At 71.8% G+C, this 57,172-nt stretch carries 50 protein-coding genes, 3 tRNA genes and 1 pseudogene (2 of these 54 cut by a window edge); 30 read left to right on the top strand and 24 right to left on the bottom strand.

Annotation, left to right across the window (positions count from 1 at the left end; genetic code table 11):
* Positions 1-29 (top strand): annotated as a pseudogene (locus tag ACGF3C_RS24780) (winged helix-turn-helix domain-containing protein); its annotated part reaches 253 nt to the left of the window's first position; the annotation flags it as partial.
* A 62-nt stretch (positions 30-91) separates the two neighbouring features.
* Here ACGF3C_RS24780 and ACGF3C_RS24775 read toward each other — a convergent pair.
* The 3 genes from ACGF3C_RS24775 to ACGF3C_RS24765 all read right to left on the bottom strand — a co-directional run bounded on the left by ACGF3C_RS24775 (position 92) and on the right by ACGF3C_RS24765 (position 357).
* A tRNA-Val gene (locus tag ACGF3C_RS24775) sits at positions 92-166 on the bottom strand.
* Positions 167-179: 13 nt separating this feature from the next.
* Positions 180-250 (bottom strand) — tRNA-Cys (locus ACGF3C_RS24770).
* Positions 251-284: 34 nt separating this feature from the next.
* Positions 285-357 (bottom strand) — tRNA-Gly (locus tag ACGF3C_RS24765).
* Between the two features lie 387 nt (positions 358-744).
* Between ACGF3C_RS24765 and ACGF3C_RS24760 the strand changes: the two genes are divergently transcribed.
* The 3 genes from ACGF3C_RS24760 to ACGF3C_RS24750 all read left to right on the top strand — a co-directional run bounded on the left by ACGF3C_RS24760 (position 745) and on the right by ACGF3C_RS24750 (position 5,070).
* On the top strand, positions 745-1,347 hold the full coding sequence (locus ACGF3C_RS24760) for a TetR/AcrR family transcriptional regulator (RefSeq protein WP_355007060.1): 603 nt from the start codon (positions 745-747) through the stop codon (positions 1,345-1,347).
* 70 nt (positions 1,348-1,417) lie between these two features.
* Entirely contained in the window at positions 1,418-1,999 is a 582-nt protein-coding gene (locus ACGF3C_RS24755) for a TIGR03086 family metal-binding protein (RefSeq protein WP_393225555.1), read from the top strand.
* A gap of 140 nt (positions 2,000-2,139) precedes the next feature.
* Positions 2,140-5,070 carry a M36 family metallopeptidase gene (locus tag ACGF3C_RS24750; RefSeq protein WP_393225552.1) on the top strand — a complete coding sequence of 977 codons (2,931 nt, stop codon included), beginning with the start codon at positions 2,140-2,142 and terminating at the stop codon, positions 5,068-5,070.
* 94 nt (positions 5,071-5,164) lie between these two features.
* Here ACGF3C_RS24750 and ACGF3C_RS24745 read toward each other — a convergent pair whose 3' ends face one another.
* Positions 5,165-6,058, bottom strand: a complete 894-nt coding sequence (locus tag ACGF3C_RS24745) for a hypothetical protein (RefSeq protein WP_393225550.1) — start codon at positions 6,056-6,058, stop codon at positions 5,165-5,167.
* Between the two features lie 150 nt (positions 6,059-6,208).
* Between ACGF3C_RS24745 and ACGF3C_RS24740 the strand changes: the two genes are divergently transcribed.
* The 5 genes from ACGF3C_RS24740 (at position 6,209) to ACGF3C_RS24720 (ending at position 10,751) form a co-directional block, all read left to right on the top strand.
* Positions 6,209-6,877 (top strand): 50S ribosomal protein L11 methyltransferase, encoded by a 669-nt coding sequence (locus ACGF3C_RS24740; RefSeq protein WP_357202210.1) that lies wholly within the window; start codon positions 6,209-6,211, stop codon positions 6,875-6,877.
* Positions 6,878-6,886: 9 nt separating this feature from the next.
* Positions 6,887-8,077, top strand: a complete 1,191-nt coding sequence (locus tag ACGF3C_RS24735; RefSeq protein WP_393225547.1) for a cytochrome P450 — start codon at positions 6,887-6,889, stop codon at positions 8,075-8,077.
* Between the two features lie 24 nt (positions 8,078-8,101).
* A complete protein-coding gene (locus ACGF3C_RS24730; RefSeq protein WP_393225544.1) occupies positions 8,102-8,950 on the top strand; it encodes a polysaccharide deacetylase family protein in 849 nt (282 codons plus the stop codon).
* Positions 8,951-9,039: 89 nt separating this feature from the next.
* Entirely contained in the window at positions 9,040-9,972 is a 933-nt protein-coding gene (locus ACGF3C_RS24725; RefSeq protein WP_357226513.1) for an ATP-binding cassette domain-containing protein, read from the top strand.
* A complete protein-coding gene (locus tag ACGF3C_RS24720) occupies positions 9,969-10,751 on the top strand; it encodes an ABC transporter permease subunit (RefSeq protein ID WP_393225541.1) in 783 nt (260 codons plus the stop codon). Before ACGF3C_RS24725 ends, ACGF3C_RS24720 begins: the two co-directional genes overlap by 4 nt.
* Before the next feature lie 37 nt (positions 10,752-10,788).
* Here ACGF3C_RS24720 and ACGF3C_RS24715 read toward each other — a convergent pair whose 3' ends face one another.
* From ACGF3C_RS24715 to ACGF3C_RS24700, 4 genes are all read right to left on the bottom strand, one after another.
* Positions 10,789-11,406: a response regulator gene (locus tag ACGF3C_RS24715; protein ID WP_393225773.1), complete on the bottom strand. Its 618-nt coding sequence runs from the start codon at positions 11,404-11,406 to the stop codon at positions 10,789-10,791.
* 59 nt (positions 11,407-11,465) lie between these two features.
* Positions 11,466-13,037, bottom strand: a complete 1,572-nt coding sequence (locus ACGF3C_RS24710; RefSeq protein ID WP_393225538.1) for a sensor histidine kinase — start codon at positions 13,035-13,037, stop codon at positions 11,466-11,468.
* Between the two features lie 54 nt (positions 13,038-13,091).
* Positions 13,092-13,796 carry a dethiobiotin synthase gene (bioD, locus tag ACGF3C_RS24705; protein WP_238678930.1) on the bottom strand — a complete coding sequence of 235 codons (705 nt, stop codon included), beginning with the start codon at positions 13,794-13,796 and terminating at the stop codon, positions 13,092-13,094.
* 135 nt (positions 13,797-13,931) lie between these two features.
* Positions 13,932-15,068, bottom strand: a complete 1,137-nt coding sequence (locus ACGF3C_RS24700) for an 8-amino-7-oxononanoate synthase (RefSeq protein ID WP_357261825.1) — start codon at positions 15,066-15,068, stop codon at positions 13,932-13,934.
* A gap of 155 nt (positions 15,069-15,223) precedes the next feature.
* Here ACGF3C_RS24700 and bioB point away from each other — a divergent pair, with 155 nt between their 5' ends.
* The 3 genes from bioB to ACGF3C_RS24685 are packed head-to-tail and all read left to right on the top strand — an operon-like array spanning position 15,224 to position 16,928.
* The gene (gene bioB / locus ACGF3C_RS24695) at positions 15,224-16,219 is read left to right on the top strand and encodes a biotin synthase BioB (protein ID WP_269680392.1); all 996 of its coding nucleotides are present in this window, start codon (positions 15,224-15,226) and stop codon (positions 16,217-16,219) included.
* A gap of 5 nt (positions 16,220-16,224) precedes the next feature.
* Complete coding sequence (locus tag ACGF3C_RS24690; RefSeq protein ID WP_393225535.1) at positions 16,225-16,416, top strand: hypothetical protein; 192 nt, start codon at positions 16,225-16,227, stop codon at positions 16,414-16,416.
* A gap of 5 nt (positions 16,417-16,421) precedes the next feature.
* Positions 16,422-16,928, top strand: coding sequence for a GNAT family protein (locus tag ACGF3C_RS24685; RefSeq protein WP_357228242.1), 507 nt, complete (start codon positions 16,422-16,424; stop codon positions 16,926-16,928).
* A gap of 151 nt (positions 16,929-17,079) precedes the next feature.
* Here ACGF3C_RS24685 and ACGF3C_RS24680 read toward each other — a convergent pair whose 3' ends face one another.
* Entirely contained in the window at positions 17,080-17,457 is a 378-nt protein-coding gene (locus tag ACGF3C_RS24680) for a DUF488 family protein (RefSeq protein WP_393225532.1), read from the bottom strand.
* A gap of 278 nt (positions 17,458-17,735) precedes the next feature.
* On the opposite strand from ACGF3C_RS24680, the gene ACGF3C_RS24675 reads away from it, so the two are divergent.
* Complete coding sequence (locus ACGF3C_RS24675) at positions 17,736-18,083, top strand: hypothetical protein (RefSeq protein WP_357205279.1); 348 nt, start codon at positions 17,736-17,738, stop codon at positions 18,081-18,083.
* 71 nt (positions 18,084-18,154) lie between these two features.
* Here the strand turns inward: ACGF3C_RS24675 and ACGF3C_RS24670 are convergent, their stop codons facing one another.
* Entirely contained in the window at positions 18,155-21,058 is a 2,904-nt protein-coding gene (locus tag ACGF3C_RS24670; protein WP_393225529.1) for a glycoside hydrolase family 9 protein, read from the bottom strand.
* Positions 21,059-21,491: 433 nt separating this feature from the next.
* Between ACGF3C_RS24670 and ACGF3C_RS24665 the strand changes: the two genes are divergently transcribed.
* Complete coding sequence (locus ACGF3C_RS24665) at positions 21,492-23,057, top strand: aldehyde dehydrogenase family protein (protein WP_393225526.1); 1,566 nt, start codon at positions 21,492-21,494, stop codon at positions 23,055-23,057.
* A gap of 65 nt (positions 23,058-23,122) precedes the next feature.
* Complete coding sequence (locus ACGF3C_RS24660) at positions 23,123-23,521, top strand: VOC family protein (protein ID WP_357232649.1); 399 nt, start codon at positions 23,123-23,125, stop codon at positions 23,519-23,521.
* An 8-nt stretch (positions 23,522-23,529) separates the two neighbouring features.
* On the opposite strand, the gene ACGF3C_RS24655 is transcribed toward ACGF3C_RS24660, so the two are convergent.
* Positions 23,530-24,594 (bottom strand): GNAT family N-acetyltransferase, encoded by a 1,065-nt coding sequence (locus ACGF3C_RS24655; protein WP_357232647.1) that lies wholly within the window; start codon positions 24,592-24,594, stop codon positions 23,530-23,532.
* A gap of 88 nt (positions 24,595-24,682) precedes the next feature.
* Complete coding sequence (locus ACGF3C_RS24650; protein ID WP_357232645.1) at positions 24,683-25,384, bottom strand: amino acid-binding protein; 702 nt, start codon at positions 25,382-25,384, stop codon at positions 24,683-24,685.
* 150 nt (positions 25,385-25,534) lie between these two features.
* Between ACGF3C_RS24650 and ACGF3C_RS24645 the strand changes: the two genes are divergently transcribed.
* Both ACGF3C_RS24645 and ACGF3C_RS24640 read left to right on the top strand, forming a co-directional pair.
* Complete coding sequence (locus ACGF3C_RS24645; protein ID WP_357232643.1) at positions 25,535-26,614, top strand: phosphotransferase family protein; 1,080 nt, start codon at positions 25,535-25,537, stop codon at positions 26,612-26,614.
* A complete protein-coding gene (locus ACGF3C_RS24640) occupies positions 26,614-27,825 on the top strand; it encodes an acyl-CoA dehydrogenase family protein (protein ID WP_393225521.1) in 1,212 nt (403 codons plus the stop codon). Before ACGF3C_RS24645 ends, ACGF3C_RS24640 begins: the two co-directional genes overlap by 1 nt.
* A 187-nt stretch (positions 27,826-28,012) precedes the next feature.
* On the opposite strand, the gene ACGF3C_RS24635 is transcribed toward ACGF3C_RS24640, so the two are convergent.
* From ACGF3C_RS24635 to ACGF3C_RS24610, 6 genes are all read right to left on the bottom strand, one after another.
* Positions 28,013-29,059: a LacI family DNA-binding transcriptional regulator gene (locus ACGF3C_RS24635; RefSeq protein ID WP_355009408.1), complete on the bottom strand. Its 1,047-nt coding sequence runs from the start codon at positions 29,057-29,059 to the stop codon at positions 28,013-28,015.
* An 82-nt stretch (positions 29,060-29,141) separates the two neighbouring features.
* Entirely contained in the window at positions 29,142-30,563 is a 1,422-nt protein-coding gene (locus ACGF3C_RS24630; protein ID WP_393225517.1) for a GH1 family beta-glucosidase, read from the bottom strand.
* Positions 30,560-31,402, bottom strand: a complete 843-nt coding sequence (locus ACGF3C_RS24625) for a carbohydrate ABC transporter permease (protein ID WP_357206990.1) — start codon at positions 31,400-31,402, stop codon at positions 30,560-30,562. Before ACGF3C_RS24625 ends, ACGF3C_RS24630 begins: the two co-directional genes overlap by 4 nt.
* A 10-nt stretch (positions 31,403-31,412) precedes the next feature.
* Entirely contained in the window at positions 31,413-32,384 is a 972-nt protein-coding gene (locus ACGF3C_RS24620; protein ID WP_357206988.1) for a sugar ABC transporter permease, read from the bottom strand.
* Positions 32,385-32,493: 109 nt separating this feature from the next.
* Entirely contained in the window at positions 32,494-33,783 is a 1,290-nt protein-coding gene (locus ACGF3C_RS24615) for an extracellular solute-binding protein (RefSeq protein ID WP_357225955.1), read from the bottom strand.
* Positions 33,784-34,108: 325 nt separating this feature from the next.
* A complete protein-coding gene (locus tag ACGF3C_RS24610; RefSeq protein ID WP_357225951.1) occupies positions 34,109-34,672 on the bottom strand; it encodes a plasmid pRiA4b ORF-3 family protein in 564 nt (187 codons plus the stop codon).
* A 150-nt stretch (positions 34,673-34,822) separates the two neighbouring features.
* On the opposite strand from ACGF3C_RS24610, the gene ACGF3C_RS24605 reads away from it, so the two are divergent.
* The 9 genes from ACGF3C_RS24605 to ACGF3C_RS24565 all read left to right on the top strand — a co-directional run bounded on the left by ACGF3C_RS24605 (position 34,823) and on the right by ACGF3C_RS24565 (position 45,449).
* A complete protein-coding gene (locus ACGF3C_RS24605; RefSeq protein ID WP_357225946.1) occupies positions 34,823-35,569 on the top strand; it encodes a pyrimidine reductase family protein in 747 nt (248 codons plus the stop codon).
* 148 nt (positions 35,570-35,717) lie between these two features.
* Positions 35,718-37,469, top strand: coding sequence for an ATP-binding protein (locus tag ACGF3C_RS24600; RefSeq protein WP_357225940.1), 1,752 nt, complete (start codon positions 35,718-35,720; stop codon positions 37,467-37,469).
* Between the two features lie 18 nt (positions 37,470-37,487).
* Positions 37,488-38,636, top strand: coding sequence for an exonuclease SbcCD subunit D (locus ACGF3C_RS24595; protein ID WP_357225935.1), 1,149 nt, complete (start codon positions 37,488-37,490; stop codon positions 38,634-38,636).
* Positions 38,636-41,110: an AAA family ATPase gene (locus ACGF3C_RS24590; protein WP_393225510.1), complete on the top strand. Its 2,475-nt coding sequence runs from the start codon at positions 38,636-38,638 to the stop codon at positions 41,108-41,110. The genes ACGF3C_RS24595 and ACGF3C_RS24590 overlap by 1 nt, the downstream gene beginning before the upstream one ends.
* A gap of 55 nt (positions 41,111-41,165) precedes the next feature.
* The gene (locus ACGF3C_RS24585; RefSeq protein ID WP_355009397.1) at positions 41,166-42,125 is read left to right on the top strand and encodes a hypothetical protein; all 960 of its coding nucleotides are present in this window, start codon (positions 41,166-41,168) and stop codon (positions 42,123-42,125) included.
* 18 nt (positions 42,126-42,143) lie between these two features.
* Positions 42,144-43,001 carry a spermidine synthase gene (locus tag ACGF3C_RS24580; RefSeq protein ID WP_393225507.1) on the top strand — a complete coding sequence of 286 codons (858 nt, stop codon included), beginning with the start codon at positions 42,144-42,146 and terminating at the stop codon, positions 42,999-43,001.
* Between the two features lie 125 nt (positions 43,002-43,126).
* Positions 43,127-43,819: a sigma-70 family RNA polymerase sigma factor gene (locus ACGF3C_RS24575; RefSeq protein ID WP_030488630.1), complete on the top strand. Its 693-nt coding sequence runs from the start codon at positions 43,127-43,129 to the stop codon at positions 43,817-43,819.
* Positions 43,816-44,598 carry an anti-sigma factor family protein gene (locus ACGF3C_RS24570; RefSeq protein WP_393225504.1) on the top strand — a complete coding sequence of 261 codons (783 nt, stop codon included), beginning with the start codon at positions 43,816-43,818 and terminating at the stop codon, positions 44,596-44,598. The genes ACGF3C_RS24575 and ACGF3C_RS24570 overlap by 4 nt, the downstream gene beginning before the upstream one ends.
* 203 nt (positions 44,599-44,801) lie before the next feature.
* Entirely contained in the window at positions 44,802-45,449 is a 648-nt protein-coding gene (locus tag ACGF3C_RS24565; RefSeq protein ID WP_355009394.1) for a hypothetical protein, read from the top strand.
* Positions 45,450-45,527: 78 nt separating this feature from the next.
* Here the strand turns inward: ACGF3C_RS24565 and ACGF3C_RS24560 are convergent, their stop codons facing one another.
* The 3 genes from ACGF3C_RS24560 to ACGF3C_RS24550 form a co-directional block, all read right to left on the bottom strand.
* Positions 45,528-47,285 carry a stealth family protein gene (locus ACGF3C_RS24560; protein ID WP_393225501.1) on the bottom strand — a complete coding sequence of 586 codons (1,758 nt, stop codon included), beginning with the start codon at positions 47,283-47,285 and terminating at the stop codon, positions 45,528-45,530.
* Positions 47,282-50,011 carry a CDP-glycerol glycerophosphotransferase family protein gene (locus tag ACGF3C_RS24555; protein ID WP_393225498.1) on the bottom strand — a complete coding sequence of 910 codons (2,730 nt, stop codon included), beginning with the start codon at positions 50,009-50,011 and terminating at the stop codon, positions 47,282-47,284. The genes ACGF3C_RS24560 and ACGF3C_RS24555 overlap by 4 nt, the downstream gene beginning before the upstream one ends.
* Positions 50,012-50,078: 67 nt before the next feature.
* On the bottom strand, positions 50,079-51,896 hold the full coding sequence (locus tag ACGF3C_RS24550; protein ID WP_393225495.1) for a stealth family protein: 1,818 nt from the start codon (positions 51,894-51,896) through the stop codon (positions 50,079-50,081).
* Between the two features lie 399 nt (positions 51,897-52,295).
* Between ACGF3C_RS24550 and ACGF3C_RS24545 the strand changes: the two genes are divergently transcribed.
* Complete coding sequence (locus ACGF3C_RS24545; protein WP_393225493.1) at positions 52,296-53,216, top strand: DNA-3-methyladenine glycosylase family protein; 921 nt, start codon at positions 52,296-52,298, stop codon at positions 53,214-53,216.
* Between the two features lie 21 nt (positions 53,217-53,237).
* On the opposite strand, the gene ACGF3C_RS24540 is transcribed toward ACGF3C_RS24545, so the two are convergent.
* On the bottom strand, positions 53,238-53,741 hold the full coding sequence (locus ACGF3C_RS24540; RefSeq protein WP_393225490.1) for a DUF1990 family protein: 504 nt from the start codon (positions 53,739-53,741) through the stop codon (positions 53,238-53,240).
* A gap of 109 nt (positions 53,742-53,850) precedes the next feature.
* Here ACGF3C_RS24540 and ACGF3C_RS24535 point away from each other — a divergent pair, with 109 nt between their 5' ends.
* Positions 53,851-54,345, top strand: coding sequence for a GNAT family N-acetyltransferase (locus ACGF3C_RS24535; RefSeq protein ID WP_393225487.1), 495 nt, complete (start codon positions 53,851-53,853; stop codon positions 54,343-54,345).
* Here ACGF3C_RS24535 and ACGF3C_RS24530 read toward each other — a convergent pair.
* Together ACGF3C_RS24530 and ACGF3C_RS24525 are read right to left on the bottom strand one after the other, a co-directional pair.
* Positions 54,320-54,742, bottom strand: a complete 423-nt coding sequence (locus tag ACGF3C_RS24530) for an SRPBCC family protein (protein WP_357201443.1) — start codon at positions 54,740-54,742, stop codon at positions 54,320-54,322. The genes ACGF3C_RS24535 and ACGF3C_RS24530 overlap by 26 nt on opposite strands.
* A gap of 157 nt (positions 54,743-54,899) precedes the next feature.
* Positions 54,900-55,112, bottom strand: coding sequence for a hypothetical protein (locus ACGF3C_RS24525; protein ID WP_393225483.1), 213 nt, complete (start codon positions 55,110-55,112; stop codon positions 54,900-54,902).
* A 135-nt stretch (positions 55,113-55,247) separates the two neighbouring features.
* Here ACGF3C_RS24525 and ACGF3C_RS24520 point away from each other — a divergent pair, with 135 nt between their 5' ends.
* Both ACGF3C_RS24520 and ACGF3C_RS24515 read left to right on the top strand, forming a co-directional pair.
* The gene (locus ACGF3C_RS24520) at positions 55,248-56,363 is read left to right on the top strand and encodes an ATP-dependent DNA ligase (RefSeq protein ID WP_393225480.1); all 1,116 of its coding nucleotides are present in this window, start codon (positions 55,248-55,250) and stop codon (positions 56,361-56,363) included.
* Positions 56,364-56,451: 88 nt separating this feature from the next.
* On the top strand, positions 56,452-57,172 hold the 5' end (the start) of the coding sequence (locus ACGF3C_RS24515) for an alpha/beta hydrolase (protein WP_393225769.1). Its footprint extends 821 nt past the window's final position; only the first 721 of its 1,542 coding nucleotides appear in the window; it begins with the start codon at positions 56,452-56,454; its stop codon lies off the right edge, out of view.

Below are 57,172 nucleotides of genomic sequence, written 5' to 3'. Positions count from 1 at the left end.
GCGTCGGCTACCGGCTCAGCGTCGACTGATGACGTGGCACCACAAGCGAAACGGCTCGTCACCGGTCTTCCGGTGACGAGCCGTTTCCCTCTGGTGGGCGATACTGGGTTTGAACCAGTGACCTCTTCCGTGTCAAGGAAGCGCGCTCCCACTGCGCCAATCGCCCGTGCTTGTTGCCGAGGTGGGGACGGGATTTGAACCCGCGTACACGGCTTTGCAGGCCGTTGCCTCGCCTCTCGGCCACCCCACCGAGGTTGCCCCCGTCATACGTGGCGGCAGCTCCGAGCGGACGACGGGATTCGAACCCGCGACCCTCACCTTGGCAAGGTGATGCGCTACCAGCTGCGCTACGTCCGCACGCCCCCGGACGTTCCCGGGTGACGGATGAGAACTTTAGCCGAGTAGGTGTTTGACTGCCAACTCGGGGTCGCCTCGGCGCGTCCGGGGTGGCCGGGGCTGGAGCGGAGTCACCCCCGGCCGGCTTCCTAGGTGGCTGCCCTGGTGTCTGAATCCGGCACTGACCGTCACACTCCGACATTCCTCGGCAATGATCGTCATCATCGCGTCGCATACCTGACCATCGACGTCTCGACGACCCGGCACCGGGCAGCGGACCTCGGTGAACACTCTCCGTGGAACGACCGACGACACCCGAAAGAAGTGTCCGGCTTCCGACTGCCACGGCGTGGATCGGCGCGTGGTGGTAACTGTTCGTGTTCAGTCGGATGGGCTACGGTAACGGTCGTGACGAGACGTGCGGCCGAGATCCGCCTGGATGCCCTGCTGCGCACCGCCTGCGACGTGATCGTGGAGCGCGGGCTGGCCAACACCCGGACAGCGGACGTGGCGAATGCCGCGGGCGTGAGTCAGGCGTTGGTCTTCTACCACTTCGCCACCAAGGAACGGCTGCTCGCGCAGGCCTTCGCGTACGCGGTCGAGCAGGATCTGGCCCGGCTCGACGCGGTGACCCGTTCCTCGGCCGCACCGCTGACCAAGCTCCGCCGAATCCTCAAGCTCTACACCCCGGCCGGGCGGGCGACCTCCTGGTCCATGTGGATCGACGGCTGGTCCGAGTCGCTGCGTACCCCGGAGTTGGAGAAGGTCTCCCGGCGGCTGGACCTGCGCTGGCGACAGGACCTGGCCGCGGTGATCACCGCCGGGGTGGCCGACGGCACCTTCCAGTGCGCCGACGCCGACGGGGCCGCGTGGCGGATCAGCGCGGTGATGGACGGCCTCGCCGTCCAACTCGCCGTGCACGACCGGGTGATCTCCCGCCGCCAGTTCGGCGAGTGGGTCCGGCTGGTCACCGCCCGAGAGCTCGGCCTGGACCCGGCCGACCTCGACTGAGCTGGGGTAGCCAGCACCGAGCCGGGCAAAACGGACTCAGTCCGCCCCGTCGACCGGAACAATCGGCGGCATGGACCTCTTGGAGGCGTACCGCCGGAGCCTGGCCGAATTCATCGACCGGGTGGATCAGATCGAGCCCGGCCAGTGGTCCGATCCGACACCCTGCTCGGACTGGGACCTCCGCACCCTTGTCAACCACGTGGTGACCGAGGACCGGTGGAGCGTTCCGCTGCTCGCCGGCCGGACCATCGACGAGGTCGGCGACCGGCTCGACGGTGACCAACTCGGCGCCGACCCGATCGCGACGGCTCGGGAGGCCGCCGCGCAGGCCGAGATCGCCGCCACCCACCCCGGCGCGATCGATCGCATCGTGCACCTCTCCGGCGGCGAAACCCCGGCCACCGAGTACCTCCGGCAACTCCTCGCCGAGCACCTCGTGCACGGCTGGGACGTGGCGGTGGCGATCGGCGCGCAGCCACGGCTCGACCCGGACGCGGTGCACGCCGCCGCCCAGTGGTTCGCCGGCCAGATCGACGCCTACCGGCGCAACAACCTGGTCCACACCGGCGTACAGGTGCCCGACGACGCCGACGAGCAGGACCACCTGCTGGCCGCTTTCGGCCGCGACCCCGACTGGGCGCCAAGCGCCTGAACGAATCTCGATCTGTTGGTGTGACAGCGGCTCCGGACCTTGCCGTGACCTCGGGAGACTGATATCCACAGATGCGCATGCGTCACCGCGCATCTGTGGTCGGCGACTCGCCGGCCATCCCGCTCCCACGAGGAGGTCCCGTGCCACAACCGGAGTGGTCACCCCCGATGAGCCGGCGTCGACGCCGGCTCATCGCCATCCTGGCGACGACGGCGACGGTCGCCGCGCTGCTCCCCACCGGCGTGAGCACCGCAGCCCCCACCGGCGGCGCGACATCCACCGAGCGCCGGTCCGGGCCGTTCGCCGAGGGGCACACCCCCGCCGACGCCGACAACCGCGCCGGTACGGCGGCACCCGACGCCCGCCAACGCGGCCTGGCCCGCGCCGTCGACCCCGACGTCCGGTGGAACCGGCTCGGCACCCCACAGGCGCTCGGCCCCGGCCGCAGCCCGCTGGCCAGCGGGCTGCCCGCCGACCCGGAGGCCGCCGCCCGCGCCTACCTGGCCGCCAACCAGGACCTGTTCGGCATGGACGCCGCCACGGTGGCCAGCATGGAACGGGTGCTGGTCCGACCGATCGGCAACGGCACCGTCGTCACCCTCCGCCAACGCTTCGGCGACCTGCCCGCGGGGCCGGACGGCCTCGTCACCCTCGCGGTCGCCGACGGCGCGGTGCTCTCGGTCAGCTCCTCGCTGGCTCGCGACACCAGCGCGCCGGCGCCGGCCACCCGCACCGCGGAGCAGGCGTACGCCGCCGCGCTCGCCGACGCCAAGCTGACCGCCGACGCGGTCGCCAGCCACACCATCCGGTCGGTGGCCGTGCCCACCCCGCTGGACGGGCCACGGGCCGCCTACGAGGTGACCATGATCGGCGCGGACACCGAGCACCCGGCCGCGTTCACCAGCTACGTGGACGGCAGCACCGGGCAGGTGCTGGTCCGCGAGGACCTCGTCGACTTCGACTCCGACAACCCGAGCTGGGCGGTCTTCCCGGCCACCCCGCCTCGCGACCTCGGCCCCGGGCAGGACCCCCGGGTGCGCTGGTGCGGCGACCCGGCCCCCGGCTGCCAGGCCGCCTTCCGCGACCCGGCCACCGGCCAACCGTGGGACGTCGACGCGGCCACCGGTACGCCGACCTTCACCTCGCGCGGCAACTCGGCCAACACCGTGCTGTCCTGGGGTGCGAGCACCCCGGTCGTGCCGGCCCCCACCAGCCCGGAGCGCCGCTACGAGTACCAGTTCACCGACCAGTGGCACCAGGCGCGGTGCAACCCGGGCGTGTTCACCTCCGCGCAGCGCAACGACGCGGACGCGTCGATCGCCAACCTCTTCGCCATGCACAACCGGATGCACGACTGGTCGTACCAGTTGGGCTTCACCGAGTCGGCGTGGAACCTCCAGGCGGTCAACCTCACCCCGTCCGGCCTGGGCGGTGACGCCGAGCAGGGCCGCGCCCAACAGGGCGCGCTGACCGGCAACCGGAACAACGCCAACCAGGGCACCCCGCGCGACGGGTTGCCGCCGACCACCAACATGTACCTCTGGCAGCCGCAGGCCGGTGGGCCGTACCCGCCGTGCGTGGACGGCGACTACGACATGACGGTGATCGGCCACGAGTACACCCACGCGATCACCAACCGGATGATCGCCGGCCCGGACAGCGGGATCAGCGGCCACCAGGGCGGGTCGATGGGTGAGTCCTGGGGCGACCTGCTCGCCGCCGAGTACCTCTTCCAGCACGGGCTGCGCGCGCCCGGCGAGACGCCCTTCATCACGGGCGGCTACGTCACCGGCAACCTGGTCAGCGGCATCCGCAACTACGACCTGAGCCGAAGCCCGCTCAACTACTCCGACATCGGCTACAACACCGCCGGCCCGGCCGTGCACGCCGACGGGGAGATCTGGGGCGCCACCAACTTCCGGGTCCGCTCCGCCCTGGTCAAGCGGTACGGCCTCGGCACCCCGCAACGGCAGCTCGACTGCGCGCTGGGCAAGGTCGCGGCAGATCAGTGCCCGGGCAACCGGCGCTGGTCACAGCTGGTCTTCGACTCGTTCCTGCTCCAGGCCGCCAGCCAGGTCAGCATGCTCGACATGCGCGACAACATGCTCACCGCCGACCTGCTCCGCTTCGGCGGCGCGAACCAGGACCTCATCTGGGCCGAGTTCGCCCGCTCCGGAATGGGCCGGGACGCCGCCACGAACGGTGCCGGCGACACCGACCCGACGCCGAGTTTCGCCTCGCCGCGCGGTGGCAACGCGACGCTCACCCTGCGCCCGCGCGGAGACAGCGCCGAAGCGCCGATCCGGGTGTACGTGGGGGCGTACGAGGCCCGGGCCGTGCCGGTGGCCGACACCGACCCGGCGACGCCGATCCCGGACACCGTGGAGATGGTGGCCGGCACGTACGACCTGCTCGCCGTGGCCCCCGGGTTCGGGCACCAGCGGCTCAGCGTGGTCGCCCGAGCCGGCCAGGACGGGTACGTCGACCTGCGGATGAGCCGCAACCTCGCCTCCACCGCGTCCGGCGCCACCGTCACCGGCGACGGGGTCAACCTGGACCGGGTCGTCGACGACACCGAGGCGACGAACTGGGCGTCCCTGGACGGGGTCGCCGGCCGGCAGCTCACAGTGGCGCTGGCGGGCGACGCCCCGCAAACGGTCAAGCGGGTGAACGTCAGCGCGATGCTGCGCCCGGCGATCACCGGCGACGCCGACACCGGCGCGCAGAACGCACTCAGTGCCCTGCGCTCGTTCGCGGTGTCCGCCTGCAACGCGACGACCACCGACTGCGCGGATCCGGCGCGTTGGCAGCGCATCTACACCAGCGCGGGGGACGCGTTCCCCGGCGGGGCGTACCGGGCGTACAGCCGCGACATCAACCTCCGGACGTTCGCGGTACCCACCACCCTCGCCACCCACCTGCGTCTCGAGGTGCTGGCGAGCCAGTGCACCGGCGGCCCGAACTACGCGGGCGAGCAGGACGACGACCCGGCCACGACGACGGACTGCGCGACCGCCAGCCCGGCCCGGAGCCAGGTCCGGATCGCCGAGTTCCAGGCGTTCTCGAAGTGACACGGTGGGGCCGGCGGATCTCCGCCGGCCCCACCAACCCCCGATCAGCGCGGGTCCGCGCTACCGCCGCACGGCTCCCCTCGCGGACTTTCGATCAACGGTGCGCTCGACTCCACGGGTCGGCGACGGCCGGGCGCTCCCAGCGCCGGTCCACCGGGGGATCGTCGCCCCCGTCGGCGTCCCCGGGCGCGGCCCGGGTCAGGTGCCGCAGCCGCAGCAGCAGCCCCACCCCGAGGAAGAGCAGCAGCCCGCCGAGGAGAAACGCGGCCTGCACCACGCCGAACGCGCCAGACTGCGAGACCGGGCGGTTGGCCGCCGGTGGCGCGGCGTCGGCCGGGTACTCCGCGACCGCCTCCTCCGTCGCCGTGCTCTCGTCCTCGGTCGGCGCGCTGGCGGATTCGGTGGGCTCCGGCGGGGTCTTCGTCGGCTTCGGGGTGCTGGTCGGTACGCCGCCCACCCCCACCACCGAGCGGGTGGCGGTCTGCCGCGCAAGCAGGCGCAGGTTGGCGTCGTACGCCTCGGCGGCGAGGGTGACCCGCCCCTGGGTGACGTCCTCGGCGAAGGCCACCCGGTAGCGGGCCGTGACAGTACGGCCCGGGCAGAGCGTGCCCGGGTCGAGTTGCCGGTCGGTCAGCCGGGCGGTGTCACCCTCGGTGCGGATCTGCAGCGGAAAGTCGCCGGTCTCCTCCACCCGGTCCATCTTCACCTGGTCGAGCCGCAGGCCGCCCTGCACGCTGAGCACCATCGACCAGCGCACCTTCGCGCACCTGGCGCGCCGGTCCGTCTGGGAGACCACCGCGGAGATCGTCCGCACCTGCTCACCGGCGGTGAACCGTCCCGGCAGGCCGCTCATCTCGGTGGTGAAGGCCGCCTGTGCCGGGGCAGCCGCCGCCAGCTCCACCCCGCTCAGACAGGCCAGCACCACCCCTGCCCTCAGCGCATACCGCCACACCGTCACCACCGCCGTCCTCCGTTCGGTCGCCTCCACCCCGCAACGCTAGAAGCGGGGGACGGCACCGACCAGACGGGTGTGTTCGCACCGGACGGCAAGGACGGGGTGGGTTTTCACCGACCGTGGTGAACCGGTCACCACTCCCCCGCGACACGCCGGGAGTCGGGCCGCTGGGACAATCACGCCGTGTCCGAGCTCTCCAGCACGTTCGTCCGGCTGCACGCCCGGCTGGCCCCGGTCCCCTTCGTACCTGAGGTGCGGCTGCACCAGGCGGACGAGCCGATCGGCCTGTGGGAGCTGACCGAGGGCGAGTTCTCCAGCGACCGGCCACCGCCGTTCTGGGCGTTCGCGTGGGCCGGCGGGCAGGCCCTGGCCCGTTACGTCACCGACCACCCGGAGCTGGTCGCCGGCCGGCGGGTGCTCGACCTCGCCTCCGGCTCCGGCCTGGTGGCCATCGCCGCGGCCCGCGCCGGCGCGGCGTCCGTGCGGGCCGTCGAGGTGGACGAGTTGGCGGTCGCGGCGGTCGCCCTCAATGCGGAGGCCAACGGGGTACGCGTCGACGCCGAGTTCGGCGACATCCTCGACGGCGACGCCGGGGACGCCGAGGTGGTGCTCGCCGGAGACGTCTTCTACAGCGAGGCGATGGCCCGCCGGGTCCTGCGGTTCCTGCTGCGTGCCGCCCGGGCCGGCGCGCCGGCGCTCGTCGGTGACCCCGGCCGGGCGTTCCTGCCCCGGGACCGCTTCGACGAGGTGGCCGGGTACGACGTGCCGGTGCCGGAGGCGTTGGAGAGTGTACGGGTGAAGCGCACCACCGTCTGGCGGCTACGCGCCGGGCTGCCGGGGGCCTCCGGCTAGCGTGTCCGGGTGCTGTTCCGCAGCTGGGCGCAGGTGGCCGACCCCGCATGGCCGGACGTGGCCCGGGTGCCGGACCACGTCGGCGGCACCCACCTGGTCGTGACCCGGCACGCGCTGGTCCGCGAGGTCCTCGCCGACCCGGTCACCTACCGACCGGACAACGCGCTGGACGCGGTGACTCCGATGCCGGTGACCGCGCTGCGGGTGCTCGCCGGGCACCGGTTCCGGCTACCGCCGACCCTGGCGAACAACTCGGGCGCCAGCCATCCGCAGATCCGGGCCATCGTCGCGGAGGCGTTGCACCCGGCCCGGGTGGCCGCGCAACGGCCCTGGCTCACCGCGCTGGTGCGCGACCGGGTCGCCCGGATCGGCGCCGCGCTCGACGCCGGCTCGCCTGTCGACCTGTACGCGGACCTCGCCGCCGACCTGCCGCTGCTGGTGCTGGCCCGGCTGGTCGAGTTGCCGGACGCGCCGGTCGGCGCGGTCAAGGAGTTCGCCCGCGCCGCGCTGGAGTTGTTCTGGGCACCACTGGATCCCGACCGGCAGCTGGCGCTCGCCACCGAGGTGGGCCGGTTCCACAGCGTGCTGCGTGACTTCGCGGCGGGCGGTGGCGGTCTGGCCGCCCAGCTGCGGGCGGCCGGGCACCCGCCCGACGTGGTGGTCGGCGCGCTCTTCTTCCTCTTGGTCGCCGGGCAGGAGACCACCTCGCAGTTCCTCACCCTGCTCCTGCACCGGCTGGCCGACGAGCCGGTCGTCCGGGCCGGCCTGCGCAGCGGCGAGGTCGCGGTGGCCGACGTGGTGGAGGAGGGGTTGCGGCTGGAACCACCGATCGTCACCTGGCGGCGGGTGGCGGCGACGGAGAGCACGCTGGGCGGCACGCGGGTGCCGGCGGGCAGCAGCCTCGTGCTGTGGCTGGGCCGCGCCGGTCGGGACCCGGCGGTCGTGGAGTCGCCCGACGAGTTCCGTCCGGGCCAGCGTGGATCACGCCGGCACCTGGCGTTCGGGTCGGGCGCGCACCGCTGCGTCGGGGACGTGCTGGCCCGGATGGAGGCGGCCGTGGTGGTGGCCGAGGCCGCGCCGCTGCTGGACGGGGTGACAGTGCTCCGTCCGCCCTGGTGCCCGGACAATCTCACCTTCCGGATGCCTGACGCGTTCGTGGTCCGCCGCCGCACCGCGGACACCGGGCTGACCGGATCCTGACATCCGCTCGGTATGTTTCCGGGCGTGTCAGCCACCCCCACCCGTCGGATTCCTGCCGTCGTAACGCTTCTGGCCCTGCTGGCGTTGACTGCCTGCACAGTCGGCCCGAGCCACCCGGCGCACGCTCGGCAGGTCGCCGCGGCCACGCCGACTCCGTCCGTCCCGGCGGCGACCCCCTCGGCCTCGCCGTCCCCGACCGCGAAGCCCGCGTTCAAGAGCCTGGCCTGGTACGTGTCCCAGGTGCCGACGTTCCCCGAGGCACCACTGCCGCAACCGGTACCGCTGCCCACCACCGGTTCGGCCGCGTTCTGGCATCGCCTGCCGACCGACCAGAAGGTCGCCTTCATCACCATCGACGACGGTGGGCTGGCCCGCCCGCCGGGAGTGATCGACTTCATCTGGGAGGCGCGTATCCCGGTGACGATGTTCCTCAACTCGCCAGCGGCGGCGGAGCACACCGACTACTTCCGGCAGATCGAGGCGGTGGGCGGGGTCGTGGAGAACCACACCATCCACCACAACTCGCTGGCCGGCCGGTCGTACGACTACCAGAAGCAGGAGATCTGCGGTGCCGCCGACAGGCTGGAGGAGCTGTTCGGCAAGCGGCCCACCCTGTTCCGGCCACCGTTCGGTGAGCACGACAGCAGCACGCTGAAGGCCGCACACGACTGCGGTGCGAAGGCGGTCTTCCACTGGACCGAGACCGTCCACGAGGGGAAGGTGCGCTACCAGACCCCGGAAAAGGTGGTCCAACCCGGCGACGTGCTGCTGATGCACTTCCGACCGGCGCTGATGGACGACCTGCTCGCGGCATTGAAGGCGATCCACCGGGCCGGGCTCACCCCGGCGCTGCTGGAGCAGTACGTACGGTGATCAGCCCGCCACCCACCTGACGAAAGTCAGGGATGGGTGGTGCCGTTCGGGCGCGGCGGCGTGGCAGCTCGCTCGCCTAGCGTCAGCGCATGATCACATTACGTGGGTTGACGAAACGATTCGGGTCGACCGTCGCGGTCGACGCGTTGACAGTCGACATCGCGCCCGGCCGGGTCACCGGCTTCCTCGGCCCCAACGGTGCCGGCAAGTCCACCACCATGCGGATGATCCTCGGGCTGGACCGTCCCACCGCCGGGCAGGCCCTGGTGGGCGGGCGCGCGTACCGGGAGTTGCGCCGGCCGCTGCACGAGGTGGGCGCGCTGCTCGACGCCCGGGCCATCCACCCGGCCCGGTCCGGCCGGGCGCACCTGCGGGCCATGGCGCACAGCAACGGCATCCCGACCCGCCGGGTCGACGAGGTGCTGGACACCGTCGGGCTGGACGGGCGGGCCGCCGCCAAGCCGGGGCGGACGCTCTCGCTCGGCATGGGCCAACGGCTCGGCATCGCCGGCGCGCTGCTCGGCGACCCGCCGGTGCTGATGTTCGACGAGCCGGTGAACGGCCTCGACCCGGACGGGGTGCGCTGGGTGCGGCAGTTGATGCGCTCACTGGCCGACGAGGGGCGGACGATCTTCGTGTCCAGCCACCTGATGAGCGAGATGCAGCTCACCGCCGACCAGCTCGTGGTGATCGGCCGGGGGCGACTGCTCGCCGACGAGCCGATCGGCGAGGTGATCGCCCGCAGCACTGTCGCGGTCCGAGTCCGCAGCCCGCACCCGGATGGTCTGGCCGCGCTCGCCGCGCGCCTCACGGCCACCGGGGCGAGCGTCGAGGCGGCCGCCCGGAACGAGCTGACCGTCACCGGCGCCACCGCCGACCAGGTCGGCGACCTGGCCCACGAACTGGGGGTACGACTGCACGAGCTGAGCGCACACGCCGCGTCGCTGGAGCAGGCGTTCATGGAACTGACCGCCGACAGCGTCGAGTACGCCGGTGGCCCGACCGGAGGTGGGGCGCGATGAGCACCAGCACCAGCACCAGCACCCGCCACGGCGCGGTGGCCGCCGAGTGGACCAAGCTCTCCTCGGTCCGGAGCACCTGGTGGACGGCGCTGGCCGGGCTGCTGGTGATGGCCGCCAGCGCCGGTCAACTGGCCATCTACGCCGCCAACGACAACACCAACGACGACCCGACCGACGACCGGGGAATCGTCACCGTCGGCAGCGTGCTCATCAGCTCGGTCGAGTTGACCCAGTACGTGGTGCTGGCGCTGGGCCTGCTCGCGATCACCGCCGAGTTCACCAGTGGCACCATCCGTACGACGCTGCAGTGCACCCCGTCCCGCGGTCGCGTACTGCTGGCCAAGGCCGCCGTCGCCGGGACGGTCACCTTCGCGCTCGGGCTGCTGCTCGGCGGCGTCGGCGCCCTGGTCGCCCGGCCGGTGCTCGGTGAGTGGGGCAGCGCCCCCGCCGCCGACACGGTCGGCGACATCGTGGCGGTGGCGACCTACCTGGCGCTGGTCGGTGTGCTCGCCCTGGGCCTCGGCGCCGCGCTACGCAGTGCGGTGCTCACGCTCACCGTCCTCCTCGCCACCCTGATGATCGTGCCGCTGTCGCTCCAACAGCCGGACATCGACGTGCTGAACCGGATCGCCGACGTGTTCCCCGGCGTGGCCGGCGGGCACTTCCTGGCCGGCGACACCGAGCCGTACCCGCCAGTGGTCGGGCTGCTCCTGCTCGCCGGATGGGCCGCCGCCGCACTGCTGCTGGGCCGGGCGGCGTTGCGCCGACGCGATGCGTAAGGCAGGCCGCGCTGAGCGGGGGCCGATCGGCCCCCGCTCAGCCGTCGACCAACCCCGCCTCGTACGCCAGGATCGCCGCCTGCACCCGGTTGCGGACGTCCAGCCGGGTGAAGATGCTGGTCAGGTAGCTCTTCACGGTGCCCTCCACAAGGTGCAGCCGGCGGGCGATCTCGGCATTGGAAAGACCCGCCCCGACCAGGGCCAGCACCTCCCGTTCCCGCTCGGTCAGCCCGGCCGCACGGTCCCGGGCGGCGGGTCGACGGGCCAACCGGTCGGCCCCCAGCTCGATCACCCGGCGGGCCACCCTCGGCGACAGGTACGCCCCACCGTCGGCGACCGCGTGCACACCGGCGATCAGCTCACGCGGGTCGCCGGCCTTGAGCAGGAACCCGCTGGCACCGTGCCCGAGCGCCCGGGCCACGTGGTCGTCCTCGCCGAACGTGGTCAGCATGATCGTCGCGGTGTCCGGCACGACCCGGCGGATCTCGGCGGCGGCGGCCAACCCGTCCAACCGCGGCATCCGGATGTCCAGCAGCGCCACCCGGGGACGGTGGGCACGAACCAGTTCCACCGCCGCGTGCCCGTCGCCGGCCTCGGCGACCACCTCGATGCCCGGGTCGCTGGCGAGGATGGCCCGGACGCCGGCCCGGATCATCGCCTCGTCGTCGGCCAGCACCACCCGGATCGGCGGTGTCCCCGTCGTGTGGGTGTCCACTACGCGATCCACTCCTTGCTGACCAGCCGGCCATCGGTGAAACAGAGCCGCCAGGTCGGCGCGGCCAGGGGAAAGTTACCGTCGGTGTAGTACTCGCAGCCGGCCCGGTCGACAGCCGCCGACCGTTCCAACTGCCGCCGGGGCAGCCCGACCAGCTCCGAGCGGGCCGCGCCGACACGCATCTGGTCGAATGTGGCCCGGTCCAGCACCGTCCCGGCGGTCGCCACCGGGTAGTAGACGAACGAGAGCACCAGGGCGAAACAGACCGGGGCGACGAGCGCCACCAGCAGGCTGCGCCGAACCCGCCGACGGGCGTCGTGCAGTCGCCGCTCGGCGTCCACCGGCCGCTCGGCCGGGCCGGGTCGCTCGTCGGACCATGACGTCGGCGCGACCTCGGCCACCGACCCGATCGCTTCGGTCGGCGCCGCGGTGGCGGGCAACAGCGCCCGTACCGTGAATCCGCCCTCGGCCCGACGGCCGGCGTCGAGCGTCCCACCGGCGAGGCGGACCCGCTCGGCGAGGGCGAGCAGCCCGCTGCCCTGCGACGGCGGGGCGGGCAGCGGCCCGGCCGGCGGAGCGTCGTTGACGACTGTCACCTCGACCCGGTCACCGTCGTGGGTGAGGCGCACGTCGACCGGAGCGCCCGGCGCGTACCGGGCCGCGTTGGTGAGCGCCTCCCGGACGATCCGGTGCGCCGCGTGACAGGTCATCGCCGGTAGGTCAGCGACCGCCGGGGCGGCGTCCAGCCGTACCACCATGCCGGCCTCGCGGGCACCGTCGACCAGGTCGGCCACCGTCTCCCCGCTCGGGCGCAGCGACGCGCCAGCCTCCTCGCGGAGCACCCCGATGATCTCGTGCAGTCGCTCGGTGGCGGCGGAGACGCTGGCCCGCAACTCCCCGGCCGCGGCCCGGTGCCGGTCGTCGAGGTCGGCGGCGACCTCCAGGGCGGCGGCGCGCAACGCGATCAGGCTGAGGTCGTGACCGAGGGAGTCGTGCATCTCCCCGGCGATCCGGGCCCGCTCACGCAGCCGGATCCGCTCGGCGGCACCCCGCTGTTCCCGGGTCAACGCGTCGACGTGCCGGCGACCGGCGTCGGTCAACTCCTGCTGCTGGCGACGGTACCGGCCGACCAACCAGGGGAACACGGCGGCGAAGAGCAGCACCGACGCGAGCAGGAACCAGGTGGCCGCCCCGGCGCCGAGGAACCCCAGGTTGAGCGCCGTACCACCCGCCGTGATCAGCACGAAGACCATGACCGCCGGACCGACTGTGGCGCTGCGCCGCCCGGCGAGATAGCTGAAGACCGGAATGGCGAACACGAAGTTGCCATCGACCAGCGACCCGAGCACCGCCAGCACCAGGGCGACCAACGGCTGACGTCGAGTCGCCACCACCGCCACACCGAGCAGCAGGAGCTTGCCGACCAACAACGGCACCGTGTACCGCGAATAGGGCGGGCTGGCCTCGGCGTAGCCGACCGGAGCGGCCACCACCGCCCAGAGCAGCACGTCCAGCAGCAGGCGACGCCGCCGGTGCAGCCAACCCGGCGGCGGGTAGTCGAGGATCCGCACGGCGGTCAGGCTACCCACGCCCGACCTGCGCGGACACCGACGAAAGTCAGGTGTTCAGCCGCTCTCCTCGGCCCAGACCCGCCAGTCGTCCAGCACCCCGTGCAGAGCCGGGGTGAGCCAACCCGGCGCGGACCGCCGGAACACACCCGGGTCCATCGCGCCCGCGCCGTCGGGCAGCGCGCCGAGCAGGTTCGGCACCAGGTCGGTGAGGTTCGTCCAGTGCACCAGCTCCGGCCGGGCCGGCCAGGCGCCGATCACCACACCGGCCGGCACCGCCCTACGGTCCAGCGCCTCCAGGGTCAACGCGGTGTGGTTGAGCGTGCCCAACCCGGCGCGGGCGACCACCACCGCCGGTGCGCCGAGCGACACCGCCAGGTCGGCCATCGTCCACGGCTCCCCCGACGGCCGCAGCCCCATCGGAACCAGCAACCCACCCGCGCCCTCGATCAACACGAGGTCGTGCTTGTCGGCCTCCGCGCGGACGGCGTCCACCGCCGCGTACAACTCCAACGGCGGCAGGTCGGCGACCCGCGCCGCAGCCAACGGGGCGAGGGGATCCGGGTAGCTGGCCAAGGTCCGACCGGTCAGCGGCGCAGCCAACCGGTTCACCGCGTCCACGTCGCCGGGCTCACCGCCGGCCGTACCGGTCTGGCCCGGCTTGACCACCGCCACCCGCAGCCCGGCGGCCTGCGCAGCGGCCGCGATCGCCGCCGTCACCACCGTCTTGCCGACCTCGGTGTCCGTTCCAGTGACCAGCACCGACCCCGCCCAGCCCGTCACGGCGCCACCTCGGTTCGCGACTGCGGGGCTCGCAAACCCGGCTCACTCCTCGCGCTCACGGCGCCCCCTCGGTTCGCGACTGCGGGGCTCGCAAACCCGGCTCACTCCTCGCGCTCACGGCGCCGTCTCCACGATGACGTCCAGCGCCCGCTCGAACGCCGTCCGGGGCACCCCCGCGCTCACCGTGAGGCGCAGGCGGGAGCGGCTGTCCGGAGTGGATGGTGGCCGGAAACAGCCCACCGCGACACCCCGGTCCCGGCAGTCCGCGGCCCACGCGGTCGCCGCCTCCGGACCCGGGGCGGTCACCGAGATCACCGCCGCGTCCGGGGCGGAGACGGTCAGCCCGGCCGCTCTCAGTCGACCGACCGCCAGTCCCACCCGGTCGGAGAGTTCGGCGCGCAGGTCGTCGCCGGCCTGGGCGAGCCGCAGCGCCGCGTGCACGCCGGCGGCGACCGCTGGCGGCAGTGCCGTGTCGAAGATGAACGTGCGCCCGGTCTCGACCAGATGCCGGACGAACTCGGCCGGGCCGGCGACAACGCCGCCCGCGCCACCGAGCGCCTTGGACAGGGTGGCGGTGATCACCACGTCCGGCTCGCCGGCCAGCCCGGTGGCCGCCACCGCGCCCGCGCCGGCCGGACCGGTCAGGCCCAGCGCGTGCGCGTCGTCGACCAGCAGCAGCGCGCCGTGACGGCGGGCCACCGCGTGCAGCCGAGCCAGCGGGGCGAGATCACCGTCGACCGAGAACACCGACTCCGTCACCACCACCGCCGGGCGGCCGGGAGCGGCCGCGAGCGCGGCGGCCACCGCGTCGACGTCGGCGTGCGGGGTGACCACCGTCTCCGCACCGGAGATGCGGCAGCCGTCGATCAGCGACGCGTGGTTGTGCGCGTCGGAGACGAGCAGCGTCCGAGGTTGGACGAGCGCCCGCAGCGCGCCGAGGTTGGCGAGGTAGCCGGAGGAGAAGACCAGGGCGCCGTCGGTGCCCAACCAGCGGGCCAGGTCCTCCTCCAGCGCCCGGTGCGCGTCGGTGGAGCCCCGGACCAGGCGCGACCCGGTAGCCCCCAGCCCGTACGCCGAGAGGGCCGCCGTGGCCGCGGCGACGACGTCCGGGTGGGTGGCCAGGCCGAGGTAGTCGTTGCCGGCCAGATCGGTCATCTGATCGTCGGCCGGACGCGGATGCAGTCGCCTGGTGAGCCCGGCCTTCGCCCGCAGCTCGGCGCGGCGGTCGAGCGCCGCCAGCCAGTCCGCCACCGTCACCCTCCCCCGCTGTGTGTGCCGGTCAGCCCGACACCCGCCGGGCGAAATTACCACCCGCCGCCATCGGCCCGACGATTCCACTCGGTGCGAGGCACCGACGGGCCGCCAGGTCATTCAGGCTGATCGGAGAGCCTTGTAGGGTACGAGCCATGCCAGAGATCCTCGACCAGGCCCGGACCCAGGTCCTGGGTGACGGTGTCGGCCTCGATCAGGCCGGCATCCTCGCCGTGCTGAACCTGCCCGACGAGCACCTGCCCGCCGCCCTCCAGCTCGCTCACGACGTGCGGATGCGCTGGTGCGGCCCGGAGGTCGAGGTCGAGGGCATCGTCTCGCTCAAGACCGGCGGCTGCCCGGAAGACTGCCACTTCTGCTCGCAGTCGGGCCTGTTCACCTCGCCGGTGCGCTCGGTCTGGCTGGACATCCCGTCGCTGGTCGAGGCGGCGAAGCAGACCGCCGCGACCGGGGCGACCGAGTTCTGCATCGTCGCCGCGGTCCGCGGTCCAGACGCCCGGCTGATGAAGCAGATGCGCGAGGGCGTAGCCGCCATCAAAGCGGCTGTCGACATCCAGGTCGCCGCGTCGCTGGGCATGCTCACCAAGGAGCAGGTTGACGACCTCGTCGACATGGGCGTGCACCGCTACAACCACAACCTGGAGACCTGCAGGTCGTACTTCCCCAACGTGGTCACCACGCACTCCTGGGAGGAGCGCTGGGAGACGCTGCGGATGGTCCGCGACTCCGGCATGGAGGTGTGCTGCGGTGGCATCCTCGGCCTCGGTGAGACCGTCGAGCAGCGGGCCGAGTTCGCCGCGCAGCTCGCCGAGCTCAACCCGCACGAGGTGCCGCTCAACTTCCTCAACCCGCGTCCCGGTACGCCGCTCGGTGATCGCCCGGTGGTGGAGGGCAAGGACGCGCTGCGGGCCATCGCCGCGTTCCGGCTGGCCATGCCACGGACCATTCTCCGGTACGCGGGCGGCCGAGAGATCACCCTCGGCGACCTGGGCACCCGCGACGGTCTGCTCGGTGGCATCAACGCGGTGATCGTCGGCAACTACCTGACCACGCTGGGTCGACCGGCGACGGCCGACCTGGAGCTGTTGGACGAGTTGAAGATGCCGGTCAAGGCGCTCTCCGCCACGCTGTGACGACAATGACGACGACGGAGCTGTGGTGCGACAGGTGCGGTGAGCCGGCGACGGCCACCGTCCACCCGGCCTGCGCGTCGGCCCGCCAGTTGGAGCCGCCCCGGTTCTGCCCCCGCTGCCGTCGCCGGATGAAGGTTCAGGTGCTGCCGGTGGGCTGGTCGGCGATCTGCATCGAGCACGGCGAGATGCGGGGCTGAGCCGGATGCTGCGAGGGCGGGCGGTGACACTACGACCGGCGACGGTCGCTGACGTGCCGGCCCTCGCCGCGATCCGGGCCGACCCGGAGGTACGCCGGTGGTGGCGGGGCGGCGACGACCTGGCCGACTCCGTGCGTGCCGACCTCGCCGACGCCGACCTGCACGTGTACGCCATCGAGCACAACGGCCGGGTCGTCGGCGCGATCCAGTGGCACGCCGAGGCGGACCCGGACTACCGGCACGCCAGCCTGGACGTCTTCCTCGACCCGGCGGAGCGCGGCGCCGGCCTCGGTGGTGACGCGATCCGCACCCTGGCCCGACACCTGATCGACGAGTACGGCCACCACCGTTTCACCATCGACCCGGCCGCGGCGAACAGCGCCGCCATCCGGGCGTACGCGAAGGTTGGTTTTCGACCGGTGGGGGTGCTGCGCCGCTACGAGCGCGGTGCGGACGGCCGCTGGCACGACGGTCTGTTGATGGACCTGCTCGCCGACGACCTCGTGGAGTGACTCAGTCGTCCCACAGCAGGTGGCCGTCGGGCAGTCGGCGGGCACCCTCGGCCGGCCGGTGCGGGCTGAGGCGGCCGTCCGGCATCAGGTGCGCCACGGAGACTCCGCTGCTCAGCGTCGCGACGTCGGCGATCAACCGCCGGTGGCAGCGCTACCACACGCTCTCACTGCACATGATCGCGGTGGTCCGACTATCCGCCCCGGCGAGCACCTCGGCGAGCGCGTCGTCGAACTCGGCCGTCCGGGTGTGGGCGGCGTACGCCCGGAACGCCGCGACCGTCCACCAGGTGTCCGGCTCCGGCTCCCCGGCCGGGACGTGCCGTCGTCCGCCGAGCCGCGGCTCCCAGCGGTAGTCGATGCCGCACTCGGGCAGCCACCGTTCGAGTTCCTCCCGGCGGACGTCCGGGTTGGTGCGGCTGGCTGGGTATCGCCGCACGTCCACCACCTGGGCGATCCCCGCCCCGGTCAGCAACTCTCCCAGCCGGCCCCGATCGGCCGCGCCGTGCCCGACGGTCAGCAACTCCCGCACGACCGCAGCTTGCCCGGAATCCCCCCGACCTATCCACCCGAGTTCGCCCGCGAGGGTCGGCCATCCAGTTTCCGTCCGCGCGGAACGGTAACTGTCCAAGATCTCGTCGCGGTGCCCCCAGGCGACCAACTTCCAGCCACCTCTGCTTTCGGGCCGCTCAGCGACAGCGATCAGCAGCGGGTTGGTTGACATGAGGAATATAATCGACGCAAATCAATCTGCCTCTGGGCTGAAAGAGCTCCGGCCCCGTCCCTGAACACCGTTAGGAAGGGAAGCTCATGCGCAGATTCACCAGCCGAATCGCTGCGGGTCTCGCCGCCGCTTTGATCACCACACTGACCGTGACGATACCGGCGTCGCCCGCAGCCGCTGTCGAGACGCTCAAGGTTCCCGACACCGGCCTCGTCTTCTACCAGGCCTACACGCAGATCATCGTAGGCAGGCAGGCCACGCGCGACGGCATCTGCCGCCCGGTCCCGGCCGAGGCGATCTGGGCGATCGGCTGGAACGGCTTCGGTTCCGTCTCTGGCTACCGGACCTCCGACTGCACCGGCGCTGCGTCCGAGCTCAACAACTTCCACAGCTGGCCGCACGAGGGCTACTACCTTTCCTACCGGGCCGGCTGACAAGCGTTCCCGGTGGTCGTTCGCGGCCGGCCACCGGGGACGGTGACCGGCCGCGACTGCCCGGGATGGGCTCAGGACACGGTGCAGGTGGTGTTGTTGACGGTGAAGGCGGTCGGTTTCGGGTTGGCGCCGCTGTACGTGCCGTTGAAGCCGAAGCTCACCGACGCGCCGGCCGCGATCGTGCCGTTGTAGGACAGGTTCGTGGCGGTGACCGCCGCGCCGCTCTGGCTGATCGCCGCCGACCAGCCCTGGCTGACGCTCTGCCCGCCGGGGAAGCTGAACCGCAGGGTCCAGCCGTTGATAGCGGTGGTGCCGGTGTTGGTGATCGACACGTTGGCGGTGAAGCCGCCGCCCCAGTCGGTGGTGGCGTACCCCACCGTGCAGGTGCCACCGACCGGCGGGGCCGCGGTGGTCACCGAGACCGGCGTGGACGCCGCGGAGGTGTTGCCCGCCGCGTCCACCGCTACCACGTAGAACTGGTACGCCGTGGAGGCCGTCAACCCGGACACCGCCTGGGTGCTGCCGGTCGGCGAGCCGACAAGCACGTCGGTGGCGCCGGCCTCGCGGTAGACCCGGTAACCGGTGACGCCCACGTTGTCGGTCGATGGGGTCCAGGCCAGGGTGAGCCCGGTGGCGGTGACGGCCGAGGCGACCGGCGTGCCGGGGGTGCTCGGCGCTGTGGTGTCGGCGGTGCCGGCCGGCGGCGTGGTCACCGTGAGCTTCGGTGAGGCGGCCGACGTGTTGCCGACGCCGTCGCGCGCCACGACGGTGAACTCGTACGACGTCGCTGGCAGCAGCGTTGTGATGGTCAACGTCGTGCCGGTGACCGGCCGGACCAGGACCGTGTCGCTGTTGACCTGGACCTCGCGGACGTCGTAGCCGGCCAGGCCGCTGCCGCCGCTGTCGGTGGACGGCGCCCAGGTCAGGGTGACAGTGCGGGGGCCGAGGTTGGACGCCACCGGGGTACCCGGGACGGTCGGCTTGGTGGTGTCCGGGACGACCGGGCCCGGCTCCTCGCCCCAGACCCGGGTGGCGCCGGAGTAGAGCGGCACCTTCCGGTTCGGCCCGGCGGTGGCCTGGTACGACGGGTCGTTGGTCGGGTCCCAGGTGCCGCCCTCCGGCACGCCGATCTTGAACTGGACCTCCATCCGGTGCTGCGACTGACCCGCCGGAGCGATGGTGTACCCGGCGCAGTCCACCTCGACGTACCAGATGTCCCCGCTGAACTGCTTGGCGGTGGTCGGGGACGGGCAGCCCTGGGTGTAGCCGGCGGTGACCTGCACCGGGCCGGTGCCGTCGGGCCGGAAGTAGTACCGGAACCGGCCGTCGGCCAGCGCGCGGGCCGGGAACGCGGACTTGTTGTAGACCATCACCTTGAGCCCGGTGGCCCGAGGTTCGGCCTGCGTCACTGTGGTCTCCACGGTCAGCTCGTCGATGTCCGGCGTCTCGGCGACCGGGAAGTTCGCCAGCGGCGTGCCGCCGTACTCGGAGGTCAGCCGGACCAGCGCGGACGTGAAGCCGGCGTTGTAGTCGGTGGCCACCTCGTTCATCACGTAGTCCGACCGGCTGTCGCTGTACGCGTCGTTGGCCGAGGACGGGCCACCGACCAGCGCACCGTAAAGGGTGTGCCGGGTCTCCACCGGCACGGTCTGGCTGTCCCACCAGGAGCCGTGCGCGGTGCGGTGGTGCGGGTTCTTCGGTGCGTTGGCGCCGAACCCGATGACGTAGCTGGAGTTGCGCGGGTTGTCGCCGAGCGCGTAGTTGATCTGCCGGACGGCGAAGTCGTGGTAGCGCGCCTTGCGGGTGGTGTCGGTGGTCTTGTCGCTGTATACCAGCGCGGCGAAGGAGGTGTTCGCGGCGTAGCGCAGCGCGCCCCAGGAGTCGAGCACCGCCATCCCGCCGGGCGAGTACGGCACCCGCTGCCCGTTCACCCCGACGGTCCAGTAGTCAAGCCACCGGTTGGCGTCGTCGACGTACTTCTGCTTGCCGGTCAGGTTGGCCAGCAGCACGTACGCGCCGAACTGCTTGTTGTCCCAGGCGATTGTCCACTTGTAGGAGCGGGTGGTGGTCTGGTTCTCGGTGCCGAGCTTGTCGTACTCACTCTCGGCCTTGGCCAGGTAGCTGGCCTCGCCGGTGGCCCGGTGCAGCCAGATCGCGGCCCAGACCAGCTCGTCCTGCCAGCCGCTCCACGAGCGGTAGAAGCTCGTGGCGTCGGTGATGCACTCGTGGTAGGCCTTCCGCACCGTGTCGGCGAAGGTGTAGAGCTGCCGGGCGTGCCCGAGCAGCTTGTCGGCGTAGGCCGCATCGGTGGGTCGGAACACCATCGAGGAGGCGGCCATGGCGGCCGCCGTCTCCCCCGCCAGGTCCGCGCCGCCACAGCTCGCATCGATCTTGTAAGCGGGCCGCGCCATCTGCATCACCTCGGCCGGACCCCACCATTTGTGGTCGTCGTCGCCCTTGCCGACCTGTCCGTAGAGGACGTTGGCCGACGGGTGCGCCTTGATGAAGTAGTCGTTGACGAAGCGCAGATTGTTGAGCAGGTGCGGCAGTTGCCCGGACGAGGTGTAACCACTGCGGTATTCGACAGCGCCCCAGGCGAGCATCGTGGCGCTGAACGCCATCGGGAAACCGAACTTCACGTGGTCGCCGGCGTCGTACCAGCCGCCGGTGAGGTCCACGCCCGCGCTGGCGCCGTCGGTGAGCGCGCTGTCTCCGCGCCAGGAGACCCGGTTCCAGTCGGGCAGTGGACCGGACTGCTGCGCCTCGTAGAAGAGCAGTGACTTCTGCAACGCCTCGGCGTAGTTGTAGGTCGCAGCCGGCGCGGCGGACGCGGGCCTGGACGGTGGCGCGGTCACCGCGAGGGACGCGCCGGTGAGCAGCGCGACGCCGAGGGCCAGCAGCCGCCGCGGCCAGGGCTGGTCGGCGGCCGGCGACCGGCCGGGCTGGCCGCTGAACGGCCGGGTCAGGTGGCGCATGGCGGACTCCTGTCGGAGGCGCCGCCGGCGGTCGCACCGACGCGGGACGGCGTACGGGCGGCACGGCCACCGGCGACAGCGGGGTGGCGGTGTGACCATGGGTCATGGAAGCGCTCCCATGGATAACCGACAATGTAATGGGCGGGTCGCTGGTTGGGAAGCCTGCCGATCGGGGCCGACGCGCGCCGCGCCACTTCCGTACTCGCGAGTAACCACTGCGGACGATTTCACACCATCGATGTATCTCGATTTGTGAAAGACGTTTGCGCAGCTCACGGTGGGAGCGTCCGCGATACATTTCGCACCGATCGAGCGCTCCGGCGACCAGCCAGACAAACGTACTGTTGCTGACCCGCTACGAAGCGCGAGACAGTACCGCTCACCAGCGGTGCCGTCGACGCCGCCGCTCCCTGGTCAACCCTGAGGAGAAGCGATGGCACTACGACTCGCCGACGACACCGCCTGGGCCGACATCCTGGCCCGCGCGGTGACCGTCGCCCCGGAGGCGTTCGGCGCCGAGGTCGACGGCGTCACCACCCTGCACAACCTGGTCGAGGGCGAATGGCGGGCGGTCGGCCAGCCCGCCCCGGTCCGCACCCCGGTGGACAACACCGTCCTCATCAACCTGCCCCGGGTCGACGCGACCACCGCGCGCGCCGCGGTCGCCCACGCCGCCGCCGCGCACCGGGCCTGGGCCCGGACCCCGCTGGCCGACCGCAGGGCCCGGGTCGCCGAGGCCCTGGACTCGCTCACCGCCCACCGCGACCTGCTCGCCCTGCTGCTGGTGTGGGAGATCGGCAAGCCGTGGCGGCTGGCCTGCGCCGACGTGGACCGGGCGCTCGACGGCGTCCGCTGGTACGCGGGCGAGATCGACCGGATGCTCGCCGACGGCCGCGAGCCGCTGCCCGGCCCGGTCAGCAACATCGCGTCGTGGAACTACCCGATGAGCGTGCTGGTGCACGCCGAACTGGTGCAGCTCCTGGCCGGCAACGCGGTCATCGCCAAGACCCCGTCCCAGGGCGGCGCGGTGTGCCTGACCGTCGCGCACGCGCTGATGCGCCGGGCCGGACTGCCCGCCACGCTCGTCTCCGGCAGCGGCGCGGAACTGTCCGAGGTGCTGGTCCGGGCACCCGAGATCGGCGCTGTGGCGTTCGTCGGCGGCCGTTCCAACGGCGGCAAGGTGGCCGCCGCTCTGCTCGACAGCGACAAGCGGCACTTCATCGAGCAGGAGGGCCTCAACGCCTGGGGCATCTGGAACTTCTCCCAGTGGGACCTGCTCGCCGCGCACCTCAGGAAGGGCTTCGAGTACGGCAAGCAGCGCTGCACCGCGTACCCCCGGTTCGTGGTGCAGCGCGACCTCGTCGACGAGTTCCTCGACATGTACCTGCCGGTCGTCCGCTCGGTCCGCTTCGGTCACCCGCTCGCCGTCGGTGACGACTGGGCCGCCGGTGACCCGCTGCCCGAGCTGGACTTCGGTCCGCTGATCAGCGCCACCAAGGCCGACGAGCTCCGCCGCACCGTCGACGAGGCGGTCCGTGGCGGCGCGATCCCCCTGCACCGGGGCAAACTCGCCGGCGCGCCGTTCCTGCCCGGGCAGGACACCTCGGCGTACGTGGCGCCGTCGGTGCTGCTCGCCCCGCCCGGACGGTCCCGACTGATGCACGCCGAGCCGTTCGGTCCGGTCGACACGATCGTCGTGGTGGACACCACCGACGAGCTGCTGGCCGCGATGAACGCCTCCAACGGCGCGCTGGTCGCCTCACTCGCCTGCGACGACACCGACGAGGCCGGCAAGCTCGCCGTGGACCTTCAGGCGTTCAAGGTGGGCATCAACAAGCCACGCTCACGCGGCGACCGGGACGAACCGTTCGGCGGGCGGGGCGCCTCCTGGAAGGGCGCGTTCGTCGGCGGCGACCTGCTGGTGCAGGCCGTCACCGTCGGCGGAGACAGCCGGCTCTACGGCAACTTCCCCGACTACAGCAGCTACCCCAGCACCTGACGACCGGGCCCCTTGTGGAGGCTCGCCGCGCACAAGGGGCTCTCGTCGCCACGTACCGTCGGGAGATGGCACTGATCGCACAGCTCTCCCTGGGCGTGGCCGACGCCGAACGGGCCGGAACGTTCTGGGCCGCGGCCCTCGGCTACCGTCGCCGCGAGCCCCGATTCACCGGCGACGAGTGGATCGTGCTGGAGCCGCCGCCCGGGGTGCCGGGCGCAGGCCTCGCGATGGACCTCAGCGAGAGCCCCGTGCGGGAGTTCCCCCGGCTCCACCTGGATCTGGACGCCGGCGACCGACCCCTCGACGAGGAACTTGACCGGCTGCTCGCCCTCGGCGCGCGGATCGTCGACTGGCGGCACTATCCCACCGACCCACACCCGACCGAGCCGCCGTACGTGGTGCTCGCCGACCCGGAGGGCAACCGGTTCTGCGTCTCGGGCCGCCGCGAGCCGCCCAGGCCCTGAGCAGGGCCCTAGGCGAACGCGCCCGTCCGGTCCGCCCCGGCGGGGACAGCGAGCGGCACGGTGAGGGTGAGCAGCCCGCCGTCGCGTTCCACAACGGTGCGCCGGCCCAGCCGGTGCAGCGTCCGCAGCATCGGGTCGTTCGTGGCCTGCACGTGCAGCACCAGCGCCGCGTACCCGGACCGGTCGGCGTGCTGAACCACCCGGCGCAGCAACGCCGAGCCGAGCCCACGCCGCTGCCAGTCGTCGCGCACCAGCAGCGCCACCTCCGCCTCGTCGCCCTCGCCGAGCAGGTTCACCATGGCGACCACCGACTCGGCCGCGCCGTCGGAGCCGGTGCTGCTGGCGATCAGCGTCAGCCCTCGGCTCGGCTCCAGCAGTCGACGCAGGCGGGCCGGCTGCGGCAGCGCCGCCCCGCCCAGGTAACGCCGCTGACGGCTACGCGGCGAGCACGCCTCGTGCAGCTCCACCACGCCGGGCAGATCGTGGGCGCTCGCCGGACGGACGGCCACCTCCGCGCCGTCGGGCAGCACCACTGTCACCTGTTCGACGGCCCGGCGCGCCACAGTGGCGGCCAGCTCGACGAGGGCCTGCGCCCGTGCGTACTCCGCCGGGGTGAAGTCGGGCGCGGCCCGGCGCAGCGCGAACGAACCGCCCGCCGGGTCCGCCAACAGCATGCTCGCCCCGGTGATCCCCCGTTCGCCGCCGACCGACGCTGGTCGCCAGCTGACGACGTCGGCGGCGAGCAGCGTCCGCAACGCCTCGCCCGTCGCGTCCGGGTCACGCACCAACCGGTTGGCCAGCCCGAGCACCCGGGTGGGCTGGTCGGCCAGACCACGCGCCTCGCTGCGCGCCACCCAGCAGTCCCGGCCCCGACCCCGCTCGACGGCGGCGATCAGCCCAGCCTCGTCGAGCGCGTCCGGCGCGTCGACCAGGAAATCGTCCACCGCGCCCTGCTCGGTGGGCTGCACCTGCACGGTGAGGATGTTGACCCCACGCAGCGCGAGGCTCGCCGTGAGCACCGACAGGTAACCCGGTCGGTCGTCCACCGTCGCTCGGATCCGCCACAACGTCATGGTTGGCTCCCTTCCCCGGTAAGAGCCTCACCCCCGCCTGTTGCCGCCCGGTTGCCCGGCGGTGTCGGCCCGGGAACTCCTCGGCCGCTCAGGGGCCGGCGACCACCGGCGGCGAACCGACGAGATCGAGTCGGTCACCGAGGATCACCGCGCAGGCGCGGACGAGCTGGGTGAGCCGATCCACCTCGGTGCTGTGGAACGCCGCGGCGGAGAGGGTCTCGTTGCGCTCACGGGCCACCACCAGCACCAGGCCCGCCCGGCCGAACGGCGTGATCGCGTGGTGGGTCCCGTCGGGCGTGGTCATCGACCGACCGCGCAGCGGGGTCACCTCCGGCAACCGCGCGGGTACGGGAACCCGCCAGCTCGCGTACCCCACGGTCGCCCCGCCGCCCCCGCTGCGCGAGGCCCAGTCGACCGGCACCACGGCGGCCACTGCCCAGTCGGCGGCCAGCAGCCCCGGCACCGCGTCGACCAGGGTGGCCAACCCGTCGGCCGGGTTGGCCGCGACCTGGGCCAACAGCTCCGCGTCCTGACCGGTGGTGGTGGGCGCGCCGATCGCCCGCCACACACCGTCCACCCGCACCCCCGGTATCGCCGCGAGGCCAGCCAGCAGCCGCTCCACCCGCGCCGCACCCGGCCAGACGACAGTGAAGTCGTCCACCGCGCGCCCGCCGAGCCGTTCGAGGACCACCACCTGGACGATGTCCGCCCCGGAGACGCCCAAGGTGCGGGCGACCTGACCGAGGGTGCCCGGACGGTCCGGCAGGGTGACCCGAACTCGCAGCAACATGTCTGTCCCTCCGCTCGGCGGGCCGGCAGAGAAGCGACCGGCAGGCTGACCACAGCCTGGTAGTTGACCATTTCGTCCCTGTTGCAGGGGCATGTCCCGAGCGGAAATTCTGACCTTGACAACGTGAGCGGGCTGCAATCAACTAGTCCGATGAGCGATCCGGCCGTCGACGAGTCACGGCCGGAGGCCCCGGCCGTCTCCCCAGCGGGGCTGGCCCTTGACCGTCTCGCCGACCATCTGGCACAGCACCGACCCGAGCTGGCCGTCGGGCCGCTGCGGGCCCAGCTGATCGCGGGCGGCAAGTCCAACCTCACCTACCTGCTGCGCCTCGGCGACCGCGAGGTGGTGCTGCGCCGCCCCCCGCTGGGCCACGTCCTGGCGACCGCGCACGACATGGCGCGCGAGTTCCGGGTCATCTCGGCGCTGGCGCCGACCGAGGTCCCGGTCCCGGGCGCGCTGCTGCTCTGCACCGACCCCGAGGTGATCGGCGCGCCGTTCTACCTCATGGAGCGGATGCCCGGCGAGGTGTTCCGCACCCGCGCGCAGACCGACCCGCTGGGCGACGAGCGCCGCCGCGCACTGGCCATGGCGATGATGGACACGCTGGCCGCGCTCCACAGCGTCGACCCGTCGAGCGTCGGGTTGGCTGACTTCGGCCGCCCCGAGGGCTACCTCGCCCGGCAGGTCCGCCGCTGGTCCGGGCAGCTCGACCGCTCCCGAAGCCGGCCGCTGCCCGGCATCGACGAGCTGCGTGACCTGCTCGCGGCGACCGCACCGGAGGGCGCGAACGCCGGCCGGATCGTGCACGGCGACTACCGGCTGGACAACCTCCTCGCCTCAGCCGACCCGGTGGCCGTGCACGCGGTGCTCGACTGGGAGATGGCCACCCTCGGCGACCCCCTCGCCGACCTGGGGCTGCTGCTGACCTACTGGGACGTGCTCGGTGGCAGCGACACCGCCGCGAGCAACCCCGTCGCCGACGGGCTCGGCCCGCGCGCCGGCTTCCCCACCGGCAGCGAACTGATCGACAGGTACGCCGGCCGCAGCGATGTCGACGTCGGGCCGCTGCACTGGCACGTGGCGCTGGGCTGTTTCAAGCTCGCGGTCATCTGCGAGGGCATCCACTACCGCCACACGCTCGGGCAGACGCTCGGCGAGGGCTTCGACCGGATCGGCGAAATGGTGGCACCGCTGGTCGCGCACGGGCTTACCGCCGCCAGGGAGCGGTGATGGACTTCTCATACGACAGCCGGACCGAAGAGCTGCGCGCCGAGCTGACCCGGTTCCTGACCGAGCACGTCTACCCGGCCGAGGCCGTGCACGCCGAACAGGTGGCCGCCGGGGACCCGTGGTCGCGTACCCCGGTGTTGGCCGAACTGAAGACGGAGGCCCGCAAGCGCGGCCTGTGGAACCTCTTCCTGCCCGACCCGCGTTACGGCGCCGGCCTGACCAACCTCCAGTACGCCCCCCTGGCCGAGCTGACCGGGCGCAGCCCGCACCTCGCGCCGGAGGCGGTCAACTGCGCGGCACCGGACACCGGCAACATGGAGTTGCTGGCCGAGTTCGGTTCGGAGGCGCAGCAACAGCGCTGGCTGATGCCGCTGCTGGAGGGCGAGATCCGCTCGGCCTTCTGCATGACCGAGCCGGATGTCGCCTCCTCCGACGCCACCAACATCGCCACCCGGATCACCCGCGACGGCGACGAGTACGTGATCAACGGACGAAAGTGGTGGTCGTCCGGGGCCATGGACCCGCGCTGCGAGATCTTCATCGTGATGGGCAAGACCGACCCCACCGCTGACCGGCACCGCCAGCAGAGCATGGTGCTGGTCCCCCGCGACACCCCCGGGGTGACAGTGCGCCGGGGCATGACCGTCTTCGGCTACACCGACGGTTCGCACGGCGGGCACGCCGAGATCGACTTCACCGACGTCCGGGTGCCAGCGGAGAACCTGATCGGCGCCGAGGGTACCGGCTTCGCCATCGCCCAGGCCCGGCTCGGGCCGGGCCGGATCCACCACTGCATGCGATTGATCGGAATGGCGGAGCGGGCATTGGAGTTGCTCTGCCGCCGCGCCAACGAACGGATCGCCTTCGGCCGACCGCTGGCCGAGCAGGGCGTGGTCCGGGAGTGGATCGCCGAGTCCCGGGTCCGCATCGAGCAGGCCCGGCTGCTGGTGCTCAAGACGGCCTGGCTGATGGACACCGTCGGCAACAAGGGCGCGCACACCGAGATCCAGGCCATCAAGATCGGCACGCCGGCGATGGCGGAGTGGGTGATCGACAAGGCTATCCAGGGGTACGGCGGCGCCGGTGTCAGCCAGGACACGCCACTGGCCGCCCTCTGGGCGCAGACCCGCACCCTGCGCCTGGCCGACGGGCCCGACGAGGTGCACCGCAACTCCCTGGCCAAGCGCGAACTACGCCGCTGGGCCCCGTAACCCCGCCCGCCCCACGCCCCGCCCCGCCCTGCCCCTGCCCCTGCCCCTGCCCCTGCCCCACCGCACCCGCACGTCCCGCGCTCGCACGCCACCACACGGAAATGTCCAGGCCAACCCCATGATCGACACACGCTGGGCGCGGGGCGCTGCGGGGTGGGGTGGGGTGGGGGTGGGGGTGGGGGTGGGGTTAGGCGGAGGCTCGGTGGATCAGTTGGGTGTCCAGGAGGATGTGGGAGGCGGGTAGCTCCTCGCCACGGATCCGGGCCACCAGCAGGCGGGCCATCTGCCGGCCCATCTCCTCCACCGGCTGGAAGACAGTGGTCAACGGCGGCTCAGCCTGTCGGGCGATGGTCGCGTCATCGAAGCCGATCACCGCGACGTCCTCGGGCACACGCCGGCCGGCCTCACGCAGGGTACGCAGCGCGCCGAACGCCATGAGGTCGGACGCGACGAAGACCGCGTCGAGGTCCGGGCAGACATCCAGCAGTCGGCGCATTCCAGCCGCGCCGCTACCCTCACTGAAGTCGCCGTACGCGATCAGGTCGGGGTTGACGCTGGCGCCGGTGGCCTTGACCGCATCGGTGTAGCCAGCCAGACGGGCCAGCCCCGCACCCATGTCCTGCGGACCGGCGATGGTGGCGACGCGTCGCCGGCCCTGTCTCGCCAGGTACTCCACCGCCTGCCGGGCCCCGCCAACGTTGTCCACGTCGACAAACCAGGCCGGTTGGGCGCCGGGTTGCAGCATCCGGGCGGGCCGACCGCCGAGCACGGCGGGCAGGCCGCGCTCCTCCAGCAGCGTCGGCAGCGGGTCGGAGTCGTGCAACGACAGCAGTAGTACGCCGTCGACGTGCTGGTTGGTGAGGTGGTGCTCGACGCGCTCCCGTTCCACCGGCGACTGGGCCATGGCCAGCCAGAGCTGCATCGGCGTCTCCAGCAGCCCCGAGCTGATCCCCCGCACGATCGAGGCGAAGAACGGCTCGGTGAAGACCCGCTCGCCGGATTCGGAGACCACCAGCGCGACGGAGTCGGTCCGCTGGGTGACGAGCGCACGGGCGGCCCGGTTCGGCACGTACCCCAGCTCTGCGATGGCCTGTTGGACCGCGGCGCGGGCCTCCGGGCTGACCTGGGGCGAGCCGTTGACCACGCGGGAGACTGTGCCCCGGCCGACGCCGGCACGCGCCGCGACCGCGTCGAGGGTCGGGCGCCCGAGCGACCGGGTGCGCTGCGTTGTCATCGTGTGCTCCTCCGACGGCGGGCGGACCCGGCGCCACCTGCGGGAGGTGGACGCCGGGGCCGTCCTGATGGCTGGCCCGAGCCTATTGTGCGGCCAGACCGTTGCGCCGGATCACCGAGGCGTACCACTTGGCGCTGGACTTGGGGGTGCGGACCTGACTGTCGTAGTCGACGTGGATCATGCCGAACCGCTTGGTGTAACCCCAGGCCCATTCGAAATTATCCATCAGCGACCAGGCAAAGTATCCCCGCAGAGGCACTCCGGCGTCGATCGCCTCGTGGGCGGCGCGCAGGTGGGCGTCGAAGTAGGCCAGCCGATCGACGTCGTCGACCTGCCCGTCGACCACCGAGTCGACGAACGCGGAGCCGTTTTCGGTGACGTACAGGGGCAGCTCGGTGTAGTCGTGCACCCGGCGCAGCGTCTCGGTCAGACCCGGGGCGTCGATCTCCCAGCCCATGTCCGTGACCGGAACGCCACGGGTGACGAACCGGACGTCCTCGCTGCCCGGCCAGCACGAGGGGGCCGGGTCGGCCTCCACGCCCTCGACCGGCGCGGCGACCACGTGCCGGCTGTAGTAGTTGACCCCGACCAGGTCCAGCGGCGTGGAGATGGTCGCCAGGTCGCCGTCGTGCACGTGCTCGAAGTCGGTCACCGTGCTGAGGTCGGCCACCAGGTCCTCCGGGTACGACCCCCGCAGCAGCGGGTCCAGGAAGAACCGGTTGGCCAACCCGTCGATACGCCGCGCCGCGTCCACGTCGGCGGGGCTGTCGCTGGCCGGGTCGACCGGGTAGAGGTTGACTGTCACGCCCACCTCGGCGCCCGGCCGGGCGGCCCGCAGCGCCTGCACGGCCAAGCCGTGACCGAGCATCAGGTGGTGGCCGGCGCGCACCGCGTCCGCTCCGTCGGTGCGGCCGGGGGCGTGCACGCCGGAGCCGTAGCCGAGGAACGCCGAGCACCACGGCTCGTTCAGCGTGGTCCAGTAGCGCACCCGGTCACCGAGCGCGTCGGCCATCAGGCTCGTGTAGTCGGCGAAGCGGGCCGCGGTGTCCCGGGCCGGCCAACCGCCGGCGTCTTCGAGCGGCTGCGGCAGATCCCAGTGGTAGAGGGTGAGCCACGGCTCGATGCCGTTGGCCAGCAGCTCGTCGACGAGTCGCTGGTAGAAGACCAGGCCCTGCGGGTTGGCCGCGCCGACGCCGCCGGGCTGCACCCGGGACCAGGAGACCGAGAAACGGTACGACTTGAGGCCCAGCTCGGCCATCAGCGCGACGTCCTCGCCGAGGCGGTGGTAGTGGTCGCACGCCACATCGCCGGTGTGCCCAAAGAGGACCCGACCGTCGGTGTGGCTGAAGGTGTCCCAGATCGACGGGGTGCGGCCGTCCACGGCTGCCGCCCCCTCGATCTGGTATGCCGCCGTCGCGGCCCCCCAGAGGAATCCGGGTGGAAAGGTCAGCCCGGGACGCTCGTCGAGGACATCGACGGCGGGTGGGCTGGCGGGGTTGCTCACGACTTGACGGCACCTTCCATGATCCCGCCGATGATCTGGCGGCCGAACACGAGAAAGACGATTACCAGGGGGATGGTGCCGATCGCCGTGGCGGCGAACACCTGGGAGTAGTCGGTGTAGTAGGCGTACGAGAGGAAGGAGAGCGAGACCTGGAGGGTCGGGTTCTCCGGGGTGAGGATGGCGTACGGCCAGAGGAACGAGTTCCAGGTCTCCATGAAGGTCAGCAGACCGAGCACGCCGGCGGCGGGACGCAGCGCGGGCAGCACGATGCTCCAGTAGATCCGGAACGTGCTGGCCCCGTCGACGCGACCGGCCTCGATCAGCTCGTCGGAGATCGCCTGGCTGGCGTACTGCCGCATCATGAACACGCCGAAGGCGGTGACCAGGAACGGCACGGTGACCGCGTAGAGCGTGTCGTACCACCCCAGGTCCTGCATCATGCCCCAGAGCGGGATGAGCCCCATCTGGGTCGGGATCATCATGGTGACGATGATCGCCAGCAGGAGGGCGTTGCTGCCGCGGAACTTCAGCTTGGCGAAGGCGAACCCGGCCAGCGAACCGGTGAGCACCACCGACAGGGTGACCACCGAGGAGACGATGATCGAGTTCATCATGCCGGTGAGGAAGTTGGCGGCGTCGTTGTCGAGCACCCGCTGGAAGTTGTCACCGAACGCGCCACCGGGGGTCAGCGGCGGCGGCACGTCGTTGATGTTGTCCAGGCTGCGGCTGCCGATCACCAGCATGTAGTAGAACGGGTAGATCGACAGCAGTGCCGCCAGGACGAGCGCCAGGTAGGTCAGCGGGCTGGTGCGCCACAGGCGCTGGGAAGCCGAGATCATCGATCTCTCCTCACTTCGCCGAGCGGCGGACGAGTAGGAAGTTGAACAGCGACACCACGATGATGATCATGAAGATCGCCCAGGCGACCGCGGCTCCGTAGCCGGCGGTGTTCAGGTTCACGATGCCCATCTCGTACATGTACATGGCCAGCGTCTGGAACTCCCGCTGGTTGCCGCCGATGATGTTGCCGTTGCCGAAGAGCAGGGGCTCGGTGAAGAGCTGCATGCCGCCGATCGTGGACAGGATGACCACGAAGATGAAGGTGGGCTTGAGCATCGGCAGGGTGATCTGCCAGAACTGTCGCCACGGGCCGGCGCCGTCGATCTCCGCGGCCTCGTAGAGGTCCTTCGGGATCGCCTGCATGCCGGCGAGCAGGATCAGGGTGTTGTACCCGGTCCACCGCCAGTTGACCATGGAGGAGATGGCCGTCCAGGAACTCCACCGGTGCCCGTCCCAGTCGACCGGGTCGACACCGACGAAGCTGAGCAGCCAGTTGAACAGACCGAACTCCCGCTGGAACAGCATCCCGAAGACGATCGCGACCGCGGCCACCGACACCACGTTCGGCATGAAGATGGCCATCCGGAAGAAGGTCTTGGCGCGCAGGAGGGTCCGGTTGAGCAGGTTCGCCAGGAAGAGGGCGAGCAACAACTGCGGGATGGTCGACAGGGCGAAGATGCCGAACGTGTTGACCAGCGCGTTCCAGAAGTACTCGTCGGACACCAGCCGGGTGTAGTTGTCGAAGCCGATGAACGTGTGGTCGCCGATCATGTCCCAGTCGTGCAGCGACATCCAGGCGGTACGCACCATCGGGTACAGCCCGAACACACCGAAGATCAGGAAGAACGGGGCGATGTAGAGGTACGGCGAGTACTTGACATCGAGGCGGTTGAGTAATCTTCCCCGTCGACGTTGGCGATCGACGTCGGGAGAAGGCGGTGCTGCTGGCGACGGCCGTGCCGTCGTGGCCGACAGGCTCATGCGAATTTCCTTTTCCGGCGAGGCCCGGGGGCCCTCGCGCAGGGCGCTACGCGGAGGGGACCGGCCGGTGGCGTCCGGGAAGCCCCGAACGCCACCGGCAGGGAATCACTCAGAAGGCACCCTGAGTCTTTGCGTCCTTCGTGAACTGCTCCCAGGCCTTCGCCTTGTCGGCCTGCCCGTTCTCGAACGCCCGCAGAGCCGGCTCGAGCGCGTTCTCCTTCACCGCCTGGTGCTTCGGGCCCAGGTGGGTCGGCTGAATCTTGGCGACGCTCTCGCCGAAGATCTTGCCGGTCGGCGCGTTGCTGAAGTACTCGTTGGTGTAGCTGATGAACGCCTCGTTCTTCAGCGCCTCCAGGTTCGTGGGCAGCGGGCCCTTGAGCTTGAACGCCTCGACCTGGCTCTTCGCGTTGGTCAGGTACTCGGCGAGCTTCGCCGCCTCGTTCGGGTACTTGCTCTGCGCCGGAACCGCGAGCCACGAGCCGCCCCAGTTACCGCCGCCGCCCGGCACGGACGCGACATCCCACTTGCCCTTGTTGGCCGGACCGGAGTTGTCCGACACGATGCCGAGCATCCACGACGGGCAGAAGGTGGCAGCGAAGGTGCCCTGCTTGAAGCCACCCGACCACTCCGGCGACCAGGTGGACGCCTTGGCGGAGATGTCCGCCATCGAGGTGGCGGTGTCCCAGGCGTTCTTCACCGCGGGGCTGGTATCCGCGATGATGTTGTCTTCCTTGTCGTAGAACAGGTCACCGTTGCCCTGGAAGAGCACACCGTTGGAGACGGCGGTGATCGAGTCGATGAACGCCTTGCCGCCGCTGCCCTGCTTGTACTTCAGACCGGCGTCGTGGAAGCCCTTCCAGTCCGGCCAGAGGGCCGACACCTGGTCGCGCTCGGTGGGCAGGCCGGCCGCCTGGAACAGGTCCTTGCGGTAGCAGACGGCGAGGCTGCCGACGTCGGTCGGCAGGCCGATCAGTCGACCGTCCGGCGCCTTGCCCAGCTCCCACTTCCAGGGCAGGTATTCCTTCGAGTGGTCGGCGACCAGCGGAGCGAGGTCGGCCCAGTTACGCGCGTTGGGCTTGAACTCGTTGAGGATGCCCTCTTCCAGGGCGGTGACGTCCGCCGCGCCCTTGCCGGTGGCCAGGTAGCGGACCAGCTTCGGCCGGTACTCACCGAGCTGCGCGGTCTTGCGCAGCTCGACCTTGATGCCGGTGTCCTTCTCGTACTGCTTGACGAGCTCGTCGTAGCCCATCTCGCCGAAGGTGTCGACGACCAACTTGGCGGGCTTTTCGCCGGCCGCTGGCTTGTCGTCGTCGTTGCCGCAGGCCGCGAGTCCGCCGATTGCGGTGATCGCGGCCAGGGCAGCGGCCGCCAGGCGGGTACGCCGCGTGGTGACACTCATGCGCTGACCCCTCTTTCCGGTGGTGAGGCTGGGTGGTTGTGGTGGGGGGTGTCTCATCGCGCCAGGCCGGGGATGCGTGAGTGACCCATGCCACCTCCGGGAGCGCTCCCATGAGATTGCCGGCGGGTAACGGGAGTGTCAATAGGACGTTGGGAGCGTTCCCAGATCGTTACCGCTGACCACTCCCACCGCACCAACCCCAACCACACCCCCCGCCCCACCGGGGTGATCAAGAAGTTTCGGTCAGAGAGCGGAGCCCAGCTGACGCAAACCTCTTGATCGACAACGCTCGCTCGGGTGCGGCAGCGGTGGGGTGGGTGGTGGATCAGCAGAAGTGGCGCAGGAGCGTGGTCGCGCGGGTGGGGTCGAAGCGGGACGGGTCGAAGGTCGAACCCGCCCAGTCGCGCAGCATCGCGTGGCGGGAGCTGACCAGGTCGGCCGTGTCGCTCTCGTCGTCCACGGCTTCCAGGAGCGCCTGGTAGCCCAACGACCCGCCGACACCCTCCGGCGGGCAGGCCCGCTCCCCGGCCACGCAGACCGGGTACCGCTCGTCGGGGTCGGCCGTCAACGCGTCCTCCACGACCAGGTCGTGCTCCCACCAGTCGCCGAAGTCGTACGTGTAGGAGAACCGGCTGCCCTTGCCGAGCACCGCGTCGAGCCGCACGTCCAGCTCGTCGCGCAACCCCAACTCCCCGTCCGCGTCCGGCTCGCCGTACTGCACCGCGTCGATCTCGAACGAGTGCAGGTGGCAGTCCCGCCAACCCATCGCGTGCTGCACCACCCGGTGCAGCCGATCCAGCGTGTAGCCGGCCGGCACGAGAACCCGGCGCCACACCGGCGGGCGGGTCCCGGCGAGGGACATCTTCAGCTGGAAGATCTGACGCGCCATGCTGTCCTGTCCTCCCGCGGCTTAGGCTGCGAGCATGATCTGCCGAGCGTGCCGGGCCCGGCGACACGACGACTGCCCGGGCCGGAACTGGTGCGACTGCCAGCACCGTACCGCCGAACCCACCCCTCCGGTCACCGGTCCGGCCGACGAATGACCGTCGGAATTCCGATCCGACGGCTCTGGCCCGAGCCGTCGACGCAGCCGCTCGACGACGCCGCGCTGACCGCCCTCTACGGCCGCGCCGACGAGCCCCGACTGCGGGTGAACTTCGTGGCCAGCCTGGACGGCGCGGTGACCGTGGACGGCTACTCGGCCGGGCTCTCCGGCGAGCCGGACAAGCGGGTGTTCGGTCTGCTGCGGATGGTCTGCGACGCGCTGGTGGTGGCCGCCGGCACACTGCGCCACGAGAAGTACCGGGCGGTCCGGCTCAACGAGCGCCGCCGAGCCTGGCGTCTGGCCAACGGGCTGGCGGAGTACCCGACGCTGGTGGTCGTCTCCCATTCCCTCGACCTGGACCCGGCGCAGGCCGCCTTCGCCGACGCGCCGACCCGCCCGGTGGTGCTCACCCACGCCGACGCCGATCCACCGCCCGGCCTGACCGACGTCGCCGACGTGCTGCGCTGCGGCGCCGAGCGGGTCGACCTGGCCGCCGGTCTCGCCGAGCTGCACCGCCGTGGGCTCACCCAACTGCTCTGCGAGGGCGGTCCGCACCTGTTCGGCGCGCTCACCGCCGCCGACCTGGTGGACGAGCTGTGCCTCACCGTCTCGCCGCTGCTGGCCGGGCCCGGCCCCGGCCGGATCACCGCCGGCGACACCGCACCGCCCCGGCACCTGACACTGCGCCACGTGCTCGCCTCCGACGACGGCGTCCTGATGCTCCGCCACGCCCGCCCGTAACCCGCCGTCGCCGGGGCACACACCCACCGTTGTGAGTGTGACAGCGCATGGTGTCGTCCGCCGCGTCGCGTGGCGACCTGTCGTACTCCTCGGGCAGGATGCACTGCATGCGCGCCGACCGTGATGCCCGACCGACCCGAGCCGCCCGATGACCGACGCCGAGCTCGACAGCCCGGGCGCGGTGGTCGGCCGCGTGCTGGGCACCGCCGACGCCACCCCGTTGCAGTTCTGGACGGCCGTCGCGCCGGGCAGTTACCTCCAGCTCGACGACGTGGTGGTCACCCGGCGCGAGCTGCCGGACCGGGAGCCGGTGACGATCGCCGGGGTGGTCACCCAGGTCCGCGCTCGGCACGAGGGCGCCCAGTTCGAGTCCGACGTGTTCGCCATCGCCGACGGCACGCTGCCCGCGCAGGTGCAGGAGGCGGCCGAGGTGACCACCACCCGGGTCGATCCGGAGCTGTACGTGCCGCCGACCCCGGGCGCTGTGGTGCACCGGGCCGAGGGTGACGCCCGGGCCCGCGCGCTGCACTTCGACCGGATGGAGCGGCGCATCCCGATGGGGATGGGTCGGGACGGGGTTCCGGTCTACCTCAACGCCGACTTTCTCGACGGCAGCCGGGGCGCGCACGTCTCGATCTCCGGCATCTCCGGGGTGGCCACCAAGACCAGCTTCGCCACCTTCCTGCTCTACTCGGTGTTCCGCTCCGGCGTGCTGGGCGGCGACGCGGTCAACGCCAAGGCGCTGATCTTCAACGTCAAGGGCGAGGATCTGCTCTTCCTTGACCACCCGAACACCCGCCTCGACGAGCCCACCCGCGCCGCGTACGCGAAGCTCGGGTTGAGCGCTGGTGCCTTCCCCGACGTGCGGGTGTACGCCCCGCCCCGGGTCGGTGACTCGGCCGGCACGCCGGATGTGAGCAGCCGGCTCACCGGGGTCGACGCGTTCTACTGGACGTTGAGCGAGTTCTGCACCGACCGCCTGCTGCCGTACGTCTTCGCCGACGCCGACGACGAGCGCCAGCAGTACACGATGGTGGTCCACTCGGTGGCCGCGCACCTGGCCCGCTACGCCCAGCCCGCCGACGGCGGAGTGAGCATCGACGGGGTGCGGCTCGGCTCCTACGGCGATCTGGTCGACCACATCGTCGATCAGCTCAACGACGACGAGACCCGCTCCGACTGGGCGGGTAGCGCTGTGGGGCTGGGCACCGTCAACGCGTTCGCCCGGCGGTTGATCGGCAGCAAGAAGGACCTGGCCCGGCTGATCCGTGGCGACCTCGCCACCCGCCGCCCCCACTCCATCAACACGAGCGAGTCGGCCCAGGTGACAGTGGTCGACCTGCACAACCTTCCCGACCGCGCGCAGCGGTTCGTGGTCGGTGTGACGCTCAAGAGCGAGTTCGAGCGCAAGGAGAAGTCCGGCACCGCCAAGCCGCTGCTCTTCGTCGTCCTCGACGAGCTCAACAAGTACGCCCCCCGGGAGGGCTCCTCGCCGATCAAGGAGGTCCTGCTGGACATCGCCGAGCGGGGCCGTTCGCTCGGGGTGATCCTGATCGGCGCGCAGCAGACGGCGAGCGAGGTGGAGCGGCGGATCGTCACCAACTCGGCGATCCGGGTGGTCGGCCGGCTCGACCCGGCCGAGGCGTCCCGCCCGGAGTACGGCTTCCTGCCGCCCGCGCAGCGCCAGCGGGCGTTGCTGGCCAAGCCGGGCACCATGTTCGTCAACCAGCCGGACATTCCGGTGCCGCTCTGCCTGGAGTTCCCGTTCCCGGCCTGGGCCACCCGGGTCTCCGAGGCGGGCCGGGCACCATCGGAGACGCTGCGCTCGATCACCCAGTCCGCCGACCCGTTCGCCGTGGTGGGCTCCGGCGGCGGCACCGACGACGACATCCCGTTCTAGCTAGGGGCCGGCACAGCCATGAAGATCCTGCACACCTCCGACTGGCACGTGGGAAAGGTGCTCAAGGGGCAGTCCCGGGCCGACGAGCACAAGGCCGTGCTGGCCGGGGTGATCGAGATCGCCCGTGCGGAACAGCCGGATCTGGTGATCGTCGCCGGTGACCTCTATGACACCGCCGCGCCCAGCTCGGAGGCGACCCGCCTGGTCACCAGGGCGTTGACGGCGTTGCGGCGTACCGGCGCGGACGTGGTGGCGATCGGCGGCAACCACGACAACGGCCCGGCGCTGGACGCGTTGCGTCCGTGGGCCGATGCCGCCGGCATCACGCTGCGCGGCGGGGTGCGGGAAAACCCGGACGAGCACGTCATCGACGGCACCACCGCCGGTGGCGAGCGGTGGCGGCTGGCCGCGTTGCCGTTCCTGTCCCAGCGGTACGCGGTGCGCGCGTTGGAGATGTACGAGCTGACCGCCGCGGAGACCAACCAGACGTACGCCGACCACCTGGGCCGGGTGCTGGGGCGACTGACCGAGGGTTTCACCGAACCGGACCGGGTGCACCTGGTCACCGCGCATCTGACGGTGACCGGTGCGGCCACCGGTGGTGGCGAGCGCGACGCGCACACCGTGTTGGGCTACGCCGTTCCGGCCACCGTCTTTCCGGCCACCGCGCACTACGTGGCGCTGGGTCATCTGCACCGGGCGCAGCGGGTAGCCGGCCCGTGCCCGGTGCGGTACAGCGGCAGCCCGCTCGCTGTCGACTTCGGTGAGCAGGAGAACATCCCCTCGGTGACGGTGGTCGAGGTGACGGCCAGCACGGCCGCCCGGGTGCGGGAGGTGCCGGTGACGGCGGCGAGCGCGCTGCGGACGGTGCGCGGCACCCTGGCGCAGCTCGCCGAGATCGAGGCACCGGACGCGTGGCTGCGGGTGTACGTGCGGGAGCAACCCCGCGCCGGCCTGCGCGAGGAGATCCAGGAGCTGCTCCCCCGGGCCCTGGAGATCCGGATCGACCCGGAGCTGTTGGCCGCGCCGGGCAGCGGCGCGCGCATCGCGCAGCGGTCGGGGCGTTCGCCCCGGGAGTTGTTCGCCGACTACCTGGACAGCCGGGGTCACGCCGACGAGGGTGTCCGGGAGCTCTTCGACGAGCTTTTCGAGGAGGTCGAGCACTGATGCGTCCGATGCGGTTGGACATGGCCGGCTTCACGGTCTTCCGGGACGAGACCACTGTCGACTTCACCGACGCCGACTTTTTCGCGCTGATCGGCCCCACCGGTTCGGGCAAGTCGACGGTGCTGGACGCGATCTGCTTCGTCCTGTACGGCATGGTGCCCCGCTGGGGTGGCGCCCGGGGGTTGGCGAACGCGCTCGCGCCGTCGGCGACCGAGGCGCGGGTGCGGTTGGTCTTCGAGTCCGGCGGCGCCCGTTACGTGGCGACCCGGGTGGTCCGCCGGGACGGCCGGGGCAACGTGAAAACCGCGAACGCCGGGTTGCAGCTGATGCCGGCCGGTTTCGACGTGACCAAACTGGACACCGGTCTGAGCCCGGACGACCTCGGCGAGGTGGTGGCCGGCACCCCCGCCGAGATGGAGCAGGCGGTGCTGGAGGCGGTCGGGCTGCCGTACGAGCAGTTCACCAGCTGTGTGGTGCTGCCACAGGGGCAGTTCGCCGACTTCCTGCACGCCAAGCCGGCGACCCGGCAACAGATCCTGGTCAACCTGCTGGGCCTCGGCGTCTACGAGGACGTGCAGAAGAAGGCGACGGCGCGCGCCGCGCAGGCGGAGGCCCGGCTGGAGGCGGTCGACCAGGTGCTCGCCGGGTTGACCGGCGTGGACGACGAGGCGTTGGCCGAGGCCGACGCCCGGGTCGACCGGATGGCCGAGCTGGCGGCGGCGGTGGCCGAGGCGGTGCCGGAGCTGGCGGCGGCCCGGGTCACCGCACGGGAGGCCGCGGCGGCGTTGACCGCGCTGGACGACGAGCTGACAGTGCTGACCGGGGTGCGCGCGCCGGGTGGGGTGACCGCTGTCGCTCGCGCGGTGGCAGCGGCGCGGGCCGACGCCGAGGCGGCGGCGGCCGGGGTGTCGCTGGCCGAGGAGCGGGAGGACAAGCTGCGCGGCGAGCTGGCCGCCGCCGGTGACGAGAGCGCGCTGCGACTTCAACTGCGGGCGTACGACGATCGGGGTCGGCTGTCCGGCGAGGCCGAGACGGTCCGGGCGACGGTGCGCGCGGCGAATGACGAGCACGCCGCCGCGGTGGCGGCGCTGGCCGCCGCACGGGTGGTCGCCGAGCGGGCCGACGCCGAGTTGGAGGCGGCCTTCCGGGCGCACGAGGAGGCGAAGGCCACCGATCTGGCGGTGAGCCTGCGGGTGCACCTGCATGCCGGTGCGGCGTGCCCGGTGTGCGAGCAGCCGGTGGCCGAGGTGCCGGCGGTGCCGGCCGATTCGGCGGTGGCCGCCGCGACGGCGGCGGGCAAGGCGGCGCGGGCCGCTTCGAAGGCCGCGCAGGCGACGGTGCAGGAGCGGGACACGGCGGCGCGGGAGCTGGAGCGGCTGCTGGTGCACGCGCGAGCGCGCCAGGAGCAGATGGAGGCCCGGCTGGCCGAGCTGGACGGGCAGCTCTCCGGCGCGGCCGAGCCGGCCGTGCTGCGCCGGGAGTTGGCCGAGCACGCCCGGTTGCGGCGCGCGCTGGAGGAGGCGGCGACAGCGGTCCGCGCTGGCCGTGAGGCCGCTCGGCAGGCCCGGGCCGGGGTGGACGCCGCCGAGGAGCGGCTGCGGGCGGCGTGGCGGGCATTCGACACCGCCCGTGACGGTTTGGCCCGGTTCGGCCCTCCGGCTACCGACCGGGACGACGTGGCCGCCGCGTGGGCGGCGCTGACCGGGTGGGCGACCACCGAGGCGGACCTCCGCCGCGCCGAGCGGGCCGGTCGGGCCGACGCCGTCGCGGAGGCCGAGTCGGTGGCCGACGGGGTGCAGCGGGGCATCGCTGGCATCTTCGCCGCCGCCGACGTGCCGGTGGGGGACGACCCGGTGCACGCGGCGACGGTGGCGGTGGAGCGGGCCGACGCCGACCGGCGGCGGCTGCACGAGCGTCGCGAGCAGGCCGGTACGTTGCGCGAGCAGCGGGCGAGCCACGAGCGGGAGGCGCAGGTGGCGCGCGCGCTCGCCGGGCACCTGCGGGCCAACAACTTCGAGCGGTGGTTGCTGGCCGAGGCGTTGGACCTGCTCGTCGACGGCGCGTCGGGGATCCTGCGGGAGCTTTCCTCCGGTCAGTACGAGCTGGTGCACGACAAGGGCGAGTTCGTGGTGGTCGACCACCACGACGCGGGGTTGCGCCGGGGCGTGCGCACCCTCTCCGGCGGTGAGACGTTCCAGGCGTCGCTGGCGTTGGCGTTGGCGCTCTCCGAGCAGTTGGCCGGCATGTCGACCACGGCAGCGAGCCTGGAGTCGATCGTCCTGGACGAGGGTTTCGGCACGCTCGACGCCGCCACCTTGGACACGGTGGCGGCGACCCTGGAGAACCTGGCGGCCCGGGGCGATCGGATGGTCGGTGTGGTCACCCACGTTCCGGCGCTGGCCGAGCGGATCCCGGTCCGGTTCGAGGTGCGCAAGGACGCGCGCTCGTCACGCATCGAACGGACCGGCCGGTGAGCGCGAGGAGTGCGGCGTACGGGAGCAGCGCAGTCGCTGACGAGGGGCCGGCCCGGTGAGCGACGCCGCGTTCTTCGTGGATTCGTGGGATCCGGCGTACGGGGCGTCGTTCGAGGCGTCGACCGCCGGGCCGGCCGCGCCGAGCAGTGCCCAGGTCGACGCGGACGTCGAGTTGCCCGCCGTGGACTGGCGGGCGATCGGGGTACGCCCCGGGGTGCGGGCGCCGGACGTGGTGTTGCTCGTCGACGGGGTTCGGCGCATCGACGCCAGCATCTGGACGGCGGAGACCGACGGCCTGTCGTTCCCCGGGTTGGCTGCCTCGTACGCGGCCGGGGTGGTCCGGTGTGACCTGGGGCGGGGTGCGGCGCAGTTGGCGGGCACCCGGGTTGGTCGGGGCCTGTTCACAGCGAGCCCGTCGGCGCAGGACGTGGTGGCGGGCGCGATCCGTTACCCGGTGCACCGGGTGGGTGGCACCGGTGAGCTGGCGAAGTTGCCGGCCGCCGTGCAGGGCCCGCTGACCGCGTTGGAGGTGGCGGTGTCCGACGCCGCCCGGGTCGACGGTGACCTGTTGGTGGTGGACGGCCCGCTGCGCAGCCGTCGGCAGTTGCCGCGCACCCTGGGCTACATCAAGACGCAGCACAGTCAGTACCTGGACGCCCGGCTGACCGCTGTGGTGACCGGTATGGCATCGGGTGAGCGCTCCCCGGTGTTCCGGCTCGGCACCGCCTGGGGCGGTTGGTCGTGGTATTTGCGGCTGCCGGTGGCGACCGGCGCGCCGTGGGCGGGCATCGTCCGGGTGGAGTGCTCCGCCGACCTGCCCGTCGAGGCGGCGATCGAGCTGGCCGACCTGTCGCTGGTGACCCTGCCGCGCTTCGCCTCCACCCCGTACAAGGATCCGCGGGCCCCGCAGAACCTGATCCCGATCGCCGGCCTGGAGCGCCGACTGCGGGCCCTGCTCGGCGATTCCCGGCTGCTGCACCGCGCGTTGACCGCTGCGGCCCGCGCCGCCCGATGAGCGCGGACACTGGTTCCGATGGGGCGTAAACGGGCGGGTGACCGTGTGGTCGAGCAGGTGGACACCGGGCTGGCGGAGTTGGTGCCGGACCCGGACCGGGCCGGCTCGTGGACGCTGCTGCTGGACGGCGCGCCGCAGTCGCACGTCGACCTGACCGACCCCACCCACCTCGAGTTCGAGTACGTGCGGCGGTTGGCTGCCGCGGTGGATCTGCTCGCGCCGGCCGGTGAGCCGCTGCGGGTGCTGCATCTTGGTGGCGGCGCCCTGACCCTGCCCCGGTACGTCTCCGCCACCCGACCCGGGTCGACCCAGCGGGTGTCCGATGTGGACGGTGCGCTGGTCGAGCTGGTCCGTCGGGCGTTGCCGTGGCCGTCGGATGCCCGGTTGCGGGTCCGGGTGGAGGACGCCAGGGCGGTGCTGGCGTCCTCCCGGGAGGCCAGCTACGACGTGGTGGTCGCCGACGTGTTCGCCGGTGCGCGTACGCCGGCCCACCTCACGTCGGTGGAGTACGCCGCCGAGGTGGCCCGGGTGCTCCGCCCCGCCGGTTGGTACCTGGCGAACCTGGCCGACGGCCCGCCGTTGCGGCACGCCCGTGGGCAGGTCGCCACGGTCCGTTCGGTGCTGCCGCAGGCCTGTCTGGTCGGGGACGCGGCGGTGCTGCGTGGGCGCCGGTACGGCAATCTGGTGCTGGTCGCCGGGCGGTCCACACCGCCGGTGCCGGAGCTGACCAGACGTGCCGCCGGCGACTGGTTCCCCGGCCGGGTGGTGGCCGGCGACGACCTGGACCGCTTCGTCGGTGGCGCGCAGGTGGTTCGGGACGCGGACGCCACCGGCTCCGATCCGCCACCGCCGGGGCTGTTCTCGGTACGCCGCTGACCGTCCACCCGACAGCGGCGGGGAAGTTTTTTCGTCGTTTGTTGATCCGCTGGGGCAGGCGCTGCGTACCACCGGGCGGCCCACCTCGTGGGCTGGCGTTGGTCACGGACATCCCGGAGGTCTGCATGCACGCGGTGGCGGCCGGTTGGCATGGCGACGCGGTACGCGCTGACTGGTTGTCGGCGCGACCCTCGTCACGGTCGACCTCGTCTGCCCGAGGGGTCGACGCGCGGGCGTCGACTCGCCAGAATGGTCCGGTGACGCCGCGACCGGCGCCCGGACGCCATCAGGCGACGACAACCGAGGCCAGCCACTCCGACCAGTTGATCCGTCAGCTCTACGCCGAGCACGCCGGCCCGTTGCTGATGTTCGTCATGCGCCTCACCGGGGGGGACCGACAGCGCGCGGAGGACATCGTCCAGGAGACGCTGCTGCGGGCCTGGCGCAACGCGCACCGGCTGGGCACGCAGGGGCAGGGCTCGTTGCGGCCGTGGTTGGTCACTGTGGCCCGCCGCATCGCCATCGACGAGCACCGCAGCCAGGAGGCCCGGCCGCCGGAGACGTACGACCGGGACCTCACCGCGTTCGCCGAGGCGGACAGCACCGACCGGGTCCTGCGCACCATGACGGTGGCGGACGCGCTGCGTACGCTCAGTCAGTCGCACCGGGAGATTCTGATCTCGACGTACTTCCGGGGGCGGACGGTGCCGGAGGCAGCCGAGGAGTTGGGCCTGCCGCTCGGCACCGCCAAGTCGAGGGTCTACTACGCGCTGCGCGCGCTGCGCACGGCTCTGCAGGAGCGGGGGGTGACAGAATGAGCCGGCCGGACCACATGGACGTCGCGGCGTACGCGCTCGGTGTGCTCGACGAGCAGGACACTGAGCGGTTCGAGGAACATCTCGCCACCTGCTGGGCGTGCGCGGCCGAGTTGGAGACGATGGTGCCGGTCGTCGGGCTGCTCTCCGACATCGACGGCGAGACGATGATGGCGCTGGAACAGACGGCGACCGACCCGGCCCTGCTGGACCGGACGCTCGGCGCGGTCCGGGCCGACCGGCGACGTAGCCGGTTTCGTCACCTGCTCGCGACGGCCGCCGCAGTGGTGGTCTTCGGCGGTCTGACCGGGTACGGCTTCGTCAGCGTTACCGGCAACGAGCAACCGCCGGGGGTGCTCGCCGAGTCGACGCCGAGCGCGCCCAACGACCCTCCGACGAGCGTGCCGACGGCCGCGCCGAGCGGCCCGGGTGTGGGCGGCACCGAGGTGGAGGGCGACCAGGTCGAGGCGACCGACCCGACCACCGGTGTGCAGACCACCATGTTCCTGGTGACCAAGGACTACGGCACCCGGATCAATTTCAGCCTGCGGAAGCTGCCCGGTCCACGCGTCTGCCGACTGGTGGTCGTACGCAAGAACGCCACCACCGAGGTCATCTCGACCTGGTCGGTGCCGGAGGGCGGCTATGGCACCAACACCAGGCCGCAGGGTCTCGAACTGAGCGCCTCGACGTCGGCTCTGCCGAAGGACATCAAGCAGCTCCAGGTGCAGTCGGTGGATGCCAACGGCGTGGCGAGTCCGCTGGTCACCGTACCCATGTAAGCGCGCCTACCGCATCGGCGCCGGTCATTGCCACAATGACCGGCGCCGATCTGTCGTTACGTGAAGAGCCCCTCGCGGGTGCGTACGCATGGCAGCCGTAAACGGTTCAATCGATTTAAGTGAAATTGACCACTGTTACTACTTCAACCTTGACAGCCCAACCGCCGTACCTATGGGTGAACTGTCAAGAATGAGGAGGGCACGTGGCACAGATGAAGCGGACCGTCATCGTCGCGAGCGCGATGGTCGCACTAACGGCCTGCGCTCCCGCGGGTTACGACGGGGCGAACTCGAGCGCGGCTGAGCCGGTCGCCGTCGCCGCGGCCGAGCCCACCGCGACGGTTGAACCTGAGGCCTCGGCTTCCGCGGAGGCGCCCGCCGCCGACGCCCCGCCCGCGGACGTCGACCTGACCGAGAAGTTGGTCGGCAAGAGCGTCGCCCGGATGGGCAAGGTGGTCACCGACCAGGACGGCTGGATCCTGTACCGCTTCGACAAGGACACCGCCGACCCGCCGTCGTCGAACTGCGTCGACAAGTGCGCCGAGGTGTGGCCCCCGGCACTGACCGACGGCAACCCGGAGCTCACCGGCGTCTCGGACGACAAGGTCAGCAGCGTGACCCGGCAGGACGGCACCCGTCAGCTCACCGTCGGCGGCTGGCCGGTCTACCGCTACATCGGTGACAAGAAGCCCGGCCAGTGGAAGGGCCAGGCTGTCGGTGGCACCTGGTTCGTGGTCCAGCCGGACGGCAAGAAGAACCTGAGCTGCCTGCCCAAGGGCACGCCGAAGGCGGTCGCACCGCCGGCGGACAGTGGCTCGAACGACGCAGGCGGCTCGGGCTACTCGTACTGAGCCTGGTCGCCCACGAGGGCACGGTGGTCGGTCGTTGCCGGGGAGGGCGCGACCGGCCACCGCCGTGTCCGGGGTGGGTCAGGCCCGTTCCCACGGGCTCGGCACCGGGAAGTACGTCTCCAGGAACGGGATGAGCAGCGCCATCTGCGCCTCGAGGTCCTCCTCGACGGAGAACGCGTCGTTCAGGCAGAACACCTGCCGATCCCGACGGGCGAGCAGGTGCGCCAACCGGGCGGGCGTGTCCGGGTGGGACAGCTCGGCGATGGTGTACCGCAGGTTGCCCGGTGCCGCGCGACCGGTGTGGAACGCGTAGTAGTGGTGCAGCGACGAGGCGACCGACAGGTCGTCCATGCTGCGGAACTGACTCGCCGCGGTCCGCCGGTACTGCTGCGGGAACGTCTGCTCGATCTCCTGGAGCACGCTTCGCCGCAGCGCGTGCGGCATGTGCTTCATCTTCTGGGTCAGCACGGTGCCGAACCGCTCCGCGATCAACGCCCGGTTGTTCTTCCCGGCCGCCGACGACGGAATGTCCCCGGCGGCGGGCGGGCCCGGCGGCACCAGCGCCGGCGACGGAAAGAACCGGGAGATGCCGTTGGCCAGGAAGAAGTCCTGGGGCAGCACCTCGGTGCCGAGGAAGACGTCGTCGTTGAAGTACAGGAAGTGCTCGGAGAGCCCGTCGATGTGGTGCAGCTGACTCTCGATGGCATGCGAGTTGTACGTCGGCAGCACCGTCGGATCGGTGAAGATCTCCCGATGGCTGACCACCCGCAGCCCGCTGGCGGACGGGTCCAACCAGGCCGGCACCTGGTCGTCGGTCACCACGTAGACATGGCGCACCCAGGGCGCGAACAGGTGCAGTGATCGGAGCGAGTAGCGCAACTCGTCGCGGCTGAGGAAGCGGGCAGCGCTCGCCGCCTCCGCGTGGTACGGCACCCCGGCCACCTCTGCCCGTCGGCGCAGCCAGGCCGGGTCGGTGCCGTCGACCCAGGTGTAGACCACGTCGACCGGGAACGGCACGTCGTCGGGGCGCGGTGCGGCGAACTCCGGACGCGTCCAGGCGGTCGCGGGTGCGGCGGCGGGTGCCAGGCCGGTGAACCGCGACTCCGGTACGAGGACCAGCGGCGCCGCCACGCTCACCTGTTCGGCGACGGCGTTGGGCCGCGGGGCGACGAGGGTGTCACCGTCCCGGGTCCAGAACTCGACGTCGCACCCGTACGCCTGCCCCAGCACCAGCCGCCGCTGGGGGTCGGTCCAGTACCAGGTCAGCCGCAACACCGCGGCGTCGGCAAGCCGGTCCCAGGTCTTCGATTCGAAGCCGGCCGCCGGCTGCCCGGTGTCGTTCGGCACGCCGACGTAGCCAGGGACCCGACCGCAGGCGGCGGCGAGTGCGGCGTACGCCCGCGTGCGGTGCGCGTCGTCGACGGCGACGACCGACGAGCGGTGGGTTTCGCCGCGTACCCGGAAGTGGGGTACGCCGGCCTCGTCGAGCGCCGCCGTCACCGCGGTGAGGTTGTCCAGTCGTGCCAGCAGGGGGGTGACCGCCCCGATCCGGGCCACCCTGGGTCCCCGGTCGGCGGTGACGACAACCCGGTCCGCGCCGGCCAGCAACTCCGGCTGGCGGCGGGCCAGCCGTTCGCCCCGGCGCTCGGAGAGGTGCCCGTCCCGCGCGGCCCGGGCGACCCACTGCTTGAGCTGGTGCCGGGCCCGGGGGCTCACCTTCGTCGCGATGGCCCGCCGGGTCTGCGGGCTCAGCACCCGGCGGTACACCTCCACGAACCCGGTGGGTTCGGCCAGCGCCCGGGCTGGCTCCCCCGGTGGGGGCGTCGGGCCGCTCACCGCTGCGGGCCCGGCAGCGCCGCGATGGCGGTGGCCACCCGCTGGGAGTTGTTGCGGTCCTGGGTGACGAAGAAGTCCGTCGCCCGGCGGGTGTACTCCTCCTCACGGACGCACCCGTTCTCCAGGTACCGGATGATCGCGTCCACCGTCTCCGACGCGGTCTCGCAGACCGGGCCGAACCCGTCCTCCCGATGCTCGAAGTACCCCAACTTGTAGCCCCCGATGGTCCAGAACTCCTCGGCGTCGAACTGCGCGTAGATCAGCGGGGTGCCGAGGTAGGCGACGTCGCAGGCCGTGGAGGAGTAGTCGGTGATGAACAGGTCGCACTGGCGCAGCGCGTCCTGCACCGTCCGGCTGGTCTGGTCCGCCATGGCGAAGCAGTCGTCGGTCGGTACGAGCCCGGCCAGCAGCGAGCGCATCTCGTAGTGCGGCAGGAGTTCGAGGGTGTACCCGTACTGCCGCAGCGCCTGCCGCAGCCGCTCGTCACCGAACAACCCGGCGAGGAACATCTGGTATGCGGAGCCTTCGAAGGCGACGCGAGGCCGGGCCGCCTTGTTGTACGACGGGGTGACGAGGTAGGTGCGCCAGGTCGGCATGAACAGGATGCGACGGTGGCCCCGGTCCGGGATCAACGCGTCGAAGCGGGGTAGGCCCGTGTTCGCCACCATGTCGCCGTAGTCGAGGTCCTTCGCCACGTACTCTGCCTCGCGGTCGGCCGAGGTCACGAAGAGGTCGAAGGAGGCCCGGCCACGGTGCACACCGGCGCTGACGTCCTTCTCGATCACCCCGTGGTCGAGGAACACCCGGGTGGGGGCGATCCGCCAGTTCAGGTGCTTGAGGAAGGGCGACCGCTCCCAACTGGACGGCAGCATGTAGGAGTCGATGTCGTACGAGTTGATCAGCTTGGTGGCGTGCAACATCAGGAACTTGTGTCGCAACGACCCGTGCGTGACCACGTTGCCCAATCCCTGCAACCGGGGCCGGTCCGGGCTCTCCTTGGCCAACAGGTAGTAGACGTTGCGCCGACGCTCCACCTGCCGCAGGTGCCGGAACAGGTGCGAGGAGTTGTCCTGCGCGGTGTCGGTGCGCTCGCCGACCAGCCACACGTCGCGTCGGCTCATCAGCGGCGCGGTGAGCGTACGCAGCAGCCGCTCTTTCCAGAACGGGCCCCGGGAGGCCGCGTGCCGCAGGTCCTTGCGGAGCATCAGGCGTCGCCACCGGCGCTGTCCAGCCACCCCGGCCTTGCGCTGGACCAGCAGCTCCGCGTTCTCCCGCCCACTGAACGTGGGCAGGACCCGGGTGTTGCCGGCCAGCTTCAGGGTCGCGTCACGCAGGTAGGCCGCCGAGATCAGGCAGTGCCGGGAGGCCTGCCCGGTCGCGGTCAGGAACACCAGCCGCAGCGCGTGCTGGCCGCCACGCAGTTTGCTGATCGGCAGCTCCGCCGAGAAGCCCGACCACTCCCGGTCGTCGTCTCCGGCCTTGAGGTCCGCCCGTCGTTCAGCGGTGACCGGCACCGTGAGGCTGCTGCCCCGCACCCGCAGCCCCATCGGCGTGCTCAGCGGCGCACGCATCGGCAGACCGTTGACCACCAGGTGTCCGGAGACCTTGAGCGTCTCCCCCGAGGACGTGAGCCGCGTCTGCTCCAGCCGCACCCCGACCGCTGTCACCTTGGTCAGCGGGAGCAGCGCCGGCGTCACCGGGTAGTCGAGGTGCAGGTCACCGCCGCAGGCGACGACCCCCCTCAGCCGCTGCCAGGGACGCGCGAACAACTCGAAGTCGTACAACTTGAACGCCAGGTACGGGACGCGGTGCCGGGTGTCGATCGTCCAGTGGGCGATGAAGGCGGGATCGATGTCCTGGTAGATCCGGGTGCACTTCTCGAAGATCTTCCACAGGTCGGCGTCCTCGAAGAGGGTGTGCGCCCGCATGGCGAAGCCCTGGTAGCTGCGGACGAGCCACCGTTCGAGCACCTCGCGGCGGAACACGTCCAGGTCGGGCCGCAGGTCGGCCAGGGTCTCGCACAGCTCCAGGTGATCCCAGAAGTTCTGCTCCCGGACGAAGAGGTTGTCCATGATGGAGCTGCTGACCGCGCGCTTGCGGTACTGGTAGACCACCGTGTCGACCAGGGCGATGCGCTCGGCCTTGAGCAGCATCGGGATGGCCAGGAACGCGTCCTCGAAGTGGACCCCCTCGCGGAACCGGAAACCGTGCTGGCGCAGTTGGGCGAGGTCGTACAGCTTGTGGCACGGGCCGGCGTCGAAGATCAGATCTGGCGCGTCGACGACGGACTCCAGCAGCCGGTCACCCTTGCCGAACGGCTTCTTCCACAGGAACGCGGTCGGCTTCGGGAAGGTGTCCATGTCGCCGACGGCGATGCTCGCCCGGTGGGTCACGATCGCCTTGAGCAGCACCTCGATGGCGCGCGGTGGCAGCAGGTCGTCGGAGTCGACGAACGCCACGTACGGCGTGTCGGCCAGGTCGAGCGCCAGGTTGCGGGCCGCCCCGGGCCCGCTGTTGGGCTGTTGCAGGGCGGTCACGTTCGGGTGCTCGGCGGCGAACTGCTTGGCCAGCAGGTCGGAGCCGTCGGTGCTGCCGTCGTCGACCAGGATGACGTGGCACTGGCCGAAGACGGTCTGCGCCGCGATCGACCCGAGTGTCTCGGGCAGGTAGTCCACCACGTTGTAGACCGGAACGATGATCGTGACCTGCGGGGCGGGGTCTACCACTCTGGGCTCCACTGGAGAGGGTGCGGGAAACGCGGGGGGAACATCGGCGCGTCGGCCGGGTGCGGGCTCACTCGTCGCGCCCGAGCAGGACGGCTTTGAAGTCGCTGACCGTGTTGAGCATGTTGTTGGGCATGGTGGGCGCGTCGACCGGGGCGCGTCGACGGGCATCCAGCACCGGGCGGTACGAACGCCGCCACAGCTCCCCCGCGCCCACGTTCCGCCGCTCCGCCACCACGTCGTCCGGCAGCTCGAACGGGGCGGGGAAGGGCAGGTAGCGCGGCAGGAAGTCGGCCAGCATCCGCTCCTGCTCGGCGAACGACAGCGGGTCGGAGTCGGTGTCGTTGAGGCAGAACACGTCGCGGTTGCGACGAGCCAGCAGCTCGGCCAGCCGGGCGGGGGTCGAGGGGTGACCCAGGTCGGCGTACTCGTACTCGATGTCGCCGGGGACGGCCTGCGCGGTCAGGAACGCCCAGTACTGGTGCAGCGACGACGGGATGGACAGGTCGCCGTGGTGCCGGAACCGGTGCCGCGCGGTGGCCGCCACCTCGTCCGGAAGCGTGCCCTCGATCTGCTGCATGATGCTGCGGCGCAGCGCGAACGGGGTGTGCTTCATCTTCTGCGTGATGGTCACGCCGAACTGCCGTTGGATGTGCCGACGGTTGTTCTTTCCGGCGGCCTTCACCGGCGGGTCCTCCGGCTTCGCCTCCCCCAGGCCGAACTGGGCCGGCGAGGGGAAGAATTTGGCGATCCCGTTGGCGTGGAAGAAGTGGTTCGGCAGCAGCGGACGACCGAGGAACACGTCGTCGTTGAGGTAGAGGAAGTGTTCGGCCAGTCCGTCGATGCGGTGCAGTCGGGACTCGATGGCGTGCGAGTTGTACGACGACCGGCCACCGAGGTCGGCGAAGAGCTCGGCGTGCGAGATGATCGTGATCATCGGATGGCTCGGGTCGAGCCAGCTCGGCAGTTGGCTGTCGGTGATCAGGAAGATCCGCCGCAGCCAGGGCGCGAAGCTGTGCAGCGACCGCATCGAATACCGCAGCTCGTCGCGGTTGTGGTAGCGCGAGGAGTTGGCCGCGACCGCGTGCAACGGGCCGCCGGGGGTGTCGAGCGCCATCGACTTGCGCTTGAGCCACTGCGGGTCGGCGCCGTCCACCCAGGTGTAGACGGCGTCGATCGGGAAGCCGACCCGGTCCGGCGCCCGGACGGCCAGATCCCGTCGGGTGCCGTAGGTGTGGTCGTCGGCCTCGGGCACGAAGTGGCTCATCAGCGCCGCCGCCACCCGGACCGGCTGGGCCCGGGCGGGGGCCTCGTCGACGACCCCGTTGCGCCGGGGAGCGCGGACCATGTCCCCGTGCCGGCTCCAGAACTCGATCTCGCACGCGAACTGGGCGCCGAGGACGACTCCGGCGCGGGCGTCGGTCACCGGGAAGCAGACCTGGATCACCTCGGTCGGGGTGCCGTCCGGTTGATCGCGACGGGGCTGGACCTGCACCACCCGGACGTCCGCGCCCGACAGTTCCGGCGCGGAGCGGATCAGGCGTCGTACCGCCGTCCGCTGGTCGTCGAGGACCGCGACGGTGCTGCGCAGGTGGTCGTCGTTACGAATGCAGTGGTATTCGATGCCGGCGGCGTGCAGCGCCGTGGTGACGGCGGTGAGGTTGCGGTGCCACTGCTGCAACGGGGTCGCCGTGGCGACGACCTCGGCCCGGGTCCGAACGCCGCCGTCGGTCACTGCCACCCGGGCACCGAGGTGATGCACGGTGTCGCTGCCGCGCGGGCGGGAGAGCGTCTGCACCAGGCCGATCCGCCGGTGTGCGGGCAGCAGACCCAGCAGCCGTCGCCGCGCCGACGACGGTAGGAGTCGATAGACCTTCAGGGCGATCATGCGCTGGGCCGCCGTCCGCTCGGGACGGCCGCCTCGTCAGCGGGCACCCGTCAGCCCTGCGGACGGGCAGCAGGGTGAAATCCCACTCGCGTTGATTCGACACAGACTCGCGCAGCCATCACTGCATGCCCTTCCACAGATCCCCCGTTGACACTGCGCAGGTGGCCCGAGGCACTCGTTTACCTGCAGGCCATCAAACAACCACATGATCGATACCTGACCCACCGCCAAAAATGGCATAAGGGCGGTATGCGAGGGTTCGCCGAGATAATCCTGGCCGTTCGGGTGATCAACCACACCGGGAAAGTCGGCCGAACGTACCCCCGCGAAGCTCCTCAACCCCGGGCGGAACCGATACGGCCGCTCGTCAGCCCGCACGTGACCTGGCACAGTAGCGGGGTGACCGAGACCGGACCCGCCGCGACCAGGGTGCTGCACCCACCGGTCGGCTACCGGCTGATCGCCTCGGTCCGCGCCCTCACCTTCAGCCCGTACGACCCGTGCGCCCGGGTGGCGGCCGGCACCTTCTGGTGGGCCACCCGCACCCCGGACGGTCCGGCCACGCTCGCGCTGCGACCGGCCGGCGGCGAGTTGCTCGCGGAAGGGTACGGGCCCGGCGCCGAGCACGTCCTCGCCCGCGCCGACGCGATCGCCGGGCTGCGCGACAACCTGACCGGCTTCACCGACCTGGCCGCGGCGCACCCGCTGGTCGCCCGGCTGGCCCGGGAGCACCGGGGGCTGCGGATGCCCGCCACCGGGGAGGTCTTCCCCCGACTGCTGCGCGCGGTCTTCGAGCAGAAGGTCACCGGCAAGGAGGCCTACCGGGCGTACGCGGCGATGGTGCGGCACTTCCGGGAGCCGGCTCCCGGCCCGTTGCAGCCGCTGCTCCTTCCGCCCGAGGCCGCCACCGTCGCCGCAGCCCCGTACTGGGTGTTCCACCCGTTCGGGGTGGAGCAACGCCGAGCCGACACGCTCCGTCGCGCCGCCGCGCTCGCCGACCGCCTGGAGCGCAGCACCGACGCAGCCGACGCCACCCGCCGGCTGACCGCGATCCCCGGCATCGGACCGTGGACGGCCGCGGAGGTGGTCCGGATCGCGTACGGCGACCCGGACGCGGTCAGCGTCGGCGACTACCACATCCCGAACACGGTGGCCTGGGCCCTCGCTGGCGAACCGAGGGGCGACGACGCCCGGATGATGGCCCTGCTGGAGCCGTTCCGAGGTCACCGGGGCCGGGTGTGTCTGCTGCTGGAGGCGGCCGGCATCCGGGCACCGAAGTACGGCCCCCGCGCCCCGATCCGCTCGTTCGCCCGGTTCTGAGTCGCTGCGGCGCGAGGGCGTTCAGCGACCCGCGCACAGCCGACGCAGGGTACGGCCGAGCCACCAGGCGTACGTGTGCTGCAAGGCCCTCACCGCCGGGCCGCCGGCGCGGGTGAACCAGCGGTCCGGAAGGCTGAACGCGCGGACCTCGAACCAGACCGCGCCGGCGTCGTCGCGGACGACCTCGAACGCCTCCTCACCCCGCTCCGGGTGCCCGGGCAGGGTGCCGTAACCGAAACCGGCGAGCGTTGGTGAGTCCACGCTCCAGACCACCTGGCACGGCCCCCAGAGGCGGGCCGGGCCGACGCCGAGGCCGGAGGCCACCAGCACACCTGTGGTGGCCCGCGGCGCGTCGGTGCGGATACGGACACCGGCGGCGCGGTGCAGCCGCCAGCTCAACACCGCGTCGGCTGCGGTCTCGAAGCAGCCGCCGGGCAACGGATACCGGTGGCGCAGGTGGTGGTACCCGCCAGGCAACGGCCCGTGCCGGGTCGACCCCACCTCCGGGTACGTCAGCTCGGCCACCGTTCCCCCTCGACCTCTCCCCCTTGACCTCGACCGGACACGGCCAGGGTACGGCCGGCGCGGTCGGGCCGCCCGTCGATGGCGACGGCGGCTGTGGTGTGCTGCCCCGATGAACGCAGAGGCGAGCATCGTTCCAGCCGGTGTCGTGGACGCCGGCGAGATCCTCACCGTCCAGCGCGCCGCGTACCTGACCGAGGCGCAGCACTACAGCGATCCGTTCCTGCCTCCGCTGACCGAGACGTTGGACGAGGTCACGGCGGTGCTGGCCGGCCCGAGCATCGTGCTCGCGGCCCGGTTGAGGCACCGGCTGGTCGGCTCGGTGCGGGCCCACCTGGACGGGGACACGGCGCACGTCGGCCGCCTCTCGGTCGCCCCCGACCAGCAGGGGCGGGGTGTCGGGGCGCGACTGCTCACCGCCATCGAGCGGGCCTGCGCCGGCCGGGCGGCCCGCTTCACCCTGTTCACCGGGGCGGACAGCGCGCGCAACCTGCGGTTGTACGAGCGGCACGGCTACCGGATCGTGGCGCACCGCCCGGACCCGAACGGCATCCCGTTGGCGGTGCTGGAGAAGCCGGCCGTCAGCCCCGCTCGCAACGACGCCTGAGCCCGTCGGCCTCCATCCGCACGTAACGACGGAACAGCCCGCCGTACAGCCGGCCGATCAGGCCGGCCAGCGGGCCGGACTGGCTGAAGGCCAACTCGACGCGGGTGCGCCCGTCGGGCAGCGGCAGAAGCCGGTGTTCTGCCGTGGTCCGCACACCCGGCGCGTCGGAGACCCAGACGAACTCCCGTCGGTCGGTCAGCTCGGTGACCCGCCAGAGGGCCGGCCGCAGCTTCGGCTGGGTCAGTCGCGCGGTAGCGCCGACGGTCAGCGGCCCCGGCTCGCCCCGCTCGGCCCGGGTCACCGAGTCCGTCCACTCGGGCCAGCGGGGCACGTCGACAAGCACCGCCCAGACCTGCTCGGCATCCGCGGCGATCTCGGTATCGGCCTCGAACCGCATGGTGTCCCCTCCCCGGCGGCACCGCTCGGCACCGCCACGGGTGCAGACGAGGCCGCCGAGAGCATTGTGACAGCGAGATTCACCGCCGTCCGTCCCTCCTCAGTGGAGGAGGCACCCGGGCCGGGCATTTCCTGCCCGCGCGCCGCCGCCGCGCGGATCAGGCGGCCTCGCGCAGGTCGGCCAGGGTGAGCGGGGTACGCCGCCGCAGCAGCTCCTCCAGCTCCGGCACCGAACCCACCTCGCCGAGCACGTTCCGGCCGCCGCCGAACCGCTCCGGATAGCGGCGGGTCAGCCGGAAGCGGTGGCGGCCCCGGATCAGCTCGACGCTCACCCGCCACCGCCCGCAGCAGTCACAGACCCACTCGGACACCTCGCGAAAGTAGCTCTGACCTGGGGTTATTTGATTCGCCCGGTCGGGACGAGCGGCGCGCGGGGGGACACGCCGCCCCGCCGTGCACGGTGATCTGCCTCACGACTGTCGGTACCGTCTGATTGACTGGTCGGCGTGGACCTGCCGATCAACCCGCCGGTCGAGCCGATGCTGGCCAAGAGCGTTCCCAAGCTACCCACCACGCCCGGGGTGACCTACGAGCCCAAGTGGGACGGGTTCCGGTGCATCGTGTTCCGCGACGGCGACGAGGTCGAGTTGGCCAGCCGGGGCGGCAAGTCGATGACCCGCTACTTCCCCGAGGTGGTCGAGCAGGCCCGCCGGCAGCTGCCGCCGCGGTGCGCCGTCGACGGCGAGTTGATCGTGATTCGACGCGACGGGCCGAGCGCCCAGCCCCGACTGGATTTCGAGCTGCTGGCCCAGCGCGTCCACCCGGCCGCGTCCCGGGTGAAGATGCTGGCCGAGACCACCCCGGCCGACTTCGTCGCGTTCGACCTGCTGGCGATCGGTGACGAGGCCCTGCTCGACCAGCCCTACCCGCGCCGCCGGGAGCGGCTGGTCGAGGCGCTGGCCGGGGTGCGCCCGCCGGTGCACGTCACCCAGGTCACCACCGACCCGGACACCGCGCGGCGCTGGTTCGACGTCTTCGAGGGCGCCGGGCTGGACGGTTTGATCGTCAAGCCGGCCGACCTGCCGTACGAGCCGGGCAAGCGACTGATGTTCAAAGTCAAGCACGCCCGCACCGCGGACGCGGTGGTGGCCGGCTTCCGCTGGCACAAGTCCGGCCCGGTGGTGGGCTCGCTGCTGCTCGGCCTGTACGACGACGCCGGGGTCCTGCACCACGTGGGCGTGAGCGCGTCGTTCAGCATGGCCCGCCGCGCCGAGTTGCTCGACGAGCTGGCGCCCTATCGGGACATCGCCGGTGAGCACCCGTGGGTGCACGGCGACCACGAGCGTGGCCAACGCATCCCCGGTGGAGTCAGCCGGTGGACCGGCACGAAGAACCTGGAGTGGGAGCCGGTGCGCCCCGAGCTGGTGGTTGAGGTGGGCTACGACGCCATGGAGGGCGAGCGGTTCCGGCACACCGCGCAGTTCGTCCGGTGGCGCCCGGACCGCGACCCCCGATCCTGCCGCTACGACCAGCTCGACCGGCCGATCCGCTTCGACGTGGACCAGGTGCTGCGCGGCGACCCGACGGCCACCGTGGACCGAGCCGCCACCGGCTCGGCGTAGCCTGGCCGTCGACCCGATTCCGGAGGACTACGTGATCCGCACCGCCGACCAGCCTCGGAGGGCGTCCAGCCGCCGGGGCCGTCGCACCCTGGCCGCCTTCGTCGTCGCCGCGCTGCTCACCGCCGGTTGCACACTGCCGGCGTTCGCGCCCCGCACCGAGGTGGAGGGCGCGGCCGCCCCGACCGGCAGCGCGCCGAACTGGCGGCCCTGCCCGGAGGTGCCCGACGAGTTGGTCGGGCGGAGCGCACCGAACATGCGCTACGAGTGCACGCGGATTCAGGTGCCCCGTGACTGGGGCACCGGCAACGGGGCGAGCGCCGGCCCGGGTGCCGGGCAGACCTTCGAGATCGCCCTGCTGCGTGCCCGGTCCACCAAGCAGCGCGACCGGGTGGGCTCCTTGGTGATCAACCCGGGCGGCCCAGGCGGTTCCGGTGTCGACACCGCCGTCTACCTCTCCTTCGGCTCCCAGTTCGGCGGTCTGCCCGCCTCGATCACCGAGCGCTTCGACATCGTCGGCTTCGACCCGCGCGGGGTCTCCCGCTCCAGCCCGGTGAAGTGCATCTCCGACGCCGACCTGGACGCCAGCTTCGGCTTCGACCCGGACCCGGCGAGCCAGTCGGCATTCGACGGCTTCGTCGGTCTGAGCCAGCGGATCGGGCGTGGCTGTGGCGACCGCTACGGCGACCAGTTGCCGCTGTACGGCACCGAGCAGGCCGCCCGCGACATGGACGCGGTACGCGCCGCCGTGGGCGACGACAAGCTCACCTACCTGGGCTACTCGTACGGCACCCTGCTCGGTGCCACGTACG

This window comes from Micromonospora sp. NPDC047762 (assembly GCF_043204655.1).
In the GTDB taxonomy this organism is placed as follows: Bacteria; Actinomycetota; Actinomycetes; order Mycobacteriales; family Micromonosporaceae; genus Micromonospora.
The sequence above is the reverse complement of the archived record's forward strand: the minus strand, read 5'-3'. Positions and strand labels throughout refer to the sequence as shown.

Bases quoted from the DNA above. Each gene is read 5' to 3' on its own strand.
- ACGF3C_RS24755 (WP_393225555.1), top strand. From the start codon at position 1,418: ATGGACCTCTTGGAGGCGTACCGCCGGAGCCTGGCCGAATTCATCGAC.
- ACGF3C_RS24725 (WP_357226513.1), top strand. From the start codon at position 9,040: ATGATCACATTACGTGGGTTGACGAAACGATTCGGGTCGACCGTCGCG.
- ACGF3C_RS24720 (WP_393225541.1), top strand. From the start codon at position 9,969: ATGAGCACCAGCACCAGCACCAGCACCCGCCACGGCGCGGTGGCCGCC.
- ACGF3C_RS24715 (WP_393225773.1), bottom strand. From the start codon at position 11,406: ATGATCCGGGCCGGCGTCCGGGCCATCCTCGCCAGCGACCCGGGCATC.
- bioB (WP_269680392.1), top strand. From the start codon at position 15,224: ATGCCAGAGATCCTCGACCAGGCCCGGACCCAGGTCCTGGGTGACGGT.
- ACGF3C_RS24690 (WP_393225535.1), top strand. From the start codon at position 16,225: ATGACGACGACGGAGCTGTGGTGCGACAGGTGCGGTGAGCCGGCGACG.
- ACGF3C_RS24685 (WP_357228242.1), top strand. From the start codon at position 16,422: ATGCTGCGAGGGCGGGCGGTGACACTACGACCGGCGACGGTCGCTGAC.
- ACGF3C_RS24675 (WP_357205279.1), top strand. From the start codon at position 17,736: ATGCGCAGATTCACCAGCCGAATCGCTGCGGGTCTCGCCGCCGCTTTG.
- ACGF3C_RS24670 (WP_393225529.1), bottom strand. From the start codon at position 21,058: ATGCGCCACCTGACCCGGCCGTTCAGCGGCCAGCCCGGCCGGTCGCCG.
- ACGF3C_RS24665 (WP_393225526.1), top strand. From the start codon at position 21,492: ATGGCACTACGACTCGCCGACGACACCGCCTGGGCCGACATCCTGGCC.
- ACGF3C_RS24660 (WP_357232649.1), top strand. From the start codon at position 23,123: ATGGCACTGATCGCACAGCTCTCCCTGGGCGTGGCCGACGCCGAACGG.
- ACGF3C_RS24655 (WP_357232647.1), bottom strand. From the start codon at position 24,594: ATGACGTTGTGGCGGATCCGAGCGACGGTGGACGACCGACCGGGTTAC.
- ACGF3C_RS24650 (WP_357232645.1), bottom strand. From the start codon at position 25,384: ATGTTGCTGCGAGTTCGGGTCACCCTGCCGGACCGTCCGGGCACCCTC.
- ACGF3C_RS24645 (WP_357232643.1), top strand. From the start codon at position 25,535: ATGAGCGATCCGGCCGTCGACGAGTCACGGCCGGAGGCCCCGGCCGTC.
- ACGF3C_RS24640 (WP_393225521.1), top strand. From the start codon at position 26,614: ATGGACTTCTCATACGACAGCCGGACCGAAGAGCTGCGCGCCGAGCTG.
- ACGF3C_RS24635 (WP_355009408.1), bottom strand. From the start codon at position 29,059: ATGACAACGCAGCGCACCCGGTCGCTCGGGCGCCCGACCCTCGACGCG.
- ACGF3C_RS24625 (WP_357206990.1), bottom strand. From the start codon at position 31,402: ATGATCTCGGCTTCCCAGCGCCTGTGGCGCACCAGCCCGCTGACCTAC.
- ACGF3C_RS24620 (WP_357206988.1), bottom strand. From the start codon at position 32,384: ATGAGCCTGTCGGCCACGACGGCACGGCCGTCGCCAGCAGCACCGCCT.
- ACGF3C_RS24615 (WP_357225955.1), bottom strand. From the start codon at position 33,783: ATGAGTGTCACCACGCGGCGTACCCGCCTGGCGGCCGCTGCCCTGGCC.
- ACGF3C_RS24610 (WP_357225951.1), bottom strand. From the start codon at position 34,672: ATGGCGCGTCAGATCTTCCAGCTGAAGATGTCCCTCGCCGGGACCCGC.
- ACGF3C_RS24605 (WP_357225946.1), top strand. From the start codon at position 34,823: ATGACCGTCGGAATTCCGATCCGACGGCTCTGGCCCGAGCCGTCGACG.
- ACGF3C_RS24600 (WP_357225940.1), top strand. From the start codon at position 35,718: ATGACCGACGCCGAGCTCGACAGCCCGGGCGCGGTGGTCGGCCGCGTG.
- ACGF3C_RS24595 (WP_357225935.1), top strand. From the start codon at position 37,488: ATGAAGATCCTGCACACCTCCGACTGGCACGTGGGAAAGGTGCTCAAG.
- ACGF3C_RS24590 (WP_393225510.1), top strand. From the start codon at position 38,636: ATGCGTCCGATGCGGTTGGACATGGCCGGCTTCACGGTCTTCCGGGAC.
- ACGF3C_RS24580 (WP_393225507.1), top strand. From the start codon at position 42,144: ATGGGGCGTAAACGGGCGGGTGACCGTGTGGTCGAGCAGGTGGACACC.
- ACGF3C_RS24575 (WP_030488630.1), top strand. From the start codon at position 43,127: ATGCACGCGGTGGCGGCCGGTTGGCATGGCGACGCGGTACGCGCTGAC.
- ACGF3C_RS24570 (WP_393225504.1), top strand. From the start codon at position 43,816: ATGAGCCGGCCGGACCACATGGACGTCGCGGCGTACGCGCTCGGTGTG.
- ACGF3C_RS24550 (WP_393225495.1), bottom strand. From the start codon at position 51,896: ATGATCGCCCTGAAGGTCTATCGACTCCTACCGTCGTCGGCGCGGCGA.
- ACGF3C_RS24535 (WP_393225487.1), top strand. From the start codon at position 53,851: ATGAACGCAGAGGCGAGCATCGTTCCAGCCGGTGTCGTGGACGCCGGC.
- ACGF3C_RS24530 (WP_357201443.1), bottom strand. From the start codon at position 54,742: ATGCGGTTCGAGGCCGATACCGAGATCGCCGCGGATGCCGAGCAGGTC.